This is a genomic window from Sphingomonas sp. S2M10 (assembly GCF_012650175.1).
Lineage (GTDB): Bacteria > Pseudomonadota > Alphaproteobacteria > Sphingomonadales > Sphingomonadaceae > Sphingomonas.
The window spans coordinates 509,349-564,281 of sequence record NZ_JAAILI010000008.1; the positions used below are offsets into that span (position 1 = coordinate 509,349).

The 54,933-nt window shown below is 67.5% G+C and carries 58 protein-coding genes, 2 tRNA genes and 1 pseudogene (2 of these 61 running past the window's edge); 20 read left to right on the top strand and 41 right to left on the bottom strand.

Annotation, left to right across the window (positions count from 1 at the left end; genetic code table 11):
- The 6 genes from S2M10_RS03835 to S2M10_RS03860 form a co-directional block, all read right to left on the bottom strand.
- A protein-coding gene (locus S2M10_RS03835) for a YkvA family protein (RefSeq protein WP_168844931.1) crosses the window boundary here: on the bottom strand, positions 1-262 show its 5' portion. The gene continues 107 nt to the left of window position 1, outside the view; only the first 262 of its 369 coding nucleotides appear in the window; it begins with the start codon at positions 260-262; the stop codon falls past the left edge of the window.
- A 41-nt stretch (positions 263-303) separates the two neighbouring features.
- Complete coding sequence (locus S2M10_RS03840) at positions 304-783, bottom strand: pyridoxamine 5'-phosphate oxidase family protein (protein WP_168844932.1); 480 nt, start codon at positions 781-783, stop codon at positions 304-306.
- A 47-nt stretch (positions 784-830) separates the two neighbouring features.
- Positions 831-1,781: a glucokinase gene (locus tag S2M10_RS03845; RefSeq protein ID WP_168844933.1), complete on the bottom strand. Its 951-nt coding sequence runs from the start codon at positions 1,779-1,781 to the stop codon at positions 831-833.
- 112 nt (positions 1,782-1,893) lie between these two features.
- Positions 1,894-2,385, bottom strand: a complete 492-nt coding sequence (locus S2M10_RS03850) for a DUF805 domain-containing protein (protein ID WP_211090831.1) — start codon at positions 2,383-2,385, stop codon at positions 1,894-1,896.
- 88 nt (positions 2,386-2,473) lie between these two features.
- On the bottom strand, positions 2,474-3,649 hold the full coding sequence (locus S2M10_RS03855) for an acetyl-CoA C-acyltransferase (protein ID WP_168844935.1): 1,176 nt from the start codon (positions 3,647-3,649) through the stop codon (positions 2,474-2,476).
- Positions 3,650-3,792: 143 nt separating this feature from the next.
- Positions 3,793-4,224, bottom strand: a complete 432-nt coding sequence (locus tag S2M10_RS03860; protein WP_168845113.1) for a MaoC family dehydratase — start codon at positions 4,222-4,224, stop codon at positions 3,793-3,795.
- A 120-nt stretch (positions 4,225-4,344) separates the two neighbouring features.
- Here S2M10_RS03860 and putA point away from each other — a divergent pair, with 120 nt between their 5' ends.
- A complete protein-coding gene (gene putA, locus S2M10_RS03865) occupies positions 4,345-7,446 on the top strand; it encodes a bifunctional proline dehydrogenase/L-glutamate gamma-semialdehyde dehydrogenase PutA (RefSeq protein ID WP_168844936.1) in 3,102 nt (1,033 codons plus the stop codon).
- Between the two features lie 196 nt (positions 7,447-7,642).
- Here the strand turns inward: putA and phaZ are convergent, their stop codons facing one another.
- Positions 7,643-8,875, bottom strand: a complete 1,233-nt coding sequence (phaZ, locus tag S2M10_RS03870; RefSeq protein WP_168844937.1) for a polyhydroxyalkanoate depolymerase — start codon at positions 8,873-8,875, stop codon at positions 7,643-7,645.
- Between the two features lie 154 nt (positions 8,876-9,029).
- Here phaZ and S2M10_RS03875 point away from each other — a divergent pair, with 154 nt between their 5' ends.
- Complete coding sequence (locus S2M10_RS03875; RefSeq protein ID WP_168844938.1) at positions 9,030-10,811, top strand: ABC transporter transmembrane domain-containing protein; 1,782 nt, start codon at positions 9,030-9,032, stop codon at positions 10,809-10,811.
- Positions 10,812-10,850: 39 nt separating this feature from the next.
- On the opposite strand, the gene S2M10_RS03880 is transcribed toward S2M10_RS03875, so the two are convergent.
- The 3 genes from S2M10_RS03880 to S2M10_RS03890 all read right to left on the bottom strand — a co-directional run bounded on the left by S2M10_RS03880 (position 10,851) and on the right by S2M10_RS03890 (position 14,816).
- The gene (locus S2M10_RS03880) at positions 10,851-12,614 is read right to left on the bottom strand and encodes an EAL domain-containing protein (protein ID WP_168844939.1); all 1,764 of its coding nucleotides are present in this window, start codon (positions 12,612-12,614) and stop codon (positions 10,851-10,853) included.
- 70 nt (positions 12,615-12,684) lie between these two features.
- Entirely contained in the window at positions 12,685-14,295 is a 1,611-nt protein-coding gene (locus S2M10_RS03885) for an NAD(P)/FAD-dependent oxidoreductase (RefSeq protein WP_168844940.1), read from the bottom strand.
- An 89-nt stretch (positions 14,296-14,384) separates the two neighbouring features.
- A complete protein-coding gene (locus tag S2M10_RS03890; protein ID WP_168844941.1) occupies positions 14,385-14,816 on the bottom strand; it encodes a MarR family transcriptional regulator in 432 nt (143 codons plus the stop codon).
- Positions 14,817-14,951: 135 nt separating this feature from the next.
- On the opposite strand from S2M10_RS03890, the gene S2M10_RS03895 reads away from it, so the two are divergent.
- Entirely contained in the window at positions 14,952-15,377 is a 426-nt protein-coding gene (locus S2M10_RS03895; RefSeq protein ID WP_168844942.1) for an organic hydroperoxide resistance protein, read from the top strand.
- 41 nt (positions 15,378-15,418) lie between these two features.
- On the opposite strand, the gene S2M10_RS03900 is transcribed toward S2M10_RS03895, so the two are convergent.
- The 4 genes and pseudogenes from S2M10_RS03900 to S2M10_RS03915 form a co-directional block, all read right to left on the bottom strand.
- Positions 15,419-15,835 carry a flagellar biosynthesis protein FlgC gene (locus S2M10_RS03900; RefSeq protein WP_168844943.1) on the bottom strand — a complete coding sequence of 139 codons (417 nt, stop codon included), beginning with the start codon at positions 15,833-15,835 and terminating at the stop codon, positions 15,419-15,421.
- A 99-nt stretch (positions 15,836-15,934) separates the two neighbouring features.
- Positions 15,935-16,279, bottom strand: a pseudogene (locus tag S2M10_RS03905) (alpha/beta hydrolase); the annotation flags it as partial.
- 117 nt (positions 16,280-16,396) lie between these two features.
- Positions 16,397-16,472 (bottom strand) — tRNA-Ala (locus S2M10_RS03910).
- Between the two features lie 83 nt (positions 16,473-16,555).
- Positions 16,556-16,882, bottom strand: a complete 327-nt coding sequence (locus S2M10_RS03915; protein ID WP_168844944.1) for a TIGR02300 family protein — start codon at positions 16,880-16,882, stop codon at positions 16,556-16,558.
- A 104-nt stretch (positions 16,883-16,986) separates the two neighbouring features.
- Between S2M10_RS03915 and aroA the strand changes: the two genes are divergently transcribed.
- From aroA to S2M10_RS03940, 5 genes are all read left to right on the top strand, one after another.
- Positions 16,987-18,315 carry a 3-phosphoshikimate 1-carboxyvinyltransferase gene (gene aroA / locus S2M10_RS03920; RefSeq protein WP_168844945.1) on the top strand — a complete coding sequence of 443 codons (1,329 nt, stop codon included), beginning with the start codon at positions 16,987-16,989 and terminating at the stop codon, positions 18,313-18,315.
- A gap of 58 nt (positions 18,316-18,373) precedes the next feature.
- Positions 18,374-19,000 carry a (d)CMP kinase gene (cmk, locus tag S2M10_RS03925; protein WP_168844946.1) on the top strand — a complete coding sequence of 209 codons (627 nt, stop codon included), beginning with the start codon at positions 18,374-18,376 and terminating at the stop codon, positions 18,998-19,000.
- 487 nt (positions 19,001-19,487) lie between these two features.
- Positions 19,488-21,200 (top strand): 30S ribosomal protein S1, encoded by a 1,713-nt coding sequence (gene rpsA, locus S2M10_RS03930; RefSeq protein ID WP_121074891.1) that lies wholly within the window; start codon positions 19,488-19,490, stop codon positions 21,198-21,200.
- A gap of 184 nt (positions 21,201-21,384) precedes the next feature.
- On the top strand, positions 21,385-21,663 hold the full coding sequence (locus S2M10_RS03935) for an integration host factor subunit beta (RefSeq protein ID WP_168844947.1): 279 nt from the start codon (positions 21,385-21,387) through the stop codon (positions 21,661-21,663).
- Positions 21,664-21,710: 47 nt separating this feature from the next.
- Positions 21,711-21,797: transfer RNA gene (locus tag S2M10_RS03940), tRNA-Leu, on the top strand.
- A gap of 13 nt (positions 21,798-21,810) precedes the next feature.
- Here the strand turns inward: S2M10_RS03940 and S2M10_RS03945 are convergent.
- Positions 21,811-22,314, bottom strand: a complete 504-nt coding sequence (locus S2M10_RS03945) for an NUDIX domain-containing protein (protein ID WP_168844948.1) — start codon at positions 22,312-22,314, stop codon at positions 21,811-21,813.
- A gap of 101 nt (positions 22,315-22,415) precedes the next feature.
- Between S2M10_RS03945 and S2M10_RS03950 the strand changes: the two genes are divergently transcribed.
- Both S2M10_RS03950 and S2M10_RS03955 read left to right on the top strand, forming a co-directional pair.
- A complete protein-coding gene (locus tag S2M10_RS03950) occupies positions 22,416-23,876 on the top strand; it encodes an ABC transporter substrate-binding protein (RefSeq protein ID WP_168844949.1) in 1,461 nt (486 codons plus the stop codon).
- A gap of 9 nt (positions 23,877-23,885) precedes the next feature.
- Positions 23,886-24,305, top strand: coding sequence for a DUF4112 domain-containing protein (locus S2M10_RS03955; RefSeq protein WP_168844950.1), 420 nt, complete (start codon positions 23,886-23,888; stop codon positions 24,303-24,305).
- A gap of 45 nt (positions 24,306-24,350) precedes the next feature.
- Here the strand turns inward: S2M10_RS03955 and S2M10_RS03960 are convergent, their stop codons facing one another.
- From S2M10_RS03960 to S2M10_RS03975, 4 genes are read right to left on the bottom strand one after another with little or no spacing between them, the layout of a single operon-like run.
- Entirely contained in the window at positions 24,351-24,743 is a 393-nt protein-coding gene (locus S2M10_RS03960) for an antibiotic biosynthesis monooxygenase family protein (protein WP_168845114.1), read from the bottom strand.
- Positions 24,744-24,748: 5 nt separating this feature from the next.
- Entirely contained in the window at positions 24,749-25,456 is a 708-nt protein-coding gene (locus S2M10_RS03965; RefSeq protein ID WP_168844951.1) for a ribonuclease T, read from the bottom strand.
- A gap of 11 nt (positions 25,457-25,467) precedes the next feature.
- The gene (gene nadC, locus S2M10_RS03970) at positions 25,468-26,313 is read right to left on the bottom strand and encodes a carboxylating nicotinate-nucleotide diphosphorylase (protein WP_168844952.1); all 846 of its coding nucleotides are present in this window, start codon (positions 26,311-26,313) and stop codon (positions 25,468-25,470) included.
- A gap of 32 nt (positions 26,314-26,345) precedes the next feature.
- Positions 26,346-27,308 (bottom strand): helix-turn-helix domain-containing protein, encoded by a 963-nt coding sequence (locus S2M10_RS03975; protein WP_247650597.1) that lies wholly within the window; start codon positions 27,306-27,308, stop codon positions 26,346-26,348.
- 145 nt (positions 27,309-27,453) lie between these two features.
- Here S2M10_RS03975 and S2M10_RS03980 point away from each other — a divergent pair, with 145 nt between their 5' ends.
- On the top strand, positions 27,454-27,843 hold the full coding sequence (locus S2M10_RS03980; protein WP_168844954.1) for a helix-turn-helix transcriptional regulator: 390 nt from the start codon (positions 27,454-27,456) through the stop codon (positions 27,841-27,843).
- Between the two features lie 4 nt (positions 27,844-27,847).
- On the opposite strand, the gene nadA is transcribed toward S2M10_RS03980, so the two are convergent.
- The 20 genes from nadA to S2M10_RS04080 form a co-directional block, all read right to left on the bottom strand.
- Positions 27,848-28,849, bottom strand: coding sequence for a quinolinate synthase NadA (gene nadA / locus S2M10_RS03985; protein WP_168844955.1), 1,002 nt, complete (start codon positions 28,847-28,849; stop codon positions 27,848-27,850).
- 141 nt (positions 28,850-28,990) lie between these two features.
- Positions 28,991-29,767 carry a hypothetical protein gene (locus S2M10_RS03990; protein ID WP_247650598.1) on the bottom strand — a complete coding sequence of 259 codons (777 nt, stop codon included), beginning with the start codon at positions 29,765-29,767 and terminating at the stop codon, positions 28,991-28,993.
- Positions 29,768-29,856: 89 nt separating this feature from the next.
- Positions 29,857-30,723 carry an MBL fold metallo-hydrolase gene (locus tag S2M10_RS03995; RefSeq protein ID WP_168844956.1) on the bottom strand — a complete coding sequence of 289 codons (867 nt, stop codon included), beginning with the start codon at positions 30,721-30,723 and terminating at the stop codon, positions 29,857-29,859.
- A 121-nt stretch (positions 30,724-30,844) separates the two neighbouring features.
- Entirely contained in the window at positions 30,845-32,482 is a 1,638-nt protein-coding gene (locus S2M10_RS04000) for a M56 family metallopeptidase (RefSeq protein WP_168844957.1), read from the bottom strand.
- Entirely contained in the window at positions 32,479-32,847 is a 369-nt protein-coding gene (locus tag S2M10_RS04005; protein ID WP_168844958.1) for a BlaI/MecI/CopY family transcriptional regulator, read from the bottom strand. The genes S2M10_RS04000 and S2M10_RS04005 overlap by 4 nt, the downstream gene beginning before the upstream one ends.
- A 564-nt stretch (positions 32,848-33,411) precedes the next feature.
- Entirely contained in the window at positions 33,412-33,744 is a 333-nt protein-coding gene (gene grxD, locus S2M10_RS04010) for a Grx4 family monothiol glutaredoxin (protein WP_084582175.1), read from the bottom strand.
- A gap of 3 nt (positions 33,745-33,747) precedes the next feature.
- Positions 33,748-33,987, bottom strand: coding sequence for a BolA family transcriptional regulator (locus tag S2M10_RS04015; RefSeq protein WP_064313164.1), 240 nt, complete (start codon positions 33,985-33,987; stop codon positions 33,748-33,750).
- 1 nt (position 33,988) lies between these two features.
- Positions 33,989-34,312: a DUF1476 domain-containing protein gene (locus S2M10_RS04020; RefSeq protein WP_168844959.1), complete on the bottom strand. Its 324-nt coding sequence runs from the start codon at positions 34,310-34,312 to the stop codon at positions 33,989-33,991.
- Positions 34,313-34,632: 320 nt separating this feature from the next.
- A complete protein-coding gene (locus tag S2M10_RS04025) occupies positions 34,633-34,785 on the bottom strand; it encodes a hypothetical protein (RefSeq protein ID WP_168844960.1) in 153 nt (50 codons plus the stop codon).
- Between the two features lie 397 nt (positions 34,786-35,182).
- A complete protein-coding gene (locus tag S2M10_RS04030; RefSeq protein ID WP_211090832.1) occupies positions 35,183-36,184 on the bottom strand; it encodes an NADPH:quinone oxidoreductase family protein in 1,002 nt (333 codons plus the stop codon).
- Entirely contained in the window at positions 36,147-36,776 is a 630-nt protein-coding gene (gene leuD, locus S2M10_RS04035) for a 3-isopropylmalate dehydratase small subunit (protein ID WP_168844961.1), read from the bottom strand. Before leuD ends, S2M10_RS04030 begins: the two co-directional genes overlap by 38 nt.
- Positions 36,777-36,875: 99 nt before the next feature.
- Complete coding sequence (locus tag S2M10_RS04040) at positions 36,876-37,016, bottom strand: hypothetical protein (RefSeq protein WP_168844962.1); 141 nt, start codon at positions 37,014-37,016, stop codon at positions 36,876-36,878.
- A 20-nt stretch (positions 37,017-37,036) separates the two neighbouring features.
- Positions 37,037-38,479: a 3-isopropylmalate dehydratase large subunit gene (gene leuC / locus S2M10_RS04045; RefSeq protein WP_168844963.1), complete on the bottom strand. Its 1,443-nt coding sequence runs from the start codon at positions 38,477-38,479 to the stop codon at positions 37,037-37,039.
- Positions 38,480-38,712: 233 nt separating this feature from the next.
- The gene (locus S2M10_RS04050) at positions 38,713-39,669 is read right to left on the bottom strand and encodes an NAD(P)-dependent oxidoreductase (RefSeq protein WP_168844964.1); all 957 of its coding nucleotides are present in this window, start codon (positions 39,667-39,669) and stop codon (positions 38,713-38,715) included.
- On the bottom strand, positions 39,669-40,631 hold the full coding sequence (locus S2M10_RS04055; RefSeq protein WP_168844965.1) for a bile acid:sodium symporter family protein: 963 nt from the start codon (positions 40,629-40,631) through the stop codon (positions 39,669-39,671). The genes S2M10_RS04050 and S2M10_RS04055 overlap by 1 nt, the downstream gene beginning before the upstream one ends.
- A 64-nt stretch (positions 40,632-40,695) precedes the next feature.
- Positions 40,696-41,373, bottom strand: coding sequence for a ferritin-like domain-containing protein (locus S2M10_RS04060; RefSeq protein WP_168844966.1), 678 nt, complete (start codon positions 41,371-41,373; stop codon positions 40,696-40,698).
- 31 nt (positions 41,374-41,404) lie between these two features.
- Positions 41,405-41,815: a thioesterase family protein gene (locus S2M10_RS04065; protein ID WP_168844967.1), complete on the bottom strand. Its 411-nt coding sequence runs from the start codon at positions 41,813-41,815 to the stop codon at positions 41,405-41,407.
- Between the two features lie 105 nt (positions 41,816-41,920).
- Positions 41,921-42,691, bottom strand: a complete 771-nt coding sequence (locus S2M10_RS04070) for a FadR/GntR family transcriptional regulator (protein WP_168844968.1) — start codon at positions 42,689-42,691, stop codon at positions 41,921-41,923.
- 54 nt (positions 42,692-42,745) lie between these two features.
- Positions 42,746-43,819 (bottom strand): FAD-binding oxidoreductase, encoded by a 1,074-nt coding sequence (locus S2M10_RS04075; RefSeq protein WP_168844969.1) that lies wholly within the window; start codon positions 43,817-43,819, stop codon positions 42,746-42,748.
- Complete coding sequence (locus S2M10_RS04080; RefSeq protein WP_168844970.1) at positions 43,816-44,754, bottom strand: alpha/beta hydrolase; 939 nt, start codon at positions 44,752-44,754, stop codon at positions 43,816-43,818. The genes S2M10_RS04075 and S2M10_RS04080 overlap by 4 nt, the downstream gene beginning before the upstream one ends.
- 48 nt (positions 44,755-44,802) lie before the next feature.
- Between S2M10_RS04080 and S2M10_RS04085 the strand changes: the two genes are divergently transcribed.
- The 9 genes from S2M10_RS04085 (at position 44,803) to S2M10_RS04125 (ending at position 53,445) form a co-directional block, all read left to right on the top strand.
- The gene (locus S2M10_RS04085) at positions 44,803-45,279 is read left to right on the top strand and encodes a prepilin peptidase (RefSeq protein WP_168844971.1); all 477 of its coding nucleotides are present in this window, start codon (positions 44,803-44,805) and stop codon (positions 45,277-45,279) included.
- A gap of 56 nt (positions 45,280-45,335) precedes the next feature.
- Positions 45,336-46,370 carry a Flp pilus assembly protein CpaB gene (gene cpaB / locus S2M10_RS04090; protein WP_168844972.1) on the top strand — a complete coding sequence of 345 codons (1,035 nt, stop codon included), beginning with the start codon at positions 45,336-45,338 and terminating at the stop codon, positions 46,368-46,370.
- Between the two features lies 1 nt (position 46,371).
- Positions 46,372-47,952: a type II and III secretion system protein family protein gene (locus tag S2M10_RS04095; protein ID WP_168844973.1), complete on the top strand. Its 1,581-nt coding sequence runs from the start codon at positions 46,372-46,374 to the stop codon at positions 47,950-47,952.
- A gap of 23 nt (positions 47,953-47,975) precedes the next feature.
- Positions 47,976-48,608 carry a CpaD family pilus assembly lipoprotein gene (locus tag S2M10_RS04100; protein WP_247650599.1) on the top strand — a complete coding sequence of 211 codons (633 nt, stop codon included), beginning with the start codon at positions 47,976-47,978 and terminating at the stop codon, positions 48,606-48,608.
- On the top strand, positions 48,605-49,879 hold the full coding sequence (locus S2M10_RS04105; protein ID WP_168844975.1) for a pilus assembly protein CpaE: 1,275 nt from the start codon (positions 48,605-48,607) through the stop codon (positions 49,877-49,879). Before S2M10_RS04100 ends, S2M10_RS04105 begins: the two co-directional genes overlap by 4 nt.
- A 6-nt stretch (positions 49,880-49,885) precedes the next feature.
- Positions 49,886-50,866: a type II secretion system F family protein gene (locus S2M10_RS04110; protein WP_168844976.1), complete on the top strand. Its 981-nt coding sequence runs from the start codon at positions 49,886-49,888 to the stop codon at positions 50,864-50,866.
- A 5-nt stretch (positions 50,867-50,871) separates the two neighbouring features.
- Positions 50,872-51,861 carry a type II secretion system F family protein gene (locus S2M10_RS04115; RefSeq protein WP_168844977.1) on the top strand — a complete coding sequence of 330 codons (990 nt, stop codon included), beginning with the start codon at positions 50,872-50,874 and terminating at the stop codon, positions 51,859-51,861.
- 59 nt (positions 51,862-51,920) lie between these two features.
- A complete protein-coding gene (locus S2M10_RS04120; RefSeq protein ID WP_168844978.1) occupies positions 51,921-52,469 on the top strand; it encodes a hypothetical protein in 549 nt (182 codons plus the stop codon).
- A 223-nt stretch (positions 52,470-52,692) separates the two neighbouring features.
- Positions 52,693-53,445, top strand: coding sequence for an SDR family oxidoreductase (locus S2M10_RS04125; protein WP_168844979.1), 753 nt, complete (start codon positions 52,693-52,695; stop codon positions 53,443-53,445).
- Between the two features lie 10 nt (positions 53,446-53,455).
- Here the strand turns inward: S2M10_RS04125 and S2M10_RS04130 are convergent, their stop codons facing one another.
- Together S2M10_RS04130 and ppdK are read right to left on the bottom strand one after the other, a co-directional pair.
- On the bottom strand, positions 53,456-53,938 hold the full coding sequence (locus S2M10_RS04130; RefSeq protein ID WP_168844980.1) for a hypothetical protein: 483 nt from the start codon (positions 53,936-53,938) through the stop codon (positions 53,456-53,458).
- Positions 53,938-54,933, bottom strand: partial view of a pyruvate, phosphate dikinase gene (ppdK, locus tag S2M10_RS04135; protein ID WP_168844981.1) — the 3' end only. It continues 1,668 nt past the right edge of the window; 996 of the gene's 2,664 nt are visible here — the last part of the coding sequence; the start codon falls outside the window, past its right edge; it ends in the stop codon at positions 53,938-53,940. The genes S2M10_RS04130 and ppdK overlap by 1 nt, the downstream gene beginning before the upstream one ends.

Here is a 54,933-nt window from a genome sequence, read left to right on the forward strand (position 1 = left end):
CCTCGGCTGCGGCACGGTGCTCCTGGAACTGCGCGGCGGGGATCAGTCGCTCGAACAGCCACACGCCGAGCGGGATCAGGATGGCGTCGTCCACCAGCCCCAGCACGGGGATAAAGTCGGGGATCAGGTCGATCGGCGACAGCGCATAGGCCGCCACCAGCATGCCAACGATCCGCGCAGCCATGGGCGTACGCGGATCGCGGATGGCGAGCCATATGGCATGCGCCTCGGTGCGGACGCGGTGCGCGAGCGAAGGACCCATGCCCCTGAATCGCCCAGCCGCGTGCGCCGGTCAATGCGGCTTCAGCCCTCGGCGGTCGTTTCCACCTTGGCGTGGCTGCCAGTCTCGTCCGACTTGATCTTGCCGCCGAACAGCATCTTCACCTTGCCGGTGAGCGACATGTCGGTTTCCCAAAGCTCGGCATCATCGATGTCGACGCGGAGCAGCGCCAGGTTGGGGTCCTGCTTGCCGCCTGGAAACCAGGCTTCCACCTGGTTGTTCCACAGCTTTTCGATCATCGCGAAATCGTTGTCGATCCGCGCCGTGCCTGCCAGGCAGGCGAAGAAGTCGTGGCCCTTCGACACGAACTGCAGCATCGCCGGACCACCCTTGGCCATGCGGTTGTCCTTGCCGATGAAGAAGAAGATCGTATCGACCTGATCCTCGTCCAGCTGCGCCGTCAGCGGTGCGCTGTGCTCGCCACCCTGCAGCCCCACCATCATGAAGGGACTGTCAGCCAGCTTGGACCAGAAATGCTTCTTCAGTTCGACCGTGTCGGCCATGATCGTCTCCCGGTGTTGGATGTGCCCGGGTAAACGTGCGGGTCGGCTCAGGCGTTCCGGATTGCCGCAGCGGCGCCGATCAGCTCCAGATCGTTGCGGTTGACCAGTGCCACGGGGGTCTCGGCGAGCTGGCGACGAAACGCCGTGCGGGCCTCCATGCGGCGGCGAAAGCCCGGCTCCTTCAGCTGCGGCTCCAGCGCACGGGCAACGGCGCCGGTCAGATACACGCCGTCCCACGCATCGAAGGTGAGCGCCAGATCGCCGACGAACGCGCCGAGATGCTCGACGAACATCCGGACCACCGCATTGCTGATCGGATCGCGCCCGACATTGCGGGTGACGTCTTCCGGCGAGGGCAGACGCTTGCCGCCGGAGAGCGCTTCATAGGCGAGCAGCAGTCCGTTCGCGCTGAGCAGCGTTTCCACCTCCACCAGACCGCCCCGCGCCTTGCAGAAAGCCGCGAACCGTTCCTCGTCGCCGCTTTGCGGTGCGAAGCCGATATGCCCGGCCTCGCTCTGCACCGGCACGTGCCGGCCGTCGGCGCTGATCAGCGCCGCGACGCCCAGGCCGGTGCCGACGCCGATCACCGCATAGTTGCCGCCTTGCGAGATCGGGCGCAGCGGGGCGCCGGGCAGCGCGGTAAACGCTGTCGGCGGCAGACGGGTGAGCGCCAGCGCGTTGGCGGCGCACTCATTGAGCGCGACCGGCTTCTCGCGCAGCACTGCCTCCACACCTGCAAGCGAGATATACCAGCGACTGCCGGTAAGATTGATCAAGTCGCCGCGCACCGCGCCTGCGACCGCCAGCACGCTCGGCAGGCGCGCATCCCGCAGGCCGACTCCGGCAAGATATGCCACCAATGCGCTGGTGAATGTCTGATGGTCGCTGTTGGAAAAGCGCTTGATCTCGCGCGGCTCCGTGCCTTCCGCCCCACCGGCAAGCCCGAACCGAACCGATTGCCGGCCGATATCGGCCACCAGTGCAACGCCATTTTCCATCGAGCCCTCTCTCCCTCGCCGGCTTCTTGTTGAAGCTCGGACAGGCGGTATCGATAACAATGGTTACCGGAGCAATAAATAACTTCCGATTAGTGTGGTTCCCGCATGTTTTTCAGGCGGCGCGCGGGTCCATGCCGAAGCGGTTCACGCCGATGGCGGGCGACCAGTAGAGCGCGACTACAAGGATCGCGAGCGCGACATGGCCGGCAGTGGGCAGCATCGGCACACCCGGATGCAGCCCGATCACGGATCGGGTCCGGTCCAGATCGCCTGCCACGCCGATCGCCGCAAGCAGCAGGCCGGGAATCGCCGGCAGCCCCACATCGTGCAGCCGCCGCACGATCAGCCCGATCAGCGGCACGAACAGCGCCAGCGCCAGCGCTTCTTCCACCGCCACGCGGCGCCAGAAGAGGGTGACGCCAAGCGGCGTAGGGGGATGGAAGAAGTGGAAGGCGAGGAACAGCAGCACTTCGCCCATTGCGATCAGGATCAGCGCACTGGTCAGTTCGCTGCGCGTCGAGCGGCCGCGAAACACGAAACTTTGTCCAATGGCGCGAAGGCCGGTGCGCAGCGACACCCCGTCGCGATAGCTGGCTGCTGTCATGGGGCGGAGGGTGCAGCGCACCGCACCCTCCGGTCAACCCCTTAGTCCGGTGTTCGAAACCGGGATGGATCCCGTTTTCAAACGGCGCTTACAGGACCTCGAACAGCCCCGCCGCGCCCATGCCGCCGCCGATGCACATGGTGACAACGACATATTTCGCCCCGCGGCGCTTGCCTTCGATCAGTGCGTGGCCCGTCATCCGCGCGCCCGACATGCCGTAGGGGTGGCCGATCGAAATCGCGCCGCCGTTGACGTTGAGCAGATCGCCCGGGATGCCGAGCTTGTCACGGCAATAGAGCACCTGGACGGCGAACGCCTCGTTGAGCTCCCACAGGCCGATATCGTCCATCTTCAGGTTGAAGCGCTCGAGCAGCTTGGGGATGGCATAGACAGGACCGATGCCCATCTCGTCGGGCTTGGTGCCCGCCACCGCCATGCCGACATAGCGGCCGAGCGGGGTAAGGCCGCGCTGCGACGCGAGCTTCTCTTCCATCAGCACGCACGCCGAGGAGCCGTCCGACAGCTGGCTGGCATTGCCTGCGGTGACCGTGCCGTTCGGCACCACCGGCTGCAGCGCCTGCAGGCCTTCCAGCGTTGTCTCGGGGCGATTGCCCTCGTCCTTAGAGAGGGTGATCTCCTTCTGCGAGACTTCCTTGGTCTCCTTGTTGACCAGGTTCATCGTCGCGCTGACGGGCACGATCTCATCATCGAACTTGCCCGCGGCCTGCGCGGCGGCGGTGCGCTGCTGCGACCGGAAGGCATATTCGTCGCAACGATCGCGGCCGATGCCGTAGCGCGCGGCGACCACTTCGGCGGTCTGGAGCATCGGCATATAGGTGTCGTTGTGCAGACCGATCAATTCGCGATCGGGTTCGACGCGCATCTGCGGGGTCTGGACGAGGCTGATCGATTCGACGCCGCCGCCAAGGGCGATGTCCATGTTGTCGACGACGATCTGCTTGGCGGCGGTCGCGATCGCCATCAGGCCCGAGGCGCACTGGCGGTCGATCGACATGCCGGCGACCTCCACCGGCAGGCCTGCGCGGAGCAGTGCCAGGCGGGCGATGTTGGGCGCCTGGCTGCCCTGCTGGAGCGCGGCGCCGAAGACGACGTCGTCGACCTGGCCCGGCTCGATGCCTGCCCGCTCGACCGCGGCACGGATCGCGTGCGCGCCCAGCGTCGGCGCCGGCGTGGCGTTGAACGCCCCGCGATAGGCCCGGCCGATGCCCGTGCGGGCGGTGGAAACGATGACTGCGGAGCGCATTGTGGTTCCTCTCTTCTGAATTCTTAAGCCCCTCCCCTTCAGGGGAGGGGTTGGGGGTGGGGCACTTTTTAACAGCGTAGGGCTGGTGGATCGGTCATCCCCCACCCCCAACCCCTCCCTGAAGGGGAGGGGCTTTGTGTCCTTCAAACATACACCAGCGCGATCCACTCGGCGATCACCGCCGGCTTCTCCTCGCCTTCGATCTCGAGCCGATATTCCTGCACCTGTTCCCAGACGCCGGGCTGGCGTTCGACGAACTTCTTGAGCGTGAACCGCCCGCGCACCCGCTTGCCCGAGCGTACCGGAGTGAGGAACCGCACCTTGTTCCCCCCATAATTCACCCCCATCCGCGCGCCCTCGATGGCGGGTGCATCGGTGCGCGCCGCGAGCATCGGCATCAGCGAGAGCGACAGGAAGCCATGCGCGATCGTGCCGCCGAACGGCGTTTCCGCCGCGAGCACCGGATCGACATGGATAAACTGGTGATCGCCGGTCGCTTGCGCGAACTGGTCGATCATCGCCTGAGTGACCTCTACCCAGTCCGAGACATGCTCGGTGCCGACCCGTTCGGCCATCTCCTGCGGGGTGACGGTCGCTGCCAAGACTATCCTCTCGCGCAATTATCTTTCATAGGCTCGCATATCTAAGGGGGCCACCGGCCTCCCTGCAAGCTTTAGCCGACCGGAAACTGGAAAATGCCGACTGCCGTACCGTCACACCACCGCGAATTGATGGCCAAGCTGCACCGCGCGGCCGAACCCGATGTTCTAAAACCGCTTCTGGAGCGGGCGCGACTCACGCCTGATTCGCGTGAGCGGGTGATGGATCATGCCCTCGCACTGCTGGCGGACCTGCGCGCCGCGCAGACCCGCGGCTGGGTGAACCAGTTCCTCCAGGAGTATCGGCTGAACTCCTCCGAAGGCGTGGCGCTGCTCAGCCTCGCCGAGGCGTTCCTGCGCGTGCCGGACCCCGAAACCGCCGACCTGCTGATCGCCGACAAGCTGGGCGATGCCGACTGGAAGGCGCATTCGGGCAAGTCCAACTCGGTGCTGGTCAACTCGGCCACCTGGGGCCTGATGCTCGGCCGCGCGCTGGTGGGTGACGAGAAGACCGGCGCGCTCCGCCGCCTGATCTCGCGCGCCGGCGAACCCTTCGTCCGCCAGGCGGTGGGCGCCGCGATGAAGCGGATGGGCGAGGTCTTCGTGATGGGCCGCACCATCGACGAGGCGATGAAGCGGATGAAGAAGCCCGAGAACAAGGGCTTCACCGCCAGCTTCGACATGCTGGGCGAGGCTGCACGCACCAAGGCCGATGCCGAGCGCTATTTCCAGGCCTATTTCGAGGCGATCCGCGCGGTCGGCCGCGATCCCAAGGCCGGCCATTCGATCTCGGTGAAGCTGTCCGCGCTCCACCCGCGCTACGAAGTCGCGCAGTATGATCGCTGCGTGCCCGAGCTGACCGACATGCTGGCGCAGCTCGCCTCGGAGTCGGCGGCGCAGGGCATTCCGCTCACCGTCGACGCCGAGGAGAGCGAGCGGCTGGAGATGAGCCTCGACATCATCGGCTCGGTCGCACGCCGGCCGGAGCTCAAGGGCTGGAACGGCTTCGGGATGGCGGTGCAGGCCTATGGCAAGCGCGCCCGGGCGGTGATCGGCTGGGCCGACGATCTCGGCCGCCCGATGCATGTCCGCCTGGTCAAGGGCGCCTATTGGGACAGCGAGATCAAGCGCACCCAGGTGGAGGGCCTGTCCGATTACCCGCTGTTCACCCGCAAGGCGGCGACCGACGTGTCGTACCTCGCCTGCGCGCGCGACATGCTCGCGGCCCGGAACATCGTGCCCGCCTTCGCCAGCCATAACGCCCTGACCGTCGCGACGATCCTCGACTGGGCCGGCGATGCCCGCGACTTCGAGTTTCAGCGCCTCCACGGCATGGGCGAAGGGCTGTACGAGCGGCTGGTCAACGAGCAAGGCTATCACTGCCGCATCTACGCGCCGGTGGGCGGGCATCGCGACCTGCTCGCGTACCTAGTGCGCCGTCTGCTGGAGAACGGCGCGAACTCCAGCTTCGTCCACCAGCTCGCCGACGAGCAGCTGAGCGAAGCCGAATTGCTCGCCGATCCGGTGGAGAAGATCGCGGCGGTGGGGGGCACGCGGCACCCGAGCATTCCGCTGCCGGTGGAATTGTTCGGCGCGTGGAAGAATTCGGGCGGGATCGATCTCGCCGGGCGGACGATCCTGGCGGAGACTGCGGCGGCGATTGCTTCTAAGCCCCTCCCCTTCAGGCGCGCTGGGTCGGCTCTGCCCCCGGCAGAGCCTGAACAGCGCGGGGCGCTGTTCACCCAGCACGGGGTTGGGGTGGGGCCTGTAACCTCAAGCGCCGGAGTCGCTTCCAGTTCATCCCCCACCCCCAACCCCTCCCCTGAAGGGGAGGGGCTTGTACGCGGTGCCATCGACCGCGCCACGGCCGCCTTCCCCGGCTGGGCAGCCACGCCCCTGCCCACCCGCGCCGCGATCCTCGAGCGCCTCGCCGACCTGCTCGAGGAAAACCGCATCGAGCTGATGGCGCTGGCCGTCAAGGAGGCCTTCAAGACCCTCCCCGACGCGCTCGGCGAGGTCCGCGAGGCGGCCGATTTCTGCCGCTACTACGCGCTCCAGGCCCGCACCGGCCTTGCCCCGATCACCCTCCCCGGGCCGACGGGCGAGCGCAACGAGCTGCGCATGGAAGGTCGCGGCGTGTGGGCGACGATCGCGCCGTGGAACTTCCCGCTGGCGATCTTCCTCGGCCAGACCGCCGCCGCGCTGGTCGCGGGCAATGCGGTGGTGGCCAAGCCCGCCCCGCAGACCCCCGAGATCGCCCGCGCCGCCGTGCGCCTCGCGCATCAGGCCGGCGTGCCGGAAGATGCGCTGGTGCTGGTAACCGGCGGCCCGGAGGTGGGCGCCGCGCTCACGTCCGATCCGCGCATCGCCGGCGTCGCCTTCACCGGCTCGACGCCCACCGCCAAGAAGATCGCCGCCGCGCTGCTCGAAGGCGAGGACCGCCCGCTCGTCCCGCTGATCGCCGAGACCGGCGGGATCAACGCGATGATCGTCGATTCCACCGCACTGCCCGAGCAGGTGGTGGCCGACGTGCTGACCTCGGCCTTCCGCTCGGCCGGCCAGCGCTGCTCGGCGCTGCGCCTGCTGCTGCTGCAGGAGGAGATCGCCGAGGGCGTGATCGAGATGCTGCGCGGCGCGATGGAGCTGCTGATCCTCGGCGACCCCGCCGATCCGCGCACCGATATCGGCCCGGTGATCGACCAGGCGGCCTATGACAAGCTGATGGTCTATCGCGACAGCGCCAAGGCCCAGTGGATCAAGACCGTGCCGGTGCCCGCCACCGGCCTGTTCGTGCCGCCGACGATGATCCGCATCGACCGGCCCGAGGATCTGACCCGCGAATGGTTCGGGCCGATCCTGCACGTCGCCACCTGGAAGGCGGGCCAGCTCGCCGAGACGGTGGCGCGGGTCAACGCCAAGGGCTTCGGCCTGACCATGGGCCTGCACAGCCGCATCGCCCGCTCGGCCGAGCTGGTCGAGGCGGAAGCGCGGGTGGGCAATCTCTACATCAACCGCTCGATGATCGGCGCGGTGGTGGGCTCGCAGCCTTTCGGCGGCGAGGGCCTGTCGGGCACTGGCCCCAAGGCGGGCGGCCCGCACTATCTGCACCGTTTCTGCGCGGAGCGGGCGGTATCGGTGGATACGACCAGCGCCGGCGGCAACGCGACCCTGCTCAGCCTGGACGAAGGGGGGATTTGATCCCGCAGCGCGCATCCTCCCCCTTGACGGGGGAGGATAGCGTAGCTTGGCGCTTTAGCGCCTAGCGAAGCTTGGAGAGGGTGAGCGGCGGCGCAGCCGCCGCGCGATTTGCTCCGCAAATCGCCCCCCTCTCCCTCCCACTGCCTTTGGCAGCGGGCCCCTCCCTCCCCCGCAAAGGGGGGAGGGTGAAAGAGGATCAATTCCCGTGCGTCGCCATCCACTGCTCGACGACCGGCGCGATGCGGTTGCGCCACTTCGAGCCGTTGAAGATGCCGTAATGGCCGACTCCTTCGGCCATGTGATACTGCTTGAGCGGTTCCGGCAGATTGGTCGCCACCGTCAGTGCCGCCTTGGTCTGGCCGATGCCGGAAATATCGTCGCGCTCGCCTTCGATCGCGAGGATGCCGATATCGGTGATCGCAGCCGGATCGACCTTGCGGCCGCGGTGCAGCATCTCACCCTTGGGCAGCGCATGCGTCTGGAACACCACCGAGATCGTCTGGAGGTAGAATTCCGCCGTCATGTCACAGACCGAGCGATACTCCTCGTAGAACTTCATCGTCGCGTCGGCGCTCTCGTCATCGCCCTGGACGAGATGCTTGAACATCTCCCAGTGTGACATGAGATGGTTGCCGAGGTTCATCGTCATGAAGCCGGCGAGCTGCAGGAAGCCCGGATACACCTTCCGCCGCGCGCCCGGATAGCTCATCGGCACGGTGGCGATCACGTTCTGCTCGAACCAGCTGAACGGCCGTTCGGTCGCCAGCGTGTTGACCGCGGTGGGCGCCTCGCGCGTGTCGATCGGGCCGCCCATCATGGTCAGCGTGCGCGGGCGGTTGGGATGCTGGTCGGCGCTCATCACCGCCGCCGCCGCGTAACAGGGGACGGAGGGCTGGCATACCGCCAGCATATGCGGCCGCGGATCGCCCTCGCCGCCGATATGCGCGAGGAAGTCGATCACATAATCGACATAGTCGTCGAGGTCGAACTTCCCCTCGCTGATCGGCACCAGCTTCGCGTCGCGCCAATCGGTGATGTAGACATCCGCCACCGGCAGCATCCGCTGCACCGTGCCGCGCAGCAGCGTGGCATAGTGGCCGGACATCGGTGCGACGATCAGCAGCTTCGGCCCGCCCTCGACACCTTCGCGCACGAAGCGCTTGAGCTGGCCAAACGGCTTGCGGAGGACGATTTCCTCACGCACCTCGACCCGACGCCCATCGATCTCGGTGAAGTCGAGTCCGAAGGCCGGCTTGCCGCGAGGAGCGGAGGCATGCGCGAACACCTCCAGCGCCGAAGCCATCACCGGGCCGCCACCGAAATAGGCGAAGGGATTGGCCGGATTGTTGAGCAATCCCGCGCCGAAATTGGCCAGAGCACTCGCCCCGGCAAGCATGGAACGCTGAAGTTCGTAAGCGTCGTACAGCATAGAATCCCTTCCCCGTGCCCCGATCCCTGCAGCGGGGGTTGTCTTACCACTCATATAGACGGCGGCGTTGTGCGCCGCAACGTCGTACCTATGCGGAACCGAGACATGCACAGGTAGTTCCCCTGCTCCGCGAACCGCGCTACGCGCTTCGCCCATGGCCGACACGAACCCGCCGCCGCCGGCGCCGCGCCGCAAGCTCAGCAGCCTGCTCGTCATCTGGCGCTTCACGCGCCATTACCCCCTGCAGCTCGCGATCGCGACGGTCGCGCTGCTCACCTCTTCCGCCGCGACGCTGTGGATCCCGCGCACCTTCAAGCAGATCGTCGACAACGGCTTCGCGGCAGGAGCCGATACCAGCAAGATCGGCATCTATTTCCAGGGCTTGCTGGCAGTCATTCTGGTCCTGTCGATCGCCACGGCCGTACGGTTCTTCTTCGTTTCCTGGGTGGCGGAGCGAACGGTGGCGGATCTGCGCGTTGCGGTGCACCGCAACCTGCTGCGCCTGCCGCCGAAATGGTTCGAGGAAAATCGCCCCTCGGAAATCGCCTCGCGACTCACCTCGGATACCGCGCTGGTCGAGCAGGTGGTCGGCTCCACCGTCTCGATCGCGCTGAGGAACCTGCTGACCGGCATCGGCGGCGTGATCTATCTCTTCGTGCTGGCACCCAAGATCGCGGCCTATCTGATCGTCGGCATGCCGCTTACCGTGCTGCCGATCGTCTGGCTGGGCGGGCGCGTGCGGCAATATTCGCGGAACAGCCAGGACCGGGTCGCCGATATCGGCGCCATCGCCGCCGAGACGCTGGGCGCGATGCGGATCGTTCAGGCCTTCGGACAGGAACCACGCGAGGGCCAGCGCTTCCACGACGCGGTCGTGCGCAGCTTCGCCGCCGCGCAGCAGCGCTTCGCCCTGCGCGCGGTGATGACCGCGCTGGTCATCGGCCTGCTCTTCACCGCGATCACGCTGATCATGTGGGATGCGGTGTCCGGCGTCGCGACCGGGCAGATCACCGGCGGCGCGATCACCGCCTTCGTGATCACCGCCGGGCTCGTCACCGGCTCATTCGGCGCGCTGACCGAAGTCTATGGCGACCTGCTCCGCGCCTCGGGCGCCGCCGGCCGGCTGGCCGAACTGCTCCAGCAGGAGCCGGATATCGCCGCCCCTGCCCATCCGGTGGCGCTACCCAGCCCGGCCGAGGGCGCGATCGCGTTCGACGCCGTCACCTTCCGCTATCCCACCCGACCTGAGGTATCGGCGCTGCAGGACTTTTCGCTGTTCGTGGCCCCCGGCGAGACCGTGGCGGTGGTCGGCCCCTCGGGCGCGGGCAAGTCGACCTTGTTCCAGCTGCTCCAGCGCTTCTACGATCCCGAGGCGGGCGAGATCCGCATCGACGGCATCGCGGTCCCCAAGGCCGATCCGGCCGAGATCCGCGCGCGTATGGCGATGGTGCCGCAGGAGACGGTGATCTTCGCCGCCAGTGCCCGCGACAACCTCCGCTACGGCGCGTGGGACGCGAGCGACGACGCGATCTGGGCCGCAGCCGAGGCCGCCAACGCCGCCGAGTTCCTGCGCGCGCTGCCCGAGGGTCTGGATACGTTCCTGGGCGAAGGCGGCGCCCGCCTGTCCGGCGGCCAGCGCCAGCGCCTCGCCATCGCCCGCGCGCTGCTCCGCGACGCGCCGATCCTGCTGCTCGACGAGGCGACAAGTGCGCTCGACGCCGAGAGTGAAAAGCTGGTGCAGGACGCGCTCGAGCATCTGATGCAGGGCCGCACCACGCTGGTGATCGCCCATCGCCTCGCCACGGTGCGGGCCGCCGGGCGGATCATCGTGATGGACGGCGGCCGGATCGTCGAGACCGGCACCCATGCCGAGCTGGTCGCCAAGGGCGGGCTCTACGCCAGGCTGGCGGCGCTGCAGTTCAACGAGGCGGGGTAGCCATCCGGCTCCCGCCGCGCGGCGCGGGGCAGGAACCGGTCAAGCCGCCAAGGCCTTCCCCGCCGCGACCCACTCCGCGAACGCCGAAACTTCCAGCGGCCGCGCGAACCAATAGCCCTGTGCCTCCTCGCAGCCCAGGCCGGCGAGCAGCGCCGCGGCGGCTTGGGTTTCCACGCCTTCCGCGACGACACGGCGGCCGAGCTTGTGGATCAGCACGATCATCGTCTCGACCAGCACGTGATCGGCGCCCCGCGCCGCATCCATCCCACGCACGAATGCCTGATCGATCTTGACCACCTGCGCCGGCACCCGCTGGAGATAGGCCAGGCTGCTGTGGCCCGTACCGAAATCATCGATCGCCAGCGCGACGCCGACATCGGCCAGTTCGCCCAGGATCGCCAGCGCCTTTTCCGGTTGCGCCATCATCGCGCTTTCGGTGAGTTCGATTTCCAGCCGCTCCGGCCGCAGCTGGCGGCTGAGCAGCGCCAGCTGGATGCGCTGGATCAGGTCCGGCTCCATCAGATTGGCGGCGGAAATGTTGATCGACAGCGTCAGATCGAGCCCCGCCGCCTGCCATGCGGCAAGCTGGTCGAGCGCGCGGTCAAGCACCCATTGAGTCGTTGGCCGGGCGAGCGCGGTCTGTTCGATGATCGGGATGAACTCGGCCGGCGACACCTCGCCCAATGTCGGGTGGCGCCAGCGCAGCAGCGTCTCCGCGCCCAGGCAGCGCCCGGTGGCGAGATCGACGCGCGGCTGGTAGACCAGGCGCAGCTGGCCCTCTGTTTCGAGAGCGGCGCCGAAATCCTGCAGCAGGTCGTAATGGCGGCGCATCTCGCTATCCCGCGCCGGGGAAAAGAGCGCGATCGCACCGTCGGTGCGGCGCGCGTCCTGCGCCGCGCTGGCGGCACCGCGCAGCACGTCCTCGGCCGGCACGTCGCCGAAGCGGAACGGCCGCAGGCCGATCGCGACGCTCGTCACGAAGCGCACGCTGGACGTGGCGCGGATCGCCGTGAAGCCCTGCTCCAGCAACGGGACATAGGTGTCCACATCGACCTCGGGCGCCGACAGGAAGGCGAATTGGGTGGTACCGACATGGTAGACGGTGCGATGGGGGCCGAGCGCGGTCTGGATCGCTTGAGCCGCCTCGCGCACCATCTCATCCAGCCGCGCCGCGCCCATTGCGCCGACAATCTTGGCGATCTGGTCGTCGCGAGCGAGATCGGCGATTACCGCGATACGGAACTGGCCCGGGCAATCGCGCGCGAGATCGAAAAAGTCGTCGCGGAACTGCGCGCGCGTTGGCAGGCCGCTGATGGGATCGATGCGCCCGAAGGCGTGCTGCAGTTCGATCTGCGCCATCACCATCGCGGCCAGATCGGTCAGCGCCGCACGTTCCTCGGCCGTCGCGATGCGCGGCTCGCCACCCAGCACGCATAGCGCGCCCAGCCCATAGCCGTCGCTGGTGACGAGTGGCGCGCCGGCATAGAAGCGCGTGCCGTTGCGGGCGAGCAGGCTATCCGCATAGCAGGGATGGGTAGCGAAATCCTCGATCACCACGAGATCGCGCGTGTCGGCGACTTCGGCGCAGGGCGCCTTGTGGCGCGGGATGCTGCAATGTTCGACACCGACGCGCGACTTGAACCATTGTCGGTCCCTGTCGGTCAGCGACACCGCCGCGATCGGCAGACCGAAGATCTGCGCCGCCATCCGCGTGATGCGATCGAATTGCTCGCTCGGAGGCGTGTCGAGCAGCTTCAGTTGATACAGCGCGTCGAGGCGCGCGGCTTCCTGATAATCCTGCACAAACCTTCCCTTCGCCTCCCATTATAGAAGCGGAGGGCGAGCAGATTCTCCAATGATCGAAATACGATGGTTAATCGGACAATATGCTCTTCGCCATCGCCTCGGCGACCTTGATACCGTCGATTGCGGCCGAGAGGATGCCGCCGGCGTAGCCCGCGCCTTCCCCTGCCGGGAACAGCCGCGGCGTGTTGAGGCTCTGGAAATCAGCGCCGCGCGTGATGCGGATCGGCGAGGAAGTGCGTGTCTCCACGCCGGTCATCACCGCGTCGGGATGATCGTAGCGGGCGATCTGGCGGCCGAACACCGGCAGCGCCTCGCGGAACGCCTCGATCACGAACTCGGGCAGGCAGGCGGCAAGGTCAGTGGGCGTGACGCCTGGCTTGTAGCTCGGCACCACCTGCCCGAGCGCGGTCGACGGGCGCCCGGCGAGCAGGTCGCCGACGAGCTGGCCCGGCGCGTTATAGTTGGAGCCGCCGGCAATGAACGCCGCATCCTCCCATTTGCGCTGCAGTTCGATCCCCGCCAGCGGACCGCCCGGATAGTCACGCGCAGGGTCGATCGCCACGACCAGCCCGGAATTGGCGTTGAACTCGGCGCGCGAATATTGGCTCATGCCGTTGGTGACGACGCGGCCCTCCTCGGAGGTCGCCGCCACCACCCGCCCGCCCGGGCACATGCAGAAGCTGTAGACGGTGCGGCCATTGGCGCAGTGGTGCGACAGCGCATAGGAGGCCGCGCCGAGATCGGGATGCTTGGCGCAGTTGCCGAAGCGCGCTTGATCGATCCAGCCCTGCGGATGCTCGATCCGAACGCCGATCGAGAAGGGTTTGGCCTCGATATGCACGCCCATGCGGTGGAGCATCTCGAAGGTAGGCCGTGCGCTGTGGCCCACCGCCAGCACGACATGATCGGCCTCCAGGAAGCTGCCGTCGTGCAGGTGCAGCCCGCGCATGCTGCGCTCGCCGTCCAACTCGATCGCATCGACACGGGTCTGCCAGCGATATTCGCCGCCCAGTGCCTCGATGGTGCGGCGCATGCTCTCCACCATCGAGACGAGGCGGAAGGTGCCGATATGCGGATGCGCCTGCCACAGGATATCGTCGGGCGCGCCGGCTTTCACGAACTCCTCCAGCACCTTGCGGCCGAGGAAGCGCGGATCCTTGACCCGACAATAGAGCTTGCCGTCGGAGAAGGTCCCCGCCCCACCCTCGCCGAACTGGACGTTCGAGTCCGGGTTGAGCTCGGCGCGACGCCAAAGGCCCCAGGTGTCCTTGGTCCGCTCGCGCACGATCTTGCCGCGGTCGACGATGATCGGGCGGAAGCCCATCTGGGCGAGGATCAGCCCGGCGAACAGCCCGCATGGGCCTGCGCCGATCACCACCGGGCGCAGGCCGGTCCAGCCTTCGGGCGCGTGGACCGGCGGGCGATAGGTCATGTCCGGCGTCGGCCGCACGTCCTTGTCGCCGGCGAGCCGCGCCAGCACCTCGGCTTCGTCCGTCAGCTCGACATCGACGGTGTAGACCAGCAGGATCGCATTGCGCCGCCGGGCATCGTTGCCGCGCTTGAACACGGTGAAGCTGCGCACCTCGACCGGCGCCACGCCCAGCCGCGCCGCGATCGCCGGGGCAAGCGCATCGGCGGGATGATCGAGGGGCAGGGAAAGTCCGGACAGGCGCAGCATCGAAACGGGGGTTCCAGCAGATTTGGGGGGTGGTTGCACCCCTTAGCCGGATAGGGCCGCGCGGCAAACCGGGGATTGGTCCGTACGCCTTACCCCCGCGCCAGCGAGTCGCGCAGGGCCTGTGCCTCGCGGTTCAGCGCCGCCAGTCGTTCGAAGGTCAGGTCCGTCTTCGCCACCACCGCTTCACCCAGGCAGCCGCACTCCTCGCGAATCGATTGGCCTCTTGCGGTGAGGAACACCTGCACTTGCCGCTCGTCCTGCGGATTTCGGCGGCGCTCGACGAGCCCGGCCGTTTCCAGGCGCTTCACCAGCGGCGTGATCGTGCTCGATTCGAGCGCCAGCCGCTCAGCGACCGCGCCCACCGTGCGGCCATCCTGCTCCCACAGCGCGTGGAGCACCAGATATTGCGGATAGGTGATGCCCAGCCGATCGAGGATGGGCTTGTAGACGCGCGTGATCGCCATGCTCGCGCTGTAGAGCGAAAAGCAGAGCTGGCCGTCGAGCGGAAGCGGGGCGGGCATGGCTATGAACTCCTTCCCGCCAACCGCGGGATAAAACGTATATCGCGATAACGAATCCTCTGGACAAGGGGTGCAACCGCCTCTATCTAATATTTATCGCGATATCTTTTACCGCAGCATTAAAGGAGACGCACCATGTCGGTCGATGTGAAATACACCACCAAGGCAATCGCAACCGGCGGCCGCGACGGCAGCGCGCGTTCCGAGGACGGCGTGCTCGACGTAAAGCTGTCGACCCCGAAGGAGCTGGGCGGCGCCGGCGGCGAGGGCACCAACCCGGAACAGCTGTTCGCGGCGGGCTATTCGGCCTGCTTCATCGGCGCGCTCAAGGCAGTCGGCGCAGGCATGAAGATCAAGGTTCCGGCCGACGTGACGGTCACTGCGACCGTAGGCATCGGCCCGCGTTCGGAAGGCGGCTTCGGCATCACCGCCGATCTGCTGGTCAGCCTGCCGGGCCTGGACCGCGAAGAGGCCCAGAAGCTTGTCGACGCCGCACACCAGGTCTGCCCGTATTCGAACGCTACACGCGGCAACGTGGATGTCGGCCTGACACTGGCCTGAAGGCGTAGCGCCCTCTCCCCCGGGGGAGAGGGCTGCACGTCCTAGACGCGCATATCCAGCAGCGAACCCATCATCTGGTCCTCGGTCTTGATCACCGAGAGGTTGGTGCGAAAGGAGAACAGCGCCTTGCGCTGTTCGACATCCTCGCTCGCGAAATCCACGTCGGGCGCCTCGATGTTACCATCTTCATCGGCATCCCGCGATTCCGGGTCGTAACGGGGTGCCGTGCCCGGTACTGCAGGCACCGGCTTTGCATTGACGCCGCCGCCGGCAGCCGCCGCCTGATACAGCGCGATGGGCTGATAGGCATGGTTGACTGTCTTGCCGATCGCGTTGGCAGCAGTCACCGCCTTGGCGGTCTCGCCGGTGGTGTTGGCGTTGGCGACGTTCTGCGCGCTGACATTGATCCGCGCGACGCTGGCCTGAACCCCGGTAAGGGCGATGTTGGTGGCGATCATGGCGCTGCTCCGATGCGGCAGTGTCGCAGCGGCGTGTAAACGAGCGGTTGCCGAACATGCTTACTCATCCGCACACCGGAAAAGGCCGCGCCCGCCCGGACGGCAGACGCGGCCCGGAATGGCGCGCGCGACATAGGCCGCGACTACGCCGCCGCCGGTGGAATGGCCGATATGCACCGCATTCCGCAGGTCTAGCGCCTCGGCCAGTTCCAGCATGTCGGCGGCATAGGTCGCCATGTCGTTGCCGGTGCCGGTCTGGGTCGAGCGGCCATGGCCGCGGCGATCTTGCGCGACCACGCGGTAGCCCTTCCCCGCGAAAGACAGCATCTGCGCGTCCCAATCGTCCGCGCTCAGCGGCCAACCATGGTGAAACACGATCGGCTGGGCAGTTCGGGGACCCCAGTCCTTGTAGAAGATCCTCGCGCCGTCCTTGACAGTGATCATCGCCCCGCCCGCCGCAGGACCCAAGGATCTGCGATGGACGTGAGATGCTTCAGCATCACTATGTCAGAAAAAAATGCCTTCGGATTGATCGCACTGGCTGCGCGATCCGGGGGGAAATGGTGGAGCCGAGGGGGATCGAACCCCTGACCTTCGCAATGCCATTGCGACGCTCTCCCAGCTGAGCTACGGCCCCATTCCCCGGGAAGGCGGCCCCTCTATAAGGGCCTTGCGGGGTTGGCAAGCGCCTTTTTCGCGCTTGCCAAAATTTTTTGGAGCTTACTGTTCGTCGTCGTCGCTGACGGTCTCGACACCCAGGTCGTCGTCGCCGCCCAGATCGACGTCGTCGTCCGGCGAGGGCTCCTCGTCGTCTGCGCCGATGTCCAGATCGTCATCGCCCACCAGATCCGAATCCTCGGCCTCGGGCTTGTCGGCATTGGCCTTCACTGCCTCGAACGGCAGCGGCTGCTTCGACTTCAGGATGGGCTCGGGCTCCCAGGCGAAACCGCAGTTGATGCAGGTGACCGGTTCGTCCTTGGTCAGATCATAGAAGCGCGTACCGCACTTCGGGCAGCTGCGCTTGGTGCCCCATTCCGGCTTCACCATGTGTTGCCTCTTCGCCTTTCGCTGTGTTCGGAGATTTCGGGATGCGATCCCGGAAAGTGGGGCGCGCCTTGCCATGCCGCAAGCCGCCTGTCAAAGCCGCGCCCATGTCGAACACCGATCCCCGCCCTCTCACCCTCGCCGCCCGTGGTCCGCTGCGCGGCACCGTCACCGTTCCCGGCGACAAGTCGATCAGCCACCGCGCGATCATGTTTTCCGCGCTCGCCGTCGGCGAAAGCCGGATCGAGGGCCTGCTGGAAGGCGAGGACGTGCTCGCCACCGCCGCGGCGATGCGGGCGATGGGCGCGCAGGTGGAGCGCGGCGACGACGACATCTGGCGCGTCCACGGCGTCGGCGTCGGCGGGCTGCAGCAGCCGGCCCAGGCGCTCGACATGGGTAATAGCGGCACCTCCACCCGCCTGCTGATGGGTCTGGTCGCCAGCCATGGCATCACTGCGACCTTCACCGGCGATGCGTCGCTTTCGGGCCGCCCGATGGGCCGCGTGATCGAGCCACTCTCGCAGATGGGTGCCGAGATAACCGCCAGCCCCGGCGGCCGCCTGCCGCTGATGCTGCGGGGCATGTGCCCGGCGGTGCCGATCGAATATACGCTGCCCGTCGCCTCGGCGCAGGTGAAGTCGGCGGTCCTGCTCGCCGGGCTCAACACGCCGGGCATCACCCGCGTGATCGAGCCCGTCCCCACCCGCGACCATAGCGAGCGGATGCTGCGCGGCTTCGGCGCCGAGCTGACCGTCGAGGACGGGCCTGACGGCAAGATCATCAGCATCACCGGCGAGGCCGAGCTCAAGCCCCAGCACATCGTCGTGCCGGGCGATCCTTCGTCGGCCGGTTTCTGGATGGTCGCGGCCTCGATCGTGCCGGGCTCGGACATCACCATCGCCAATGTCTGCATGAACCCGACGCGCACCGGCCTGATCACTGCGCTGCGCCTGATGGGCGCCGACATCGCCGAGACCAATGCCCGCACTGTCGGCGGCGAGCCGGTCGCCGATCTCGTCGTCCGCCACGCGCCGCTCAAGGCAATCGAGGTGCCCGCCGATCTCGCCCCGAGCATGATCGACGAATATCCGGTGCTGTTCGTAGCCGCGGCGCTGGCCGAGGGTCGCACCGTCGCCCGCGGCGCGCACGAGCTGCGCGTCAAGGAGTCGGATCGCATTGCCGCCATGCGCGCGGCGCTCGAAGCCTGCGGCGTGGTGACCGAAGAGTATGAGGACGGTCTCGCCATCCAGGGCTCGGGAGGTGCGCCGCTCGCCGGCGGCGGCACGGTCGCGACATTGCTCGATCATCGCATTGCGATGAGCATGACCGTCGCCGCGCTCGCTGCCACACAACCGATCGCGATCGACGACGTCGCGCCGGTGGCGACCAGCTATCCGAATTTCTTCGCGACGCTGGACGCACTGACCGCCGAATGATCGCGCGATTTCGCGGCAAAGCGCTTGACCTTGCTCGCGATGCTGGCGAGTGGACCGCATGATTATCGCAGTCGACGGCCCGGCAGCTTCGGGCAAGGGCACCATCGCGCGCGCCCTCGCTCGCCAGTACAACTTGCCGCATCTTGATACCGGCCTGCTCTATCGTGCAGTCGCCGCGACGGTACTGCGCGAAGGCCTGGACCCGGCGAAGGAAGCAGACGCCGTCGCGGCCTGCGGGTTCGACGATTCGCTGCTCGCCGATTCGTTTCTGCGCACCGACGATGTCGGCCAGGTGGCGTCGATCGTCTCGGCACATCCGCTGGTGCGCGCCGCGCTGCTGGCGCGGCAGAAGCGTTTCGCCCAGCAGCCCGGCGGGGCGCTGCTCGACGGGCGCGACATCGGCACGGTGATCGCGCCCGACGCCGAAGTGAAGCTGTTCGTCAAGGCGACCCCGATGATCCGTGCCCAACGCCGGCATCTGGAATTGCGCAAGAACGGCATCAACGTCAGCCTCGACAAGGTGCTCGCCGACATCCGCGCCCGCGACGAGCGCGACTCCAAGCGCAGCGAGGCGCCGCTGGTGCAGGCGGTGGACGCGGTGACGCTGGACACCAGCTTCCTGTCGATCGACGCGGCGGTGCAGCGGGCGATCGAGATCGTCGAGAAGAAGCGGGCGGCAGGGTGACCTAATCTAAGCCACTCCCCTTCAGGGGAGGGGTTGGGGTGGGGCAGTGTCTCACCGAGACCGACAGATGTTCTGGAATCCCTCCACCCCAACCCCTCCTCCAAGGAGGAGGGGCTAAGTAAAGCAGTCGGCCGCGATCCCGCACCTGACCAGCCCCGCGCCTGGCGGCGCGGCCCCTCCACAATTGGCTGCGCCAATGGTCCCCCTCCCCGTGCCGGGGAGGAGTTTCAGGCCCCGAAAACCTTGCGTTTCCACCCCATCCGGAGTAAGCCGCGCGCATCCTGCGGGCGGGTGCTCGTGGGGGATGGCGCTGGAAGCCTTCTTCCATGCGCCCTTTTCGCGTATCGACGCGACTTGCTCGTCCTCCACTGGAACCCGTGCGAAGGATGTCGCGACCGGCATTCGGCCGCCGCGGCATTTCTGGCCCACAAGACCGCCGGATCCAACCGGTTGGCCGGAAAAAACGAACGTTAGGAACCACTTTTCTATGGCCACTACGGCAACCCCATCCCGCGACGATTTCGCGGCACTGCTCGACGAAACCTTCGGTCAGGCGGACGGCTTTGAAGGCCGCGTCGTGATCGGCACCGTCACCGGCATCGAGAACGACCTCGCCGTCATCGACGTGGGCCTCAAGTCCGAAGGCCGCGTGCCGCTGCGCGAATTCGCAGCGCCCGGCCAGAAGGCGGACCTCAAGGTCGGCGACGAAGTCGAAGTCTATGTCGACCGCGTCGAGAACGCGAACGGCGAAGCGATGCTCAGCCGCGACCGCGCCCGCCGCGAAGCCGCCTGGGACAAGCTTGAGGCAGAATTCGCCCAGAACACCCGCGTCGAAGGCGTCATCTTCGGCCGCGTCAAGGGCGGCTTCACCGTCGACCTCAACGGCGCCGTGGCCTTCCTGCCGGGCAGCCAGGTCGACATCCGTCCGGTGCGCGACGTCACCCCGCTGATGGACATCGCCCAGCCCTTCCAGATCCTCAAGATGGACCGCAAGCGCGGCAACATCGTCGTGTCGCGTCGCGCGGTGCTCGAGGAAACCCGCGCCGAGCAGCGCTCGGGCCTGATCCAGAGCCTCGCCGAGGGCCAGGTGATCGACGGCGTCGTCAAGAACATCACCGATTACGGTGCGTTCGTCGACCTGGGCGGCATCGACGGCCTGCTGCACGTCACCGACCTGAGCTACAAGCGCGTCAACCACCCGTCGGAAGTGCTGAACATCGGCGACACCGTCCGCGTTCAGATCATCCGCATCAACCGCGACACGCAGCGCATCTCGCTGGGCATGAAGCAGCTCGAGAGCGATCCGTGGGATGGCGCGAGCGCGAAATACCCGGTCGGCGCCAAGCTGTCGGGCCGCGTGACCAACATCACCGAGTACGGTGCGTTCGTCGAGCTGGAAGCCGGCATCGAGGGCCTGGTCCACGTGTCGGAAATGAGCTGGACCAAGAAGAACGTCCATCCGGGCAAGATCGTCTCGACCTCGCAGGAAGTCGAAGTCGTCGTGCTCGAGGTCGATCAGGAAAAGCGCCGCATCTCGCTCGGCCTCAAGCAGGCCCAGCAGAACCCGTGGGAAAAGTTTGCCGAAGAGCACCCGGTCGGTTCGACCGTCGAGGGCGAAGTCAAGAACGCCACCGAGTTCGGCCTGTTTATCGGCCTGGACAACGACGTCGACGGCATGGTCCACATGTCCGACATCGCCTGGGGCATCTCGGGTGAAGACGCGCTGGCCCTGCACCGCAAGGGCGAGACCGTCACCGCGATCGTGCTCGCCGTCGAAGCCGACAAGGAGCGCATCTCGCTCGGCATGAAGCAGCTCGAGCGTGGCGGCGTCGCCGCTGCCGGTTCGACCGGTGGCGCCGATCGTCTGGGCAAGAACTCGGTCGTCACCGTCACCGTCCTCGAAGTCCGCGACGCGGGCCTCGAAGTGCAGGTTGGCGACGATGGCGCGACCGGCTTCATCAAGCGCACCGATCTCGGCCGCGACCGCGACGAGCAGCGTCCGGAGCGTTTCCAGGTCGGCCAGAAGTTCGACGCGATGGTGACCGGCTTCGATCGTTCGAAGAAGCCCACCTTCTCGGTCAAGGCGATGCAGATCGCCGAAGAGAAGCAGGCCGTGCAGCAGTATGGCTCGTCCGACTCGGGCGCGTCGCTGGGCGACATTCTGGGTGAGGCGCTCAAGGCCCGCAGCCAGAACAACTAATCTTGCGACCTGAAGAGGGGCCCGGGCACTGCGAAAGCGGTTTCCGGGCCCTTCTTTTTTGATTTTAGGACACCATCAACCACATCTTCTGGTTGATGCAGATTGGAAAAAAGCGCTAGAGTTTCCTTGGGGATAGCCGTTTCGCGGCCATTGGGGGGCGCGTTTCGCCAAGGGAGGGGCCCGGATGATCCGGTCTGAGTTGGTTCAATTGCTGGTACAGGAAAATCCCGGTCTCTCGATCCGGGAAGTCGAAAAGATCGTCTCGATCTTCTTCGACGAGATTGTCGGCCGGCTGAGTGAAGATGGTCGCGTGGAGTTGCGCGGCTTCGGGGCATTCTCGACCCGCGCGCGCGATGCCCGCGTCGGTCGTAATCCGCGGACCGGCGAGTCCGTCGAAGTGGACGCCAAGCGCGTCCCCTATTTCAAGCCGGGGAAGGAGATGCGCATCCGCCTCAACATGTGATGCGCGCTTGACACGCGGCGTGCGGCAGCGTCTTGGCTGCCGCCCTCGCGGACGTGGCGGAACCGGTAGACGCCGGAGACTTAAAATCTTCTGCCCCTCGGGGCGTGCGGGTTCGAGTCCCGCCGTCCGCACCATGCCTGTCGGTGGTCACCAGTTCTCGGCGACCGCGCGCCCTTCTCGCCACTCGGCGAGCCGGCGCGCGGTCCCGCTGGTGATCTCGAACGGGAGCGCATCCAGATCGAAGGCATGCGCCTCGACGATTTCCAACGACGGTCGGAAAACGAAGGTGACCTGCTCGACCAGCACGAGCGTCACGGTGTCGCGGCGAAAATTGGGCCGATGCTGCAGCGTACCCAATATGCGGATCACCCCGTGCGATACCATGCCGGCCTCTTCGCGCAGCTCGCGTAACGCCGCTTCCTCGGCACTTTCGCCACGCTCATGGCCGCCACCGGGTAGATGCCAGCCCTTGATGTAGCTGTGCCGAACGAGCACCACCTGCCCCTGCGGCGTGATCGCGATGGCGCGGACTCCGCGCGTCTGCGGGCGCGTGACGAACCAGCCGATACTTCGCACCAGCATATAGCCGCGCAAGGCGCCGGCGATCGCGGCGGCGGCAACGGGATGCGAGCGGAAACGGGATAGCGTCATCCCGCCTTAGTAGGCGCGGCCGCACGCGCGCGGAAGCCTCCGGGCTTGGCAGCACGTGCCCGCTCCCATAGAGCTTGCGCTCCGCCGACTGGGACCCGCCGATGCCACGCCCGCGCCTGCCCGTGATCGCCCTCCTGCTGACCGTCGCCGCGTGCGGCGGTCCCGAAGGCCAGCGCAAGGACGACGCGCCGGTGGTGGTCAGCGCGATCGGCAGCGACCGGCTGCTGGTGGACCCAAGCGCGACCACGATCGACCATGCCCAGGCCGTCGCTCTCGGCGCTACCGCCCAGGGCCTGGTGCGGTTCGATCGCAACGGCCAGATCGAGCCCGCGCTGGCCGAGCGCTGGAACGTGTTCGACGATGCACGCAGCTATATCTTCCGGTTGGGCGAAGCGACTTGGCCCGGCGGCCAGCCTGTCACCGCCGGCGAGATCGTCCGGGTGCTTCGCCGAGCGGTGGCCGCAAACAGCAAGAGTCGGCTCGCCCCTTATCTCGCGGTGATTGACGAGATCGTCGAGATGACGCCGCAGGTGATCGAGGTGCGACTGAAAAGCCCGCGCCCCGATCTGCTCAACCTCTTCGCGCAGCCGGAAATGGCGGTGTTCCGCGCGCCCAGCCTTGCGGGATCCGGGCCTTTCCGCATCGTGCCGGGCAAGCGGGACGGCCTGTTGCTGCGGCCTGCCGAGCAACCCGGCGACGATCCCAGGGCGACCCCCGCCCCGCAGGAGCTGGTGCGCCTGCGGGGCGAGCGCGCCGCCGCCGCCATCGCTCGCTTCCGCGACGGGGCCTCCGATCTGGTGCTCGGCGGTACGCTTTCCGATTGGCCGATCCTGGCGGCGGCGGGAATCGCGCCCGATAATATCCGGGTCGACTCGGCAGCCGGGCTGTTCGGCCTCGCCATCCTGCGGCGCGACGGCTTCCTCACGACCCCGCAGAACCGCGCCGCCATCGGCATGGCGATCGATCGCGGCGCGCTCACCTCGGCGATCGCGCCGGGCTGGGACCCGGCCGAGACGATTCTTCCCGCCCAGATGGATTCCTCGGCTCCGCCCGCACCCGGTAGCTGGATGACCGTAGCGCCCAACCAGCGCCGTGCGCTCGCCGCCCAGCGCGTCCGCGAATGGCAGAGCGTGCATCGCGGACCGGTGGAGATCACCCTCGCGCTTCCCTCGGGCGCGGGCGCGACCCTGCTATGGGGGCACCTCGCCTCCGCCATGATCGCGATCGGGATCACCCCCAAACGCGTCGGGCTGGGGGATCCCCGCGCCGACCTGGAACTGGTCGATGCGGTCGCCCCTTATGATAGCGGCCGCTGGTATCTCGCCAATGCATGCCGGGCGTGCTCCGACGATACCGCCACCCTGATTGCCGCCGCCCGCGATGCGCCCGACCTCTACAACCGGGGGCACCGCATCGCCGAGGCGGACGCCATGCTGGCAAGCGACGTCGCCTTCCTCCCGCTGGCCCAGCCGCTGCGCTGGTCGATCGTCGCGCTGCGCCTGTCGAACTGGCAGGGGAACGCGCGGGCCTGGCACCCGTTGAATCACCTGCGCAAGCAGTGAGGTCAGCGAATGGCACGGGCGACAAGGTTGAATGAAGATGTCGCGCAGCGGCTGCCGATCGGCACCGATGCGATCGCGGTGCGCCAGCGGATCGAGGGGATGGAGCGGCTGCTGGAAGGCATGGTGACCATCCCCGGCACCCGCCGCAAGGTTGGGCTGGACGTGCTACTGGACTTCGTGCCCGCGGTTGGACCGAGCGTGGCGGCGGCGATGGGCGCCTATCTCGCCTGGGAGGCGCGCAACCTCGGCATGCCGAAACGCACCATCGCACGGATGGCGGGCAATATCGGTGTAGACTGGGCGCTGGGCATGATCCCGTTTGTCGGCGCGATCCCGGACTTCTTCTTCCGATCGAACACGCGGAACCTGCGGCTGGTCAAACGATATCTCGACAAGCATCACCCAGCGAGCGTGGTGATCGAAGGATAAGGTTCCATCTTGCGCCCCTCGCCTGGAGGGAGGGGCTCAAAGCCATCAGCTCCGCGTCGCCGATCCCGAACCTCCCAGAGGCATCGTTTCCGCGATCGTTTCCATCCCAGCGATCAGCGGCCGCCCCCTGCCGATCGCGGTGCGCACCGCCGGTAACGCGAGCGCATTAACATGCGCGTCCTTCGACTCCCACACTTCGGTGATCCACAGCACGTCGCCATCGGTCGCGTCGCGCGCGACAATGTAGCTGAGGCAACCGGGCATCGCCGCCGTGCCTTCGATGAGGATCGCGGCAAGGGCATCGCGCTGACCGGTCTTCGCCGTCATCTTGCCGATCAGGCCATAGCGCGCGCCCTGCGCTGCGACACGGGCAGCGGCGGGAGTCGCTACGGCCAAGGCCGCCGCGCCTGCGAGAAAGCTGCGTCGCTCCACCGTCATGCCGATCATCCCCGCCAGATCTTCAGGGGCGTATCGTCGCCCACACCGCCGGTGCCCGCCTCGCAGCGATGATAGCGAAAGCGGGTGTCGAGGCACAGCCACAGCTCGTCCAGCCAGCCTTCGCGGGTCGTGGTCACGCGAATCGCGGCCGCCGGGATTGCGCGGTTGCGAGCGGCGAAGGCGCGCTTGAAGTCGCCCACGGTCGGCGCGCCGCGCGACAGCGCCTCCATGTCGGGATAGCGGATCGCGCGGTAAAGCTTGGTCGAGCGCTGGAAATAGCCCGCCGGTGTCGTCTGCATGCAGGTGCCGTGCTTGGCCCATTCGTGCTGGATCAGTTGTTCGGAGGGCGTGGCGCACATCGTCTTGCGGATCAGCGCAGGCGGCAGGATCGGCGTCGCCTTGCAATATTGCGGCCAGGTCTTGCCCGCCGCATCCGGCCACAGGCCGTGCAGGGTGAAGCCGAAGCGGTTATCGCCGCCGCAGCGGAAGCCGCTGTCCGGCGTGTCGCCTCGCGCGCGGCACAGGCCCGGCGACCAGGTGAGCGCCAGCGTGTAGCTGCTGATCGGCAGCACGCGGCGCGGCTCCTTCGCGCTGGGCAGATCGGGCAGCGGCCGCGCAACCTTGCGCGGCGCAACGCACATCTGCGCCTGTGCCAGCGCCGCGCCCGGCAGCAGCGCCGCCGCCAGCGCCACGCTTCCCACCACCCATTTCATGCCCGTCTCCCTCAAACGCTCGCGAAATCCAGTCCGATATCGGCCGCCGGTGCCGACTGGGTCAGCCGCCCGACGCTGATAAAGGTGACCCCTGTCTCGGCGATCGCGCGGATCGTGTCGAGGCGAACGCCGCCCGATGCTTCGGTGGGCACCCGGCCCGCCACCAGCGCCACCGCCTCGCGGAGCACCGGCGGGGCCATGTTGTCGAGCAGCAGATGCGTCGCGCCAGCGGCCAGCGCGGGCGGGATCTGGTCGACCCGGTCGACCTCGACGATGATCCGCGCGATTCCTGCCGCGACGGCGCGTGCCACCGCCGCTTCCACCGATCCGGCGACCGCGACATGGTTGTCCTTGATCATCGCCGCGTCCCACAAGCCCATGCGATGATTGGTCGCGCCGCCCATGCGCGTGGCATATTTCTCCAGCACGCGCAGGCCGGGCAGCGTCTTGCGGGTATCGAGCAGCGTCGCGCCGGTGCCGGCGATCGCGTCCACATAGCTGCGTGTCATCGTCGCGATGCCGCTGAGGTGCTGGACCGTGTTGAGCGCCGAGCGCTCGGCGGTGAGCATTGCCCGCGCCAGGCCGCGCAGCCGCAGGAGCGCGGTGCCCGGCGCCGCCGACGCGCCCTCCTCCACCAGCCGTTCGATCTCCACGGTGGGATCGAGCGCACGGAAGAAGGCCTCGGCGATCGGAAGGCCCGCCACGATGATCGGGTCGCGGCTGTCCATCACCCCTTCGAACCGTGCTTCCGCCGGGATTACCGCAGCGGCGGTGATGTCGCCGCCCGGGCCGAGATCCTCAGCGAGCGTGGCGCGGACGAACGAGTCGCAATCGAAGCCGGGGAGCAGCAAGGTCATGACCGGGCTGTAGAATCCCCGGCCGCGCGCGTCTACGCGATCTGCAGCGGCTTGGGCCGACGATCACGATAGTTGGCGGCGGGATCGTCGAAGCGGAAGCCGCCCGCCGCGAGCCGGATCAGGATCTGACGGACATGCAGCATGCTCGTGCGGCTCTCCTCGATGCGGTCAGGATCCGAGAGCGCCTTTTCCGCCACCACCACGCCGCGCGCGCGCCGCACCAGAATGCCCGATTCGATCATCACGGCGACGCGGCGATGCGCGGTCGAGGGCGGCAGGCCCAGCGCACGCGCGATCGACCCGGTGGAGACGGGTTGCAACAGCGCATCGGGCGGCGCGGGGCCGAAATTGGCATAGGCCAGCGCCAGATCGCGGTTGTGGCTCAGCGGCCGCGCATTGGCGCAAAGGATCGCATTGGCCAGTACCAGATCGGTCCAGGACTGGAAGCGATGCGCGTGAAATTCGATGCCGGTCAACAGCACGTCGTGCGCAGCGGCGAGCCCGGTATGCCAATCATAGCCGATATGCGGGCGCGTCTCCGGCAGCGGCACGCCGAAGTCGTGCATGTCCTCCACCATACGGACCAGCGCATCATGGTTGCCGCGGAACAGTGCGACGATCTCGGCGCGCCCGTGCACCGCTTCCGGCACGGTGACGCCGGCGGGGCCACGCGCGCACAGGCCTGCCGCGCACAGGGCGTGAATGTGCCGCCGCATCGTCTCGAACGGACGTCCCAGCGAGGCAGCGAGCGCGTTGATGCTGATCGCCTTGGCCGCACGCCCCTCGCCGCCGGCATGGCCCGCCCCGTGCGGGGACAGCATTTCGCTGGCGCGCGCCACGACCATGAAGATGATCGCCCGATCCAGGTCTCCGTCCAGTGCCCGCACGCCGGCCGCCACCATGCTGGTCTCCAGCTCGGCGATCAGACGCACGATCAGCCGTCCGAACGGCGTGGCGGCATGTTTGCGGTCGCTGGCGGGCGCAGATCGGATCATGTCCTGCATCAACAAAATCGGCCCCAGCGGGAAAAATACCACAAGTCTCCATTCTCCCCACCCAGAATGAGTACCCTGCGATTTGCGAATCGTTACTAGCCCAGATCAATGCGCTGGTCGACGCTCCTGAGGTCGCCGTATCAAAATGACGCATCCGACGCTGCCCGAAAGCTGGCCGGAAAACTGGATCGCTGCCGCCACCCTGCTGCGATGCCGCCGGGAGGCGCTGGGCATCTCGCTGGACGCCCTGGCAGATCGCACGCGCGTCAGCCGCAGCCATCTGGCGGCGATGGAAGCCGCGCGCTTCGATCGCTGCGGTGCGCCGATCTACGCCATTGGCTTCGCCCGCGCTGCGGCGCGGGCACTAGAGCTGGCGGACCCACCGGTTACCAGCGAAGTGCGCGCGGGCTATGCCGAACGCGCGCCTGCGCCTGCGCCGGCCGCTGTCCTCCCGGCGCGGCGTCTGATCCCCAATCTGGGGATCGCAACCACGGCGGCGCTGCTGCTGTCGTTGCTGTCGGTGGTCCGCTCCTGAGCGATCAGGCCGGCACCGGACCCAGATCGCCCTGCCCGACCGTGCCGCTCGCCAGCGCGAGCATGCGATCGAGGCTCTTCTTCGCCTGGACGCGCAGCCCCTCCTCGATTTCGATCTTCGGGCTGAGGTCGCGCAGTGCGAGGTAGAGCTTCTCCATCGTGTTGAGCGCCATATAGGGGCAGATGTTGCAGTTGCAGTTGCCGTCCGCCCCCGGCGCGCCGATGAAGTTCTTCTCCGGCATCGCCTTCTGCATCTGATGGATGATGTGCGGCTCGGTCGCGACGATCAGCGTGTCGCCGGGCATCGTCTTGGAAAAGTCGAGAATGCCCTTGGTCGAGCCGACATAGTCGGCGTGATCGAGGATATAGGCCGGGCATTCGGGATGCGCGGCGATCGGCGCGCCGGGATGCTCGGCCTTGAGCTTGAGCAGCTCGGTCTCGCTGAACGCCTCGTGGACGATGCACACGCCCGGCCACAGCAGCAGCTCGCGGCCGGTCTTGCGCTGGAGATAGCCGCCCAGGTTGCGATCCGGGCCGAAGATGATCTTCTGCTCGGGCGGGATCTGCGCGAGGATCTTCTCGGCCGAGGAGCTGGTGACGATGATGTCGCTGAGCGCCTTCACCTCGGTCGAGCAATTGATGTAGGTCAGCGCGATGTGGTCCGGGTGTGCCGCGCGGAAGGCGGCGAACTGGTCGGGCGGGCAGCTGTCTTCCAGGCTGCAGCCGGCGTCCATGTCGGGCAGCACGACGATCTTGTCGGGCGAGAGGATCTTGGCGGTCTCCGCCATGAAGCGCACGCCGCAAAAGGCGATCACGTCCGCGTCGGTCTCGGCCGCCTTGCGGCTGAGGTCCAGGCTGTCGCCGACGAAGTCCGCCAGGTCCTGCAGTTCAGGCTTCTGGTAATAATGCGCGAGAATCACGGCATTGCGTTCTTTCCGCAGCCGCTCAATTTCGGCGCGGAGATCCAGTCCCGCCAAGCTGCCGCCGATGCCGTTGCGCGCGTCCATCCCTAAACTCCCGTTGTGCGCCCGCCACATGGCCCGGCGCGCACCCCGGATCAAGGGCGTGCGGCCATGCGCCTACCGTCGTGCGTACATCGCCGTTCAGCGATCGACTTCGCGCGGCATGCCACAGCTGTCCTCACCTGGTCATCCGCCCAAGGGGGTGGAGGGAAATTGCGGCGTCATCGGACGATGGCTGCCGGCCGTTCCTGCCGTGATGCGCTGGGCAAGCCCGGTGCCCAGCGGACTGAACGCGACCACATCGGCAAGGGCCTGGACCCCCAGCATCATCGCGATGCCCCAGAACCAGGCGGGGTGGACGCGCCCCGCCCGCCGCTGGTCCGCGATCGCGCCGATCACCGGCAATACCAGCACCGCGGCCACCACCACCCACCAGGCAAAGGGCATGAACAGCGGCATGGGCAGCAGCCTCCCCAGTCCGGGTCCGCAAAGGATCGCCATGCCGCAATACATCAGCCGGCGGTGCCACCCAGTCTGCCGACGCATCGTCAGCGCAGCGCCGACAAAGCCGGCAAAGAGCAGCAGTTGCAGCGGGTTGCTGATCAGGAACTGGCGTACGTCGAAGAAGAAAGGCGCACCATGCTGCACCGACAGCACGGTCATCAGCGTGCCCAGCACTACCATCACTGGCACCCAGAGCAGCGCCACCCAGCCGAGCCTCCGATGCAGCGTCACCGAACCGCCATCGACCAGCAGATTCTGCGTGATGTACAAGGCGATCCAGCCGAAAAACACCAGGGCGTGGAGGTGAAAGATTGCCGGCACCGCGAAGCTGGACCGGCCGGCGACAATGCTGAGCGAGAAGCCGGCGACATCGATCGCGCCCATCACGAATGCCATGACCAGGAAAAACCGGGTATCGCCCGAGCGCACCCGGGGAAGTCCCTGTACAATCGTTGCCATGTGCCCACCCCCTCCAATATGGAGGCAGCATAGCTATACTTGGTCGATTCTACAATCAATTCACTGTCGACTACGACCGTTACGGAGTATTACTCGGCGCGCAACCGCCAGCCGTCCGGCACGGGCGCGACGCGTCCGCGCGTCTCGAGATCGAGCAAATGCGCCAGCACCGAGCGACCTGCCGCGCCGTGCAGCCGCGGATCCAGCCCCACATACATGCGCTCCACCATCGCCGGGACCGCCTCCACGCCCTCTGCCAGCAGCCGGAGGATCTGCCCCTCGCGCTGCTTGCGATGTCCGGCCAGGCCCCGCACGAACCGGTGCGGATTGGCCACCGGATCGCCATGCGCCGGATAATAGATGCGGTCCTGTGCGCGGCCCATCAGCGTTTCCAGGCTGGCCATGTACGCCGCCATGTTGCCGTCCGGCGGCGCGACCACGGTGGTCGACCAGCCCATCACATGATCGCCGGTGAACAGCGCGCCGCTTTCCTCCAGCGCAAAGCAGAGATGGTTGGAGGTGTGCCCCGGAGTCGCCACGGCGGTGAGCGTCCAGCCCTGCCCCGCCACCTGCTCGCCGTCCGCCAGCACCGCATCGGGCGCATAGCCGAGATCGAAGGACGCGTCGGCGCGGGGGCCGGCGTCCTCCAGTACCAGCGGCGCGCAGCCGATGATCGGCGCGCCCGTCGCCGCCTTCAGCGCGGGCGCGGCGGGGCTGTGGTCGCGATGCGTGTGCGTGCACAGGATCGCCCGCACCGGCCGGCCGCCGATCGCCGCTTGCAGCGCCGCCAGATGATCCGCCTCGTCCGGGCCGGGATCGATCACCGCCACGTCGGTGGTCCCGACCAGATAGGTCTGCGTGCCCGTGTGGGTGAAAGGCGAAGGATTGTTCGCGAGCACCCGTGTCACCAGCGGTTCGAGTGCGATCGCGAGGCCCGTGGGCGCGTCATCGGTCATGCAACCGCATGTGGGCATTTCGCCCGGCGAGGCAAGCGCGGGGTGCGGGACCGGCCCCGAAGGAGTAGGCCGGCCCCGCCGAGAACGCCGCTGCGGGGCAAACTGCAGCGACGCGCTACGCTTAATTGTCGCCGTCGTCCTTGGCATCCTCGCGCAGTTCGGCGAGCGCTTCGTCGATTCCCTTCAGCGCCTCGGCACGCTGCGAGGGGCTGAGGCTCGACTGGGCGTCGATGGTCCGGCGGGCGTGCTGCAGGCTCATCAGCGCGCTGGTCATCGCCATCTGCTTGCTGTGTACGGCCATCCGGGCGGTGTGCTCGGCATCGAACGCCGCCATCCTGGTGGCATTGGAACTCATCGCGGCGATGCGATCGCTGCAGATGATCATCACCTGCTTGTTGCCTTCGCTGCGGTGCTCCACGGTGGGTTCGCCGCCCTTGCCGCAGGTGCCGTTGCGGATCTCCGGGATGCTTGCCTGGATCGCGGCCATATCCGGCATGTCGATTTCCTGGCGCGATCCGTCGCGCTGGATGATCACCATCTTCTTGATGCTCTTGCCGTCGCTGACCGTCCGATCGATGCGGACGACATGATGCTTCCCGACCGGCTTCTCAGGAACGGCCGGTGCGGCGGGGGACTGCGGCGCGCGCGGCGCGGCGGGAGCAGCCGGCGATGCCGGGGCCACGGGCGCGGCGGGCTGCGTCGGCACGTCCTGTGCCTGGATGGCGGCGCTCATCTCGACGCGGATCCGGTCGGCTGCCTGGCTACCGGAGGCGGTGAGCGCGAGTGCTACCAGCGAAATGGTGGTGATCCCGGCCAGCCCCGCGCCGATGCGGATGGGGGAAAGCTTCCGGTGGATCGAGAGCATGCGTAATCTCCCTTTGACGTCGTTGATGGTGTGGAGGTGACAAGCCGCCGAGACCGCGCCCCCATGCGCGGACTTGACGATCGCACGGCCATAGGCATGGCGCAGTGCCTGGGCGCGGCCGGCGAGCACCAGGGCGTCGCAGGCCATTTCCTGGTCGGCCCGAAAGGCGCGGAACGCCCGCCATGCGACCGGATTGAACCAATGGGCGGCCAGCACGATCAGCGCGGCCCAGTTGGCGATCAGGTCGCCGCGCAGATGGTGGCCGAGTTCGTGGGCGAGCGCGAGATCGCGTTCCACCTCGTCATAGCGATCGGCAAAGTCGCGCGGGAAGGCGACATATTTGCGGAAGATGCCGAAGGCGAGCGGACCGTGCGCGGCATCGGTCTCGATCACCCGCACCCGCCCCTCGGCCACGGTGCGGTCCACCCGCGCCCGCGACAGCAGATTCCGGCAGAAGCGGCGATGTGCGAACAGGTGATAGCCGAGAAACAGCAGCGCGCCGATCGCCCACAGGCCCAGCAGCAGCAGCGCGACGCTCGGCCCGCCGGGCGCATGGGTGGGCGCAACCAGCGCGGCCGGCACATGCTGGCCCGCAGCGCTCAGATCGATCTCGAGCACCGCGCTCTTGTCGATCGCCGGCGGCAGCACGGCGGGGTTCATCACCCCCATCACCACGCCCTGCCCCTGCTCGGCCGAGCGGGTGAGCGGCGCCAGCAGCTGGCTCAGCTGCCATTGCCCCGGCAGCGGCGGCAGCAGCATCCGCGCGGCGGGCAGCACCCACAGCGCATAGGCGAGCTGCGGCCCGAAGGCGCGGCGCACCGGTCCGCGAAGGGCGAGCGCGAGCAGCATCAGCAGCGTGCTGGCCGCGAGCGTTTCGATCCACCAGCCGATCATTGCTTGAGCGCCTTCAGCAGCGCCTCGATCTCGGCGATGTCCTGGTCGGTGATGGCGTCGCGTTCCGCCAGATGCGCCACCAGCGGGGTCAGCCGACCGCCGAACAGCCGGTCGATCAGCTTGCGCGATTCGCCCACGACATAGTCGCCGCGGGCGACGAGCGGGCGATAGCGATAGCGCCGCCCCTCTTCCTCATGCGCGATGACGTTCTTGGCGAGCAGCCGCCCGAGCAGCGTCTTGACGGTGTTGGCGCTCCAGTCGCGATCGGCGGGCACCCGCTCGGCGACCTCCTGCGCGGTGAGCGGCGACTCTTCCCAGAGCACCTCCATCACCGCATGTTCGGCTTCGCTGATTCGCTCGGTCATACACCCTCACTGACTACGCATGTAATCGCCTTGATTACGTGTGTAGTCAAGGTGCTGAATACGGGATGAACCGGATGCGGCACCGCTGAAACCGTCGGGGGAATTTACACCCGTCGGGCCAGGTTAACGGCGCTTCACCATCGCACCCCGCACAACGCCGTGGATCCCGAAAACTGGCACGCGCCCTGCAAAGTAGAAGGCACCCGGAGCATTCCCCAAAAATGCTCCAGCGTCCCCCAAAGACGCTTCAGGGCGGGTCGATGGTTCACCGGCATGGCCATCGACCCGCCCGCACCGGGGTTTTTCCAAGCCCCCTACAGCCTCATGCCCTCCCCTCATCCTGCGCCAACCTCGCACACCGCCGTCATCCCCGCGAAGGCGGGGATCCATTAATGGGCCCGGCGCGGCTCTTTCGGTGACGTCCTGGCAAATGGATTCCCGCCTTCGCGGGAATGACAATCATTGCGTGAGGGCGGGCAGCGTACGAGAACGCGCAGCGCACAAACGAAAAGGGCCCCCGCCATCGGCAGGAGCCCCTTCCCTTCACCCGTACGAAGCGCGTCGTCAGGCCGAAGCCGCGACGCCCTTGTCGGCCATCAGCTGGGTCAGCTCGCCGCTTTCGTACATTTCCATCATGATGTCCGAGCCGCCGACGAACTCGCCCTTCACATAGAGCTGGGGGATGGTCGGCCAGTCGGAAAAGGCCTTGATGCCCTGGCGGACGCCCTGGTCCTGCAGCACGTCGACGCTGTCGAACTCGACGCCAAGATGGTTGAGGATCGCCACCGCGCGGCTCGAAAAACCGCACTGGGGGAAGAGGGGGCTGCCCTTCATGAACAGCAGCACGTCGCTGCCGTCGACCAGCTGCTGGATGCGGGCCTGGGTATCGTCGGTCATAGCTTACTCCTCGGGCGTCGCTTCGGTGGTCAGCTGGAGCGCGTGGAGCACGCCGCCCATCCGTCCACCCAGCGCCGCATAGACGGCCTGATGCTGCCGCACGCGCGGCATGCCCCGGAACATGGGGGCGACGACCCGCGCTGCATAGTGGTCGCCGTCGCCGGCGAGATCGGTGATCTCGATCTGGGCGTCGGGGATGCCGGCGCGGATCAGCGCCTCGATCTCGGCAGCGGGCATCGGCATGTTACTTTGCTTCCATCAGCTGGCGGCGCGCCTCGACGGTCTGCTCCTCGATCGCCCGGCGCACGGTGGCGTCGTCGATCTCGACATTCGCCGCGAGCATGTCGCCGAGCAGCTTGCGGATCACGTCCTCGTCGCCGGCTTCCTCGAAATCGGCCTGGACGACCGCCTTGGCATAGGCGTCGGTTTCTTCGGGGGTGAGACCCATCCTGGCGGCGGCCCACTGGCCGAGCAGCTTGTTGCGGCGCGCGATAATGCGAAACGCCATATCCTCGTCGCGCGCGAACTTCGCCTCGAACGCCCGTTCGCGATCGTCGAATGTGCTCATTACATGCCCCTTAGCTGAACTCGGGCCCGAGATAGGAGGACGGGGCCGTGCTGGCAACGGGGGTGGTTCCGGATGGTGGGGTTGTGGTGGTTCCGTCCTCTCCCGCCATGGCAGGGCGGCCTCACTGGACAACAAGGTCCTGCGGCGCCTCCAGACTATCGTCATTCCCGCGAAGGCGGGAATCCATTCGCCTGTGCGCTGGGGTATAGAACCGCGGCTTCAGCGCCAATGGATCCCCGCCTTCGCGGGGATGACGACGTATTTTGACTATGTACAATTGCCCAGCCCCGCACGGGGAGGATTGATATGGAAACGGGCAGTCAGATGCTTAGAGCGGCACCGATCATCGCCGCGACGATTAGAAACGGCGCGAGGAACGCGGCAACACCGCCGAGCCAGCCCCATTTCCTGTAAGCGCGCCCAATCCCGAACTCCCAGAAAAACTGAAGGACTGGCTCCACTATTTCCGCCATCGCATCACCTATCCGGCCGAAGCGTAGGAAATGGCGGCCCAATCGGACCGGCATTGGCGTCGACTAGCGTTTTGACCTCTTTGAAGCCCGCCCGGGCTACCATTCGGCGGGCGAGGTCGATGCACCGAGCCGGGACGTGCCGATCGTGGCGAATAACGATGCTGCCTCGGGGATCAAATCGATGCTTGAGATCGTCGACAAACATCGGGGCAGTCATCGCGACATCCCCGGTCCAAAGCACGCATTTACCGTCGTCGAAGGTCACCGCCACACCATAGCTCGGCCGTTGCTGGGGCACGGCTACCGCAGGCGTTGTGCCAAGCAGGACGCTTATCATGGCGATGAAGGCTCTTTCACCCATCGTCAAATTCTGCACCTTGCCTCGGTTGCATGCAACCTACCCAGCAACCCGCACCACCACCTTCCCGATCACCGACCGCGCCGCCATCTTGGCGATCGCGGCGCCGCCCTCGGCGAAGGGGAACACCTCCGTCACCTGCGGCGCGATCTTGCCCTCGTTCCACAGCCGGAACAGCGTGTCGACATGCGCGCGGTTGGCCTGGGGATCGCGCGCGGCGAAGGCGCCCCAGAACACGCCGCACACGTCGCAGCTCTTGAGCAGGGTCAAGTTGAGCGGCAGCTTCGGGATGCCCGCCGGGAAGCCGACCACCAGATAGCGCCCTTCCCAGCCGATCGCGCGGAGTGCCGGCTCGGCATAGTCGCCGCCTACGGGGTCGTAGATCACGTCCGCGCCCTTGGGGCCGACTGCCGCCTTGAACGCCTCGGCCAGCGCCTTCGAGGCTTCCTTGTCGAGCGGCCCGCGCGGGTAGACCAGCGTCGCATCCGCCCCCGCCGCCCGTGCTGCCTCGGCCTTTTCCTCGGAGGAGACCGCCGCCACCACCGTCGCGCCATAGGCCTTGCCCAGCTCGATCGCCGCGAGCCCGACGCCGCCGGCCGCGCCCAGCACCAGCAGCGTCTGCCCGGCCGTCAGCCTGCCGCGATCGAGCAGCGCATGGATCGTCGTCGCATAGGTGAGCAGCAGCGCCGCCCCGTCCTCGAAGCTGCGACCCTCGGGCAGGCGGTAGAGCTGCGCCGGGCTCAGCACCAACTTCTCGACCAGCCCGCCATGGCCCGGCACCGCGATCACCCGGTCGCCCGGCGCCCAGTCGGTGACGCCTTCGCCCACCGCTTCGACCATGCCGGCGATCTCGCCGCCCGGCGCGAACGGCCGGGGCGGCTTGAACTGGTAGCGGTCCTCGATGATCAGCACGTCGGGATAGTTGATCGCGCAGGCGCGCACCGCGACCAGCACCTGGCCCTTGCCCACTTGCGGATCGGGCAGCTCTTCCAGGCTTAGAGTATCAGGTCCGCCCGACGCCTTCGACAGCAACGCCTTCATGTCCGCCTCCTGGAGCGATCCACGGGCGTTCATGCGCAGCCGCGGACTCGAATTTCGAAATCGCGGTATCTTGTGCCAGCGTCATGCCGATCTCGTCCAGCCCCTGCATCAGGCAATCGCGGCGGAACGGGTCGAGCTCGAAGGCGAAGCGGTCCTGGAAGTCGGTCGTGACGGTCATCGTCTCCAGGTCGACGGTGATGGTGTTGGCGGTCGCCACCTGCACCAGCCGGTCGATCGCGTCCTGCGGCAGCACCACGGTGACGATACCGTTCTTGAAGGCGTTGCCCGAGAAGATGTCCGAGAAGCTCGGCGCGATCACCGCCTTGATGCCCATGTCCGCCAGCGCCCAGGCGGCATGCTCGCGGCTGGAGCCGCAGCCGAAATTCTCGCCTGCCACCAGGATCGGCGCGCCCGCATAGCGCGGATCGTCGAACAGATTGCCCGGCTCGGCGCGGACGCTTTCAAAGGCACCCTTGCCCAGCCCCTCGCGCGTCGTGGTCTTCAGCCAGTGCGCGGGGATGATGATATCCGTATCGATGTTCTTGGCGCCCCAGGGGTAGGCGCGGCCCGCAACCTGCTGGATCGGCTCCATCAGCGGCGCTCCGCCGACACGGTGTTCAGATGCATGGACACAGCTTTCCTAACGAATGGCCGGCGGCCATCCCGAATTTCCGGCAATCGGCCGCCCGCGTCAGCGCGGTGCGACGACAGCCCGTTCCAGCGCCGGCGTGGTCTTGATCGGAGTTTCCGGCCGCGGATAGGCACCCGCATAGGCAGCGGCGACACCGCTCAGAATCGTTCCGGCAATCAATGCGACGAGCGCCTTTTTCACGGCGTCTCTCCCCTTATCAGTTACGCGTTGTCCGCCATCAACTCGCGAACGTCCGTCAGGTGCCCGGTCACCGCCGCCGCCGCCGCCATGGCAGGCGAGACGAGGTGGGTACGGGCACCCGGCCCCTGCCGTCCTACGAAATTGCGATTCGAAGTGGAAGCACAACGTTCTCCGGCGGGAACCTTATCGGGATTCATCGCCAGGCACATCGAGCAGCCGGGCTCGCGCCACTGGAAGCCCGCCTCCACGAAGATCCGGTCGAGCCCTTCTTCCTCGGCCTGGCGCTTGACCAGCCCCGAGCCCGGCACGATCAGCGCCTGGCGGATGCGGTCGGCCACCTTGCGACCCTGCACCACCGCCGCGGCGGCGCGCAGATCCTCGATCCGGCTGTTGGTGCACGATCCGATGAAGATGTGCTCGACCGGAATATCCTGCATCGCGGTGCCGGGGGTGAGGCCCATATAGTCGAGCGAACGCTGCGCGGCGGCGCGCTTCGAGGGATCGGCGAAGCTCTCCGGATCGGGCACGACGCCCGTGATCGGCACCACGTCCTCGGGGCTGGTGCCCCAGGTGAGCGACGGTGCGATGTCCGCCGCATCCAGCGTCACGACCTTGTCGTAGCGCGCGCCCTTGTCGGTCGGGAGCGTCTGCCAATAGGCGATAGCGCGGTCCCATGCCTCGCCGGTCGGCGCCATCGGCCGCCCCTTGAGATAGTCGAAGGTCTTCTCGTCCGGCGCGATCAGGCCCGAGCGCGCACCACCCTCGATCGACATGTTGGAGATCGTCAGCCGCCCCTCGATCGAGAGGTCGCGGATCACCTCGCCGGTGAATTCGATGACATAGCCGGTGCCGCCGGCCGCGCCGATCTTGCCGATGATCGCCAGCACCACGTCCTTGGCGCTGACCCCGTGGCCGAGCGTGCCGTCGACGCGGACTTCCATCGTCTTGGATTGCTTGAGCAACAGCGTCTGGGTGGCGAGCACATGCTCGACCTCGCTCGTGCCGATGCCGAAGGCCAGCGCCCCCAGCGCGCCATGCGCCGAGGTGTGGCTGTCGCCGCAGACCAGCGTCGTGCCGGGCAGCGTGAAGCCCTGTTCGGGCCCGACGACATGGACGATCCCCTGCCGCGCATCGAGCGCGTCGATGTAGGGCACGCCGAAGTCGGCGACATTGCCGCGCAGCGCCGAGAGCTGGCCGGCGCTGGCCGGATCGGCGATCGGCAGCGGGTTGCCGGCGGCATCGACGCGCGGGGTGGTCGGCAGGTTGTGATCGGGCACCGCGAGGGTAAGGTCGGGGCGGCGCACCGTGCGATCGGCCGCGCGGAGGCCGGCAAAGGCCTGCGGGCTGGTGACTTCGTGGACGAGGTGCCGATCGATATAGATCAGGCAGGTGCCATCGTCTCGGCGCTCGACGACATGGTCGGCCCAGATCTTTTCGTACAAGGTGCGGGGTTCACGCGGCATGCGCGCGCTTTAATCGAATCGTGCGCGGATGCAAGGCTGAGAGACATTTTCTACCCCATCGCGCTCGTATGCACCAAAGGCAAGAGCAGTGCCCTGTGCCGAACATACCGAGTCTGCCGGGAAGAGGGAAGCGACCCCGTCGCGGACGACTCGAGGTGATGCAGCGCGAAAAGGCCCGCAACGGGATTGCGAGATAGTGGCGATGTCGTTGGCTGAGCGTGGCTCGTGCGGGATCAACCCGCCGCTTCCTTTGGCGAGACATAGCTGGGGTCATGCGCGAAGGGCAGCGGCGCACCGTCGCGCAGCGCCGCCAGCACCGCCGCGAAATCGGTCTCGCAGCGGAAGCCCAGCACGCGCTCGGCCAGCCCGGCATCATAGACCCGGCCGATGCTGGCGGGCAGCTCCCAGCCGCGCGCGGCATAGAGCGCTGCCGCCGCCGGAAAGGTCCGCGCGATCACCGCCGCCGCATCGCGCTTCAGCTCGGCGCAGTCCTCGCGCACGAACGGCGTCGGTGCGGAGATCACGAACACGCCGTGCCCCAGCAAGGGCGCCCGCTCGAGCGCGACCAGATGCGCGCGCGCCGCATCCTCCACCGTCAGCCGGCGGTGGAGCAGTTCGTTCGCCTTTAGGTTCTCGCCGGAGGGGACTGCATTAGTATCGTCGTCCTCGGGGAAGAAGCGGCTGGTGCGCAGCACGATCGTCGCCAGGCCCTGCTCGGCCGAGGCGATCCGGCACAGCCCCTCGGCGGCAAGCTTGGTGACGCCGTAGATATTGCGCGGCACGAGCGGGCCGCTCGCTTCGTCGAGCCACACCGCCGCATCACCGGCTTCGTTGCGGATCGCCTGGCTGATCATCAGCGAGGTGGTGGAGGTGAAGACAAAGCGGTCATGCCCCGCCGCCTTGGCGCATTCGAGCAGGTTGAGCGTGCCCGCCACGTTCACGTCGATAAAGGTCTGCGCCGGGTACCGCACGATGTCCGGCTTGTGCAGGCCGCCGGCATGAATCACCGCCTCAATGCCGTGCTCGGCAAACACTCGCTCGACCAGCGCGCGATCGGCGACCGAACCCAACACCTGCGTATCCACGCCAGGCGCCACGTCGAGGCCTGTCACCGCGTGCCCCGCATCGCGCAGCATCGGCGCGAGGAAGCGCCCCAGCCAGCCCGATGATCCGGTGAGCAGCACGCGCATCAGCTGCGCGCCCCATATTTCCGCGCCAGTACCGCGCAGACGAACAGCTGGAGCTGGTGGAAGATCATCAGCGGCAGCACGATGAGGCTCACCGCGCCGCCCGGAAACAGGATGGTCGCCATCGGGATGCCGCTCGCCATGCTTTTCTTTGAGCCGCAGAAGACGATGGCGATCTCGTCCTCCTTAGGAAAGCCGAGCTTGCGGCTGCCGATCATTGTCGTCGCGATGACGATGCCGAGCAGGACCGCGTTGAACGCCAGCACCAGCGCCAGATCGGTCGGCGACACGCGGCCCCACACCCCTGCCACCATGCCCTCGCTGAACGCCGCATAGACGACGAGCAGGATCGACCCGCGATCGACCACCATGGTGAGGGTACGATGCTTGACGATGAAGCCGCCGATCAGCGGCCGGGCGGCCTGTCCTGCCGCGAAGGGCAGCAGGATCTGCATCGCGATCGATTCAAGCTGGCCAAGCGAAAAGCCCGTCCCGCTGCCATGCGGCAGCAGCGCTGCCACCAGCAGCGGCGTGATGATCACCCCGATCAGATTGGAGAGCGAGGCGCTGCACAAAGCCGCCGGCACGTTGCCGCGCGCGATCGACGTGAAGGCGATCGACGATTGCACGGTGGAGGGCAGCAAACAGAGGAACAGGATGCCGATCGCGATGCCGCTCGGCAGCACCTGCTCCGCCAGCGCATAGGCGCCGACGCCGAGCACCGGGAAGAGCAGGAAGGTGCTGAGGAACACCGTCAGTTGCAGCCGCCAGTTCGACAACCCCGCCCAAATCGCCGCGGGCGCCAGCCGTGCGCCGTAGAGGAAGAACAGCAGCGCCACCGCGATCGTCACTGCCTCATCGGCGATGCTCGCCCACATGCCCCGTGCGGGCAACAGCGCAGCGAGCCCCACCGTGCCGAGCAGCAGCAAAAGATAAGGATCGATCCAGCGACGTAAGGCGGCCATGCGGATACTCGCACCATGGAGACTGCGCACGCCCATGCGCGCCGCTCCCCTGCGGCGCAAGCGCTCAGGCCGCTGCAGGCATTTGCATCGGGCGCAATTCCTCGCGCGCGTCCGCCCAGTCGGTGCGCCGGCGCACGAAGGGATTGAGGAACAGGAGGGGCAGCTTCACGAACAGCAGCTCGGAATGGATGAAGCTGTCCACCGCGCGCTCCCACCAGCGCGGATCGCGCTTGCCGTGCGCGCGCAGCCAGCCGTCATAGGGTGCCCAGTGGCTCGGCTCGTCCTTCTCGATGATCCGGAAGATGCGGGTGAGCACCTTGTCGCGCAGCACCACCGGATGGTTGAGCAGCACATGCACCTGGCGATGGCCGCGCTGTTCGGTGAGGGAAATGACGCGGCACAGCTTCTCGAATTGCGCATCGTCCTCGATCAGCTTCCGCGTATCCAGTTCATCGATGCGCCGGCCGAACATGATCTCGACGAAGCGATCGATATGGCCGCAGGTCCGATCCACGCGGAGCGGCATCCGGCCCTGCAATTCGAACCAGCGCTTGAACATCTGGTAATGCTTACGCTCGTCGGCGCGGTGCTTCTCGATTGCGTCGATCAGCGCGTGATCGTCGGGAGATCGGGCGCGGACCGCCTCCAGCACACGATCGATGCTCGTGTAGCCGCGATGCTCGTTGTAGATGTAGATCGATCCCAGCAGGTCGAGATAGCGGCGGCGGAACGCGGATAACATCGCCGGACGCTATGCCGCCGGCCCGTGCCGGTCAATCGGCGGGCTTGACGAAGAAATGATCGATCACGTCCTTGGCGAGCCGCGCCGGGCGCTTGGTCTCCGCATCCAGGCAGCACCAGCTGGACTTTACCTCGGCCAGCACCTCGGATCCGCGGCGGATGATCGTCTCGTAGAAGGCCCGTGCGCCCTGCACCTTTTCGAGCAGCACGGTAGCGACCACGTCGTCCTCCAGGAAGGCGGGACGGCGATAGGTGATCTCGTGCTTGAGCGCGACCCACAAATGCTCGGCCACCGCCTCGACCGGGGCTAGCGCCTGCCAGTGGCTCACCACCGCCGCCTGTACCCATTTGAGGTAGGAGGCATTGTTGACATGCCCCATAAAGTCGATGTCGTCCTGGGCGACGTCGACCCGGAATTCAAAGGGAATCGCGGTGTTGCTCACCCTACCATCATAGACGAAGCCGACGCGACAAGCGACCCGGGGACACGTGAAAATACGCGGAATCGGGACAAGTATGGCGATCCACGCATGCCGTAGCGGCAGACGTCACGCCGGACCGATTTCCAGCCGCTTCGCCAGCGTGTCGCGGCGCGCGTCAAGCTCGTGCCGGGCGCGTTCCAGCAGCTCCAGTTCGGTCGCCTCCAGCAGATCGTCGACCACGCCGCGCAGGTGCCGCCGCATCGCCGCCCGGGCGCCGTGCGGATCACGGGCGTGGAGCGCATCGAGGATCGGGCGGTGCTCGTCATAGCGCGGGTTCACGCCGTTGCGGCGCGCACGATCGAACATGTTGGCGCAGAGCGGCGAGCGGGTGCGCAGCTCCCACAGATATTCCACCACGCTGCGGATGGCCGCGTTGCCAGTCGCGTTGGCTACCGCGATGTGGAAGCGGTGATCGGCATCGAACAGCGTCGCGTTGCCGGTAGCGGGATCGGCCATTTCCTGGGCGATCTGGTCCAGTTCGGCCAGTTGCTCGGCGGTGATCGACACCGCCGCCAGCGCCGCCGCCTCACCCTCGAACAGGATGCGCGCCTCGGTGAGGTCGAAGGCACCGATGTCGAGGTTCAGCGCGTCCTCGCGCAGCCCGCCCGAGCTGTCGCGGTGGGTGACGTAGAGTCCCGAGCCGTGCCGCGCCTCGATCCAGCCCTTCATCTCCAGCGCGATCATCGCCTCGCGGATAGTCGGCCGACTGACCTTATATTCCTCGGCGAGATCGCGTTCGCCCGGCAGCCGCGTGCCGGGGGCCCAGCGGCCGCCCTCGATCCCGTCGGCGATCGACGCGGCAACGCGCTGGTAGAGTTTGCTTCGATTGAGTTTCATCACCCTTTCTCATAGGCGAGCGACGGATTTTCGCAAAGCCTTTGGCCTTACCAATCATTCCCGGAAACGATCAGGAAGATAGCGGCCGGGGTCCAGCGCCGGAGACTCGCCCCGCAGCAGCCGGCTGGCCAATTCGGCCGCGGCCGGTGCGGTCTGGATGCCGAAGCCGCCTTGCCCGGCGCACCAGAAGAAGGCAGGCGTCACTGGATCGAAGCCGTAGACGGGGCGGCGATCGGGCGCAAAGCTGCGCAGCCCGGCCCAGCGATGCTCGAGCGCGGCAACGCGCCAGTCCACCACCTGCTCGAAGCGATCGATCGCGGTGGCGACGTCGATCTCCTCGGGCGCGGCGTCGCAAGGTGGGCTGTCCACTTCGTCATGTGGAGTCAGCCACAACCGCCCCCCGGCTTCGGGCTTGAAGTAGAAGGTGCCGCCCAAATCGCTGACCAACGGGGTGCCTGCGGGGGGCGCGGGATCCGTACGCAGCTGGACCATGGTCCGGCGATAGGGTTGCAGCCCGATCGGCTGCACCCCGGCCAGCGCCGCGATCTGGTCCGCCCAGGCGCCTGCGGCATTGACCAGAAGGTCGGCGGCAAACACCCCGCCGCGCGTCTCCAGCCGCCAGCGCCCGCCGTCGCGCGCGGCGCCGATAAGCGCGGCCGAACATTGCAGTGCGGCACCCGCTGCGCGGGCACGGGCGAGGAAATGCTGATGCAGCGCCGCCACGTCGATATAGGCGCAGCCCGGTTCGTGCACACCCAGCGCCCAACCTTCGCGCAAGCCCGGCAGCATCGTCCGCGGGTCCACCGCGTGAAGCAGCACTCCGCGCCCCTCGAACGCGGCGAGGAAGGCATCCACCCGGCGCTGGTCACCGGTGCGGGCAAGGTGCAGTTCGCCCAGTGGATCAAGGAAGCCGCCATCGCGCAGCATCGGCCCGGACGCGGTGGTGAGCGGCTGGACGTCGGGCCCGCCATAAGTTTCGGACCAGAAGGCTGCCGACCGGCCCGTCGCGTGATAGCCGGGCCTATCCTCGGCCTCGAGCAGGAGCACCTGCGCGTGCGGTGCCAGTTCGGCGGCGAGGCTCGCGCCCGCGATACCGGCGCCGACGATGGCGACGTCGAACCCGCTCACGGACGCGGCGCCCGCGCGGCCAGAAAGCCGTCGATCGCCGCCAGCGCCCGGTCCCGCACCGGATCGGCCTCGCGCAGGATCTCGTGCGCGCTGTCCGGCCCGAAGCGGAGGACCGCAGCGTCCGGCAGGCGCGACGCAATCCGCAGCGCGGCGCGCGCATCCACCAGCCCGTCCGCCTCGGCGATGAGCAGCAGCAGCGGCGTGCCCACCGCCTCGATTGCCCCCGCTTCCAAATCGGCCATCGATCGGAACGCCGCGACCAGCCATTGCCAGCTCGGCGGGCCGGTCAGCAGCGCGCGGTCCTGCGCCTGCCACCACAGCTCGTCCGCATAGCGGGCGGGATCATGGGTCAGCAGATTGGCGCGGGTTTCGGTGGTGTAGGGCTTTTCGTTGCCCCTCCACGCCGGGCGACGCGGATCGCCGAGCCTGGACAGAAAGCGCGCCATCGGCGCCGCCAGCCTGCCCAGCGCGCTGCGCACCCCCAGCATCGGCGCGACGAGCACCGCCATGTCGGGCGCGATCGCGCCTTCCGCAAGTCCGCGCAGCACCAGATGCCCGCCCATCGAATGGCCCATCACCACATGCGGGCCCGGCGTCTCCGCCATCCACTGCGCTGCAAAGGCGCGCAGATCTGCGATATAGGTGCCGAAATCGTCGATATGGCCGCAATTTGCCTTGGGCGTCAGCCGTCCGGATCCGCCCTGCCCGCGCCAGTCAAAGGCGGTGATCGTCCAGCCCGCTGCGTGCCAATGGACGAAGCTCTCCAGATATTTCTCGAACACGTCGCCACGGCCGGTCTGGAACAGGATGCTGCCGCGCGGGCTGCCTTCGGCGCGCCAGTGGAAGCGGCGGAGCGGCCAACCGTCGGGCGCTGTCCAGCGGTCGATCACCGCGTCTTTCGCTATCGCACGCGCAAAATTCCGGGAAACTGCCATGCAGCGTGGTTACGGTTTCGTAAGCCGGTCCGTCTACCCATTTGGGCCATGGGGGCGATGTTCCAGCTCGGTCTGCTCGGCGCGCTTGCGCTGCTCCTGGTGTCGGCCGGGATCGAGGACATTCGCTTCCGCACCATTGCCAACACCAAGAACGCCGCGATCGCGCTCGCCGCGCCGCTGTGGTGGTGGACGACGGGCATGCCGATCTGGCCGGACATCGCCGTCCAGATCGGATGCGCCTCGATCGTCTTTGCGGTGTTCGTCGCGGTGTTCGCCTTCGGGATGATGGGGGGCGGCGACGTGAAGCTGATCGGCGCGCTGGCGCTGTGGCTGCCGCTGGTCCCGCTGCTGCGGATGCTGGTGCTGATGTCGCTGCTCGGCGGGGCGCTTACCCTCGGCATGCTGGTCCATGCCAGGCTGCGCCGCCCGCGACCGGATGCAGCGATCGAGGTGCCGTACGGCGTCGCGATCGCCTTGGGGGCGCTGATTGTCCTGTACGAACCGATTCTTAACCGGATCGGATGATACTTAACGCCGCCACAACCGGGTCGGCCAAAGAATTCGAGAAGGCGTAATTCCGCATGGACGCACGTAGGCTGTTGCTGCTCGTGGGAGCGTTGGTGATCGCGGCGGTGACCGCGGTCATGGCGCGCAGCCTGGTGCTCGGCGCCGGCGCACCCACTGCCGGCGCGATGGCGCCGGGCGTCGCCGCCGCCCCGCCGCAGCCGGTCAACACCACCGAAGTGCTGGTCGCCAAGCGCGCGCTGCCGGTGGGCACCATTCTCGATGCCACCGCGCTGGAATTCCGTCCCTGGCCCAAGGATCTCGTCGAGGGCGCCTATTATGTCCGCGGCCAGAGCGAGCCCGCCAAACTGCAGGGCACCGTCGTCCGCTTCGCCATTCCCGCCGGCCAGCCGGTGACGCAAGGCGCGCTGGTCAAGCCCGGCGACCGCGGCTTCCTCGCCGCCGCGCTCGGCCCCGGCATGCGCGCCGTCACCGTTCCCGTCTCGGCGCAGAGTGCGGTCGCCGGCTTCGTCTTTCCAGGCGACCATATCGACCTGATCCTGACCCAGACGGTGAGCGGCGAAGGCCCGCCCCTGCGCGCCTCGGAAACGGTCCTGCGCAACCTGCGCGTGCTCGCCACCGACCAGCGGACCGACAAGCAGACCGACGACAAGGGCAAGACCGTCGTCACCGCCTATTCGACCGTCACCGTCGAGGCGACGCCAAAGATCGCCGAAAAGATCGCCGTTGCGCAAACGGTGGGCACGCTCTCGCTCTCGCTGCGCTCGCTCGCCGACACGCAGAGCGATCTCGACGAGGCGATCGCCAGCGGCGCGGTCAGCGTGCCCGACGACCCCAAGAATGAAAAGGCGTTCCTCGCCCGTGCCACCAGCCGACCGCAGGACGACAGTGACTCCTATGTCACCGGCGCCGACGTCTCGCGCTTCCAGCGTCGCAGCGTCCCGGCGAAGGAATCCGCATCTGGCGGCATGATGGCCTCTGCGCCCGCGCCGGAGGCCGGAGCCCCCGTGGCGGCGCAATCGATCGGCCCGGTGGTGCGCGTCGTGCGCGGCAGCGAAGCCAGCCTGGTGCCCGTGGGCGGAAAGAACTGAGATGCAGCGCACCCTTCCCCTCGGCACGGCGGTCCTTGCCGTGCTGCTCGCCGCCCCACACGCGCTCGCACAGAGCCGAACCAGCAAGCCGGTTGCCCGCATGGCGCAGCTCCCCGCCGGCAGCCAACGCCCGGCGCGCGAGGTGCTGCTCTCGATCGGCGAGGGCGAACTCGTCACCCTGCCCGCCGCCGCCGCCAATGTCTGGACGTCCAACCCCGGCGTCGCCGACGTCTATGTCGCCAGCACCCGCCAGATCCACCTGTACGGCAAGGCGTTTGGCGAGGCGACGGTGTTCGCCACCAGCGCCAGCGGCGCGATCGTCTATTCCGCCAATGTCCGCGTCAGCCAGAACATCAGCAGCATCGACGCGATGATGAAGGCGGCGATGCCCGATTCGGACATAACCGTCGCCACGGTCGGTCAGATCGCCGTGATCAACGGCACTGTGCGCTCGCCGCAGGACAGCGAACAGGCGCAGCGGCTGGTCACCAGCCTCCTCAATCCAGGCGTAAACCCCAATGATGCCAATGCCGCGCTCAAGATCGGCGTGGTCAACCGGTTGCGTACCGCGACGCCGCTGCAGGTGCAGCTGCAGGTCCGCTTCGCCGAGGTGAGCCGCAGCTTCGTCAAGAACCTCAACGTCAACCTGACGAACCGGGACCAAGGCCGCTTCCTGTTCGGGATCAACCAGGGCAAGCAGGGCACGATCAGCACCTATACCGGCACGGGCGTCGATCCGGCGACCGGCGCCACGGCGGGCGGCAAGGTCTACACCTTCCCCACACCCAGCACCGGCAACACGCTGCTTGGCGCGGCGGGGCGCTTCCTCGGCACCGATCTGCTTGCCAGCCTCGATTTCGGCGAAACGATCGGGCAGGTTTCCACCCTTGCCACGCCCAGCCTCACCGCCCTTTCCGGCGAGACCGCCAATTTCCTCGCGGGCGGCGAGATTCCCATCCCGATCGCGCAGGCGCTCGGCACCACCACGGTGGAATACAAGCAATACGGTGTCAGTCTGGCCTTCACCCCCACCGTGCTGGCCGACGGACGCATCTCGCTGCACGTGCGGCCGGAAGTGTCGCAGCTCTCCTCGTCGGGTGCGGTGACGCTGGCCAATACCACCATCCCGGCGCTCACCACCCGCCGCAGCGAGACGACCGTCGAGCTCGGCTCGGGCGAGAGCATGGTGATCGGCGGCCTGCTCCAGAACACCCACAACAACTCGATCACCAAGACGCCGGGCTTGGGCGACATGCCGATCCTCGGCACGCTGTTCCGCTCGAACGCGTTCCAGCGAAACGAGACCGAACTGGTGATCGTGATCACGCCCTATCTGGTCCGCCCGGTGAACGCGAACCAGATCCGCCTGCCGACCGACGGCTACAAGGCGCCCAACGACTTCGACCGCATCTTCATGGGCGAACTTGCCGGCGGCAAAAGCGGCGGCGATCGCCCGATGCCCAGCATGGCGCCGCCCAGCGCCGCGCCGACGAGCGAAGCCCTGGTCCCCGCCCCGATCGCGCCGCTCCCCCCGGCGCGCAAGTCCAAGAATGCTGCGGCCGCACCTGGCTTCGGTCTGTGATGCGCCCCTCGAGGAGAACCGCCTTGTTCCCGCGTCCCGCTCTCGCCCTTCTCGCCCCCGCGCTGCTGCTGGCGGGCTGTGCCGGCTATAATGGCGGCCTCGACTCGGTGCATCAGCCGGTCGTCAGCCGCCAGGACTTGACGCTGGATCTGCAGGCCGATGGCGGTCGACTCGCGCCCGGCGAAGAACGTCGCCTCGCCGATTGGATGGGCGCGATGAACCTGCGGTACGGGGACCGCCTGGCCATTGATGACGGCGGCGAGGGCCGCACCGGCCGCGCCGAAGTTGCGGCGGCTGCCGGTCGTTACGGCCTGATGCTTGCCGATCGCGCGCCGGCGACCGGTCGCCCGAACAGCCCGGACAGCGTGCGCGTGGTGCTCACCCGGACCAGTGCGGCCGTGCCCGGCTGCCCCGACTATTCGCACCCGAGCGGAATGACGGCCGACGCCAGCACCAGCTCAAACTTCGGCTGCGCCACCGCATCCAACCTCGCCGCGATGGTAGCGGATCCCGCCGATCTGGTGCGCGGCGCCCCAGGCTCCCCCACCGCCGATCCGCTGACGATGAACAAGGCCATCGGCGCCTATCGCGCAGCCGCACCGTCCGGCGCCGGCGGTGCGACCGTGAAGAATGATTCGGCCGGGGGCCCCAAGTGAACGCGCCGTTCAATCCTGCGCGCGCCGGCAGTCGCGAGCCGTTTGCCGGCTTCGTCTGCGACGAGGCTACCGCAGAGCTGATGCGACCGATTGCCATCGAACTCGGCTGGTCGCCGGAAAAGGTCAACAAAGGCGGCCTGCGCAACGCGGTGCAGACGCTGGCCGTCTCCGCCAGCCCGCATATCCTGTTCGTCGACCTCTCCGAATCGGGCGATCCGCTCAACGACATAAACGCGCTTGCAGAAGTGTGCGAGCCCGGCACGATCGTGCTCACCGCCGGCGCGGTGAACGACGTGCGACTGTACCGCGACCTGATCGCCAGCGGCATCCAGGACTATCTGCTGAAACCGATCAACCCGGACATGCTGCGCGACGCGTTCCTCCAGGCGCAAACCGCGCTGGCCGCGCCGAAGCAGAGCAACCCGAGCGCCGGTCGCCCCCATTCGGCGACGGCGGTGATCGGCACGCGCGGCGGCTGCGGCGCGACCAGCATCGCCACCTCGCTCGCCTGGCTGATGGGCGAGCGCGAGGGCCGCACCACCGCGCTGCTCGACCTCGACGTGCATTTCGGCACCGGCGCGCTGGCGCTCGACCTGGAACCCGGGCGCGGGCTGACCGATGCGATCGAGAATCCAAGCCGCATCGACGGGCTGTTCATCGAACGCGCGATGGTCCGCGCCTCGGAGCGGCTGGCGGTGCTCTCCGCCGAAGCGCCGATCAACGCGCCGATGACCGGCGACGGCGCCGCCTTCTACCAACTGCAGGAAGAGATTCGCGGCGCCTTCGAATGTACCGTCACCGATCTGCCCCGACAGATGCTGGTCCAGCACCCGCACCTGATCGCCGACGTGCAGGTGGCGGTGCTGGTGACCGAGCTGACGCTGGCCGCAGCGCGCGACACGATCCGCATTCTCAGCTGGTTCAAGTCGAACGCGCCGCAGACCCAGATCTTCATCCTCGCCAACAAGATGCAGCAGCCCGCACTGCTCGAGATCAGCCGCAAGGACTTCGAAGGCTCGATCGAGCGCGCGATCGACTTCGTGGTGCCCTTCGAGGCGAAGATCGCCAGCCAGGCCGCCAAGCTGGGCAAGCCGATGGCCGAGGTAGGCCGCACCCATCGCGGTCTCTCTGCGATAGGCGAACTCGCCCGGAAAATTCTGGAGATCACCGACGCCGGCGAGGAAGGCGAACGGAAGGACTCGGCCAAGGGCGGCTCGCTGCTCAGCAAGCTGGGCGACCTGAAGGCGCTGATGGCGAGCAAGAAGAAGTAGACGCCGATGCCGCTGCTGCCGCTCCTGATGCTGGGCCTGGGCGCCGTCGCGACGCTGGTGCTGCTCGTCTTTGCCCTGTCCGGCCCCTCGGCGCAGCGGGCGAGCGCACGACGGCTGACCTCTCTGCGCGACCGGCACCTGGTGAGCACCACGGGCGCCAACGCGATGGAGGCGCAGCTGCGCCGCATCTCCACTACACAGGCCAGCGGCTTCGAGCTCACCTTCGCACGGCTGCTGCCGAACCAGGAACAGCTCGAAAAGCGGCTGGCAATGACCGGCAAGAGCTGGACGCTGGGCCAGTACGGCCTTGCCACGCTGGGAATCGCGCTCACCGTCTTCGCGCTGCTGGCGTTCAAGGGCGCGCCGTTGCTGCTCTCGCTGGTCTTCGGGCTGTTCGTCGGGTTGGGCGTGCCACACTTCGTCGTCGGCTTCCTCATCAAGCGGCGCGTGGCCAGGTTCACCACCAACTTCCCTGACGCGATCGACCTGCTGGTGCGCGGCCTCCGCTCGGGCCTGCCGGTGACAGAGACGATCGGCGTCGTCGGCGCCGAGATGCCCGGACCGGTTGGCGAGGAATTCCGCGCGGTCAGCGACAAGATGAAGATCGGCCGATCGCTCGACGCCGCGCTGCAGGAAACCGCCGACCGGCTGGCCACCCCGGAATTCCAGTTCTTCACCATTACCATCCAGATCCAGCGCGAAACCGGCGGCAACCTCGCTGAAACGCTGAGCAACCTTTCCGACGTGCTGCGCAAGCGCGCGCAGATGAAGCTGAAGATCAAGGCGATGTCGTCCGAAGCCAAGGCCTCGGCTATCATCGTCGGGGTGCTGCCGTTCATCGTCTTCGGGCTGATCTGGTCGATCAACAACGAGTATATGATGAAGTTCTTCCTCGATCAGCGGCTGATGGTCGCCGGCGGCGGCGGGCTGATCTGGATGGCCTTGGGCGCCTTCATCATGGCCAAGATGGTCAATTTCGAGATTTGACGGCGATGGAACCCACCGGCCCCACCCTGCTCGGCATCGACGTCACCTGGGTCGCGACGATCCTGTCGGCGATCGCAACCTTTTCCGTGCTCGTCGCGATCTACGCCGCTACCACGGTACGCAATCCGATGTCGCGCCGGGTGAAGGCACTCAACGAACGCCGCGAACAGCTCAAGGCCGGCATCGCCGCCACCCCGTCCAAGCGCCGCGCCAAGCTGGTCCAGCGCAGCGACACGACGGACCGGATTCGCAGCCTGCTCAGCACGCTCAAGGTGCTGCAGGACGAGCAGGTGAAGGTGGCGCAGGTGAAGCTGCTCCAGGCCGGGATCCGTCGCCGCGAATGGGCAGTGGGCGTCATCTTCGGCCGGCTGGTGCTGCCGATCGTGATCGGCGGGCCGATGCTGTACCTGGTCTACGGCACCGACATGTTTTCGGACTGGACCCCGCTCAAGGCCTATGGGCTGGTCGCCGGCAGCTTCATCCTCAGCTACAAGGCGCCCGACCTCTACCTAAAGAACCGCATCCAGAAGCGCAGCGACGCGATCCGCAAGGGGTTGCCCGACGCGCTAGACCTGCTGGTGATCTGCGCCGAGGCGGGCCTGACCGTGGACGCCGCCTTCGGTCGCGTCGCCAAGGAACTGGGCCGCGCCTATCCCGAGTTGGGCGAGGAATTCTCGCTGACCGCGATCGAGCTCGGCTTTCTCACCGATCGCCGCGCCGCCTTCGAGAACATGGCGATGCGGATCAACCTGGAAGCGGTCCGCGGCGTGGTGACGACGATGATCCAGACCGAGAAATATGGCACGCCGCTCGCCTCCGCGCTGCGCGTGCTTTCGGCAGAATTCCGCAACGAACGGATGATGCGCGCCGAGGAAAAGGCCGCGCGCTTGCCGGCGATCATGACGGTTCCGCTGATCCTGTTCATCCTGCCTGTGCTGTTCATCGTGATCCTCGGCCCCGCCGCCTGTTCGATCAATGACTCGCTGATGCATTGACGCGCACGGAACCTTGCGCCGCCTAGCCGGTTGTCGGCGGGATGCCGGGAGCCTGACGCATGAACGACTTGCCCTATACTACGCCGCTGCAGTTCATCGGTCTTGCGCTTGCCCTGCTGGCGGGCTGGTTGCTCGGCATGGCCAGCAGCAACGGGAGCCGCCGCTGGCGCGAGCGCTATGAAGCCGAACGCGATACCCACCAGGCGCTACGCGAGGAGCTGGCGACCGCCAACACCCGTATCCGCGACCTCGAAGCCGCGAATTCGAAGCTCGAGCGAACGCTCGTCGACCGCCGCCCCGTCGATCCGGTGGCGGATGGCACGCCGAACAGGCGCGACTCGGCGATCCGCAGCTGGTTTTATGGCGGTACCGACGTGCTGGCTCGCATCCGCGGCATCGACGAACACCGCGAACGCCAGCTGAACCAGCTCGGCATCCAGCATTTCCGCGACATCGAGGAACTGCCGCGCGGTGACGAGCGGCCGCTGGAGGAGCGACTAGGACTGCCGCACGGCACGATCGTGGACGAGCGCTGGCGTGAACAGGCAGCCCTGCTTCGCGCGGGCGAGACCGACGAGCATGCCCGCAGATTCGGCCACCACGCCTGATCCGACGGTTCACGACATCGACCGGGTTGTCCGGGCGCAATGCCCGGAGGCACCTTGGTAGGTGCGGATCGCCCCGCATGGTCGGCACCGGCCTCTCGTCGCAATGCCTCCCGCCCGACATGCGCAATGGGGACCCCACGCGCCGCCGGTTTCAGAACAAGCAACGGGACGCCCGAACACCCTGAGCCCGCTACCCGCCCGGCTCCATATAGGGAGATCGGTTATGAAGTTGCTTGCGGGGAAAACGGCTATCGTCACCGGGGCCAGCTCAGGCATCGGTCGCTCGGCGGCGCTTCTGTTCGCCGCGCATGGCGCATCGCTCGTGCTAGTTGCGCGGCGGCGTGCGCGGTTGGACGCGCTGGTAGCGGAGATCGGCGCATTGGGCGGCAACGCCATCGCGGTGGCCGGCGACATAGCCGATGGCCAGACGCATGCGGCAGCCGTTGCAGCGGCGCAGGCACGGTTCGGCGGCCTGCACGTCGCTTTCAACAATGCCGGAATGGTCGGTCCGATGCAGCCGCTGGCGGACATCGACCTGCTCGACTGGGAGGCGGTGCTGGCGACCAATCTAACTGCGGCCTTTCTCGGCGCCCGCGCCCAGATCCCCGCCATGATGGCGAGCGGTGGCGGCGCGCTCGTCTTCACGGGCAGCTTTGTCGGGGCGAGCGTGGGGCTTCCGGGGATGGGCGCCTATGCCGCGGCGAAGGCAGGGCTGCTCGGTCTGGTCCGCGCCATTACCGCCGACTATGCGACCGACGGCATCCGGGCCAATGCGCTGCTACCTGGCGGCACCGCTACCGACATGGCGGGCGATGACGCGCAACGGGAGTGGGCGGCAGGCCTGCACGCGATGAAGCGGATCGCCGAGCCGGACGAGATCGCTCGGGCCGCGCTCTTCCTGGCGAGTGACATGGCAAGCTTCGTGACGGGTTCGGCCCTCTGGGCGGACGGTGGGAACGCCGCGGTGAAGCTGTAGCCTGCCCAGCCTACCGCAACAGCGCCGTCGTGTAATTCTCGACAACCTCGGCCAGCGGTCGCCCCTCGCCGTCCAGCACCAATGCGCGATGACGCAGAACATAGGGCGCAATGCCCGTCATCAGCTGCTCCAGCGGCTTGCGGTGCGGGTGCAGCGGGCGAATGATCGCGCCGAACGGGATATCCCCCTGCTCCAGCGCGGCGTTCATCTCCGGGGTGAGCCGCGCGGGGACGTACCAGTTCTCGGCCACGGATAGCGTAACGCCCGCGCAACCGAGCACGACGCTGCGATACACAACCCGCTCGTCGGGCCCCACGCCCAGCCGTTTGCGCTGCTCCGGCGTGGGTTCCCTGTGCACCGCCCGATCCACCTCGGCCCGGATCGGCCCGCCGCAGCGGCGCTCCAGCACGGCGGTGGCGGTAGGGCTGGCGAGAAGGTCGCGGCTGAGAGCCGCCGCATCGTCCGTCGCTACCGCTACCGCCACTACCAGCATCACTTTCCTCGAATTACCGCCTGCGCTGCCGCGAGCCGCGCGATCGGCACGCGATAGGGCGAAGCCGAGACATAATCGAGCCCCGTCTTCTCGCAGAACGCGATCGACGCCGGATCGCCGCCATGCTCGCCGCAGATGCCGAGCTTGATGTCGGGCCGGGTCGCCCGGCCGCGCTCGGCGGCGAGCGCGATCAGCTGGCCGACGCCCTCCACGTCAAGGCTCACGAACGGATCCTTGGCGTAGATGCCCTTCTCGACATAGGTCGTCAGGAAGCGCGAGGCGTCGTCGCGGCTCACGCCCAGCGTGGTCTGGGTGAGGTCGTTGGTGCCGAACGAGAAGAAGGCGCCCACCTCGGCGATCTCGCCCGCCATCAGCGCGGCGCGCGGCAGCTCGATCATCGTGCCGACCAGATAGTCGATCGTGCGACCCTTCTCGGCGAACACCGCCTGCGCCGCCTTGTCGACCACCGTCTTCATCAGTTCCAGCTCACGACGCGTGCCGACCAGCGGAATCATCACTTCGGGCACCGGCGCCGCGCCCGACTTCTCGGCGACCGCAATCGCCGCCTCGAAGATCGCGCGCGCCTGCATCTCGTAGATTTCGGGATAGGTCACGCCGAGGCGGCAGCCGCGATGGCCGAGCATCGGGTTGAACTCGTGCAGCTCGGCCGCGCGGCGCTTGAGCGTGTCGACGTCCACGCCCGCCGCGGTTGCGACCTCGGTGAACTCGGCCTCTTCGTGCGGCAGGAACTCGTGGAGCGGCGGATCGAGCAGGCGGATCGTCACCGGCAGGCCCGCCATCACCTCGAAGATCTCGAGGAAGTCGCTGCGCTGTTCGGGCAGCAGCTTCTCCAGCGCGGCACGACGGCCGGCCTCGTTCTCGGCGAGGATCATCTGGCGCACCGCGGTGATGCGCGCCGAATCGAAGAACATATGCTCGGTGCGGCACAGCCCGACGCCCTCGGCGCCGAACTCGCGCGCGGTGCGGCAGTCGAG

What these genes read in the sequence shown, in the direction of transcription:
- S2M10_RS03840 (WP_168844932.1), bottom strand. Translation starts at nt 783, where the DNA reads ATGGCCGACACGGTCGAACTGAAGAAGCATTTCTGGTCCAAGCTGGCT.
- S2M10_RS03845 (WP_168844933.1), bottom strand. Translation starts at nt 1,781, where the DNA reads ATGGAAAATGGCGTTGCACTGGTGGCCGATATCGGCCGGCAATCGGTT.
- S2M10_RS03850 (WP_211090831.1), bottom strand. Translation starts at nt 2,385, where the DNA reads ATGACAGCAGCCAGCTATCGCGACGGGGTGTCGCTGCGCACCGGCCTT.
- S2M10_RS03855 (WP_168844935.1), bottom strand. Translation starts at nt 3,649, where the DNA reads ATGCGCTCCGCAGTCATCGTTTCCACCGCCCGCACGGGCATCGGCCGG.
- S2M10_RS03860 (WP_168845113.1), bottom strand. Translation starts at nt 4,224, where the DNA reads ATGGCCGAACGGGTCGGCACCGAGCATGTCTCGGACTGGGTAGAGGTC.
- putA (WP_168844936.1), top strand. Translation starts at nt 4,345, where the DNA reads ATGCCGACTGCCGTACCGTCACACCACCGCGAATTGATGGCCAAGCTG.
- phaZ (WP_168844937.1), bottom strand. Translation starts at nt 8,875, where the DNA reads ATGCTGTACGACGCTTACGAACTTCAGCGTTCCATGCTTGCCGGGGCG.
- S2M10_RS03875 (WP_168844938.1), top strand. Translation starts at nt 9,030, where the DNA reads ATGGCCGACACGAACCCGCCGCCGCCGGCGCCGCGCCGCAAGCTCAGC.
- S2M10_RS03885 (WP_168844940.1), bottom strand. Translation starts at nt 14,295, where the DNA reads ATGCTGCGCCTGTCCGGACTTTCCCTGCCCCTCGATCATCCCGCCGAT.
- S2M10_RS03890 (WP_168844941.1), bottom strand. Translation starts at nt 14,816, where the DNA reads ATGCCCGCCCCGCTTCCGCTCGACGGCCAGCTCTGCTTTTCGCTCTAC.
- S2M10_RS03895 (WP_168844942.1), top strand. Translation starts at nt 14,952, where the DNA reads ATGTCGGTCGATGTGAAATACACCACCAAGGCAATCGCAACCGGCGGC.
- S2M10_RS03900 (WP_168844943.1), bottom strand. Translation starts at nt 15,835, where the DNA reads ATGATCGCCACCAACATCGCCCTTACCGGGGTTCAGGCCAGCGTCGCG.
- S2M10_RS03915 (WP_168844944.1), bottom strand. Translation starts at nt 16,882, where the DNA reads ATGGTGAAGCCGGAATGGGGCACCAAGCGCAGCTGCCCGAAGTGCGGT.
- aroA (WP_168844945.1), top strand. Translation starts at nt 16,987, where the DNA reads ATGTCGAACACCGATCCCCGCCCTCTCACCCTCGCCGCCCGTGGTCCG.
- cmk (WP_168844946.1), top strand. Translation starts at nt 18,374, where the DNA reads ATGATTATCGCAGTCGACGGCCCGGCAGCTTCGGGCAAGGGCACCATC.
- rpsA (WP_121074891.1), top strand. Translation starts at nt 19,488, where the DNA reads ATGGCCACTACGGCAACCCCATCCCGCGACGATTTCGCGGCACTGCTC.
- S2M10_RS03935 (WP_168844947.1), top strand. Translation starts at nt 21,385, where the DNA reads ATGATCCGGTCTGAGTTGGTTCAATTGCTGGTACAGGAAAATCCCGGT.
- S2M10_RS03945 (WP_168844948.1), bottom strand. Translation starts at nt 22,314, where the DNA reads ATGACGCTATCCCGTTTCCGCTCGCATCCCGTTGCCGCCGCCGCGATC.
- S2M10_RS03950 (WP_168844949.1), top strand. Translation starts at nt 22,416, where the DNA reads ATGCCACGCCCGCGCCTGCCCGTGATCGCCCTCCTGCTGACCGTCGCC.
- S2M10_RS03955 (WP_168844950.1), top strand. Translation starts at nt 23,886, where the DNA reads ATGGCACGGGCGACAAGGTTGAATGAAGATGTCGCGCAGCGGCTGCCG.
- S2M10_RS03960 (WP_168845114.1), bottom strand. Translation starts at nt 24,743, where the DNA reads ATGACGGTGGAGCGACGCAGCTTTCTCGCAGGCGCGGCGGCCTTGGCC.
- S2M10_RS03965 (WP_168844951.1), bottom strand. Translation starts at nt 25,456, where the DNA reads ATGAAATGGGTGGTGGGAAGCGTGGCGCTGGCGGCGGCGCTGCTGCCG.
- nadC (WP_168844952.1), bottom strand. Translation starts at nt 26,313, where the DNA reads ATGACCTTGCTGCTCCCCGGCTTCGATTGCGACTCGTTCGTCCGCGCC.
- S2M10_RS03975 (WP_247650597.1), bottom strand. Translation starts at nt 27,308, where the DNA reads ATGATCCGATCTGCGCCCGCCAGCGACCGCAAACATGCCGCCACGCCG.
- S2M10_RS03980 (WP_168844954.1), top strand. Translation starts at nt 27,454, where the DNA reads ATGACGCATCCGACGCTGCCCGAAAGCTGGCCGGAAAACTGGATCGCT.
- nadA (WP_168844955.1), bottom strand. Translation starts at nt 28,849, where the DNA reads ATGGACGCGCGCAACGGCATCGGCGGCAGCTTGGCGGGACTGGATCTC.
- S2M10_RS03990 (WP_247650598.1), bottom strand. Translation starts at nt 29,767, where the DNA reads ATGGCAACGATTGTACAGGGACTTCCCCGGGTGCGCTCGGGCGATACC.
- S2M10_RS03995 (WP_168844956.1), bottom strand. Translation starts at nt 30,723, where the DNA reads ATGACCGATGACGCGCCCACGGGCCTCGCGATCGCACTCGAACCGCTG.
- S2M10_RS04000 (WP_168844957.1), bottom strand. Translation starts at nt 32,482, where the DNA reads ATGATCGGCTGGTGGATCGAAACGCTCGCGGCCAGCACGCTGCTGATG.
- S2M10_RS04005 (WP_168844958.1), bottom strand. Translation starts at nt 32,847, where the DNA reads ATGACCGAGCGAATCAGCGAAGCCGAACATGCGGTGATGGAGGTGCTC.
- grxD (WP_084582175.1), bottom strand. Translation starts at nt 33,744, where the DNA reads ATGACCGACGATACCCAGGCCCGCATCCAGCAGCTGGTCGACGGCAGC.
- S2M10_RS04015 (WP_064313164.1), bottom strand. Translation starts at nt 33,987, where the DNA reads ATGCCGATGCCCGCTGCCGAGATCGAGGCGCTGATCCGCGCCGGCATC.
- S2M10_RS04020 (WP_168844959.1), bottom strand. Translation starts at nt 34,312, where the DNA reads ATGAGCACATTCGACGATCGCGAACGGGCGTTCGAGGCGAAGTTCGCG.
- S2M10_RS04025 (WP_168844960.1), bottom strand. Translation starts at nt 34,785, where the DNA reads ATGGCGGAAATAGTGGAGCCAGTCCTTCAGTTTTTCTGGGAGTTCGGG.
- S2M10_RS04030 (WP_211090832.1), bottom strand. Translation starts at nt 36,184, where the DNA reads ATGAAGGCGTTGCTGTCGAAGGCGTCGGGCGGACCTGATACTCTAAGC.
- leuD (WP_168844961.1), bottom strand. Translation starts at nt 36,776, where the DNA reads ATGGAGCCGATCCAGCAGGTTGCGGGCCGCGCCTACCCCTGGGGCGCC.
- leuC (WP_168844963.1), bottom strand. Translation starts at nt 38,479, where the DNA reads ATGCCGCGTGAACCCCGCACCTTGTACGAAAAGATCTGGGCCGACCAT.
- S2M10_RS04050 (WP_168844964.1), bottom strand. Translation starts at nt 39,669, where the DNA reads ATGCGCGTGCTGCTCACCGGATCATCGGGCTGGCTGGGGCGCTTCCTC.
- S2M10_RS04055 (WP_168844965.1), bottom strand. Translation starts at nt 40,631, where the DNA reads ATGGCCGCCTTACGTCGCTGGATCGATCCTTATCTTTTGCTGCTGCTC.
- S2M10_RS04060 (WP_168844966.1), bottom strand. Translation starts at nt 41,373, where the DNA reads ATGTTATCCGCGTTCCGCCGCCGCTATCTCGACCTGCTGGGATCGATC.
- S2M10_RS04070 (WP_168844968.1), bottom strand. Translation starts at nt 42,691, where the DNA reads ATGAAACTCAATCGAAGCAAACTCTACCAGCGCGTTGCCGCGTCGATC.
- S2M10_RS04080 (WP_168844970.1), bottom strand. Translation starts at nt 44,754, where the DNA reads ATGGCAGTTTCCCGGAATTTTGCGCGTGCGATAGCGAAAGACGCGGTG.
- S2M10_RS04085 (WP_168844971.1), top strand. Translation starts at nt 44,803, where the DNA reads ATGGGGGCGATGTTCCAGCTCGGTCTGCTCGGCGCGCTTGCGCTGCTC.
- cpaB (WP_168844972.1), top strand. Translation starts at nt 45,336, where the DNA reads ATGGACGCACGTAGGCTGTTGCTGCTCGTGGGAGCGTTGGTGATCGCG.
- S2M10_RS04095 (WP_168844973.1), top strand. Translation starts at nt 46,372, where the DNA reads ATGCAGCGCACCCTTCCCCTCGGCACGGCGGTCCTTGCCGTGCTGCTC.
- S2M10_RS04110 (WP_168844976.1), top strand. Translation starts at nt 49,886, where the DNA reads ATGCCGCTGCTGCCGCTCCTGATGCTGGGCCTGGGCGCCGTCGCGACG.
- S2M10_RS04115 (WP_168844977.1), top strand. Translation starts at nt 50,872, where the DNA reads ATGGAACCCACCGGCCCCACCCTGCTCGGCATCGACGTCACCTGGGTC.
- S2M10_RS04120 (WP_168844978.1), top strand. Translation starts at nt 51,921, where the DNA reads ATGAACGACTTGCCCTATACTACGCCGCTGCAGTTCATCGGTCTTGCG.
- S2M10_RS04125 (WP_168844979.1), top strand. Translation starts at nt 52,693, where the DNA reads ATGAAGTTGCTTGCGGGGAAAACGGCTATCGTCACCGGGGCCAGCTCA.
- S2M10_RS04130 (WP_168844980.1), bottom strand. Translation starts at nt 53,938, where the DNA reads ATGCTGGTAGTGGCGGTAGCGGTAGCGACGGACGATGCGGCGGCTCTC.